The 42,920-nt window shown below is 49.0% G+C and carries 41 protein-coding genes and 1 tRNA gene; 26 read left to right on the forward strand and 16 right to left on the reverse strand.

The features are described 5' to 3' along the window. Nucleotides 1–455: 455 nt before the first annotated feature. The 5 genes from GX441_00360 (at nt 456) to GX441_00380 (ending at nt 3,965) form a co-directional block, all read left to right on the forward strand. Entirely contained in the window at nt 456–842 is a 387-nt protein-coding gene (locus GX441_00360) for a hypothetical protein (GenBank protein NLI97096.1), read from the forward strand. Further along, complete coding sequence (locus GX441_00365) at nt 842–1,315, forward strand: hypothetical protein (protein NLI97097.1); 474 nt, start codon at nt 842–844, stop codon at nt 1,313–1,315. Before GX441_00360 ends, GX441_00365 begins: the two co-directional genes overlap by 1 nt. Continuing rightward, nucleotides 1,312–1,809: a hypothetical protein gene (locus tag GX441_00370; protein NLI97098.1), complete on the forward strand. Its 498-nt coding sequence runs from the start codon at nt 1,312–1,314 to the stop codon at nt 1,807–1,809. Before GX441_00365 ends, GX441_00370 begins: the two co-directional genes overlap by 4 nt. Before the next feature lie 117 nt (nt 1,810–1,926). Beyond that, on the forward strand, nt 1,927–2,496 hold the full coding sequence (locus GX441_00375; GenBank protein ID NLI97099.1) for a LemA family protein: 570 nt from the start codon (nt 1,927–1,929) through the stop codon (nt 2,494–2,496). A 92-nt stretch (nt 2,497–2,588) separates the two neighbouring features. Continuing rightward, nucleotides 2,589–3,965 (forward strand): M48 family metalloprotease, encoded by a 1,377-nt coding sequence (locus GX441_00380; protein NLI97100.1) that lies wholly within the window; start codon nt 2,589–2,591, stop codon nt 3,963–3,965. Here GX441_00380 and GX441_00385 read toward each other — a convergent pair. From GX441_00385 to GX441_00400, 4 genes are all read right to left on the reverse strand, one after another. Continuing rightward, nucleotides 3,952–5,052: a restriction endonuclease, SacI family gene (locus tag GX441_00385; GenBank protein ID NLI97101.1), complete on the reverse strand. Its 1,101-nt coding sequence runs from the start codon at nt 5,050–5,052 to the stop codon at nt 3,952–3,954. The two genes, GX441_00380 and GX441_00385, sit on opposite strands and share 14 nt — an antisense overlap. After that, nucleotides 5,033–5,902 (reverse strand): DNA adenine methylase, encoded by an 870-nt coding sequence (locus tag GX441_00390; GenBank protein NLI97102.1) that lies wholly within the window; start codon nt 5,900–5,902, stop codon nt 5,033–5,035. Before GX441_00390 ends, GX441_00385 begins: the two co-directional genes overlap by 20 nt. A 143-nt stretch (nt 5,903–6,045) precedes the next feature. Next, nucleotides 6,046–6,813 carry a hypothetical protein gene (locus GX441_00395; protein NLI97103.1) on the reverse strand — a complete coding sequence of 256 codons (768 nt, stop codon included), beginning with the start codon at nt 6,811–6,813 and terminating at the stop codon, nt 6,046–6,048. A gap of 29 nt (nt 6,814–6,842) precedes the next feature. After that, nucleotides 6,843–8,183 carry a hypothetical protein gene (locus tag GX441_00400; GenBank protein ID NLI97104.1) on the reverse strand — a complete coding sequence of 447 codons (1,341 nt, stop codon included), beginning with the start codon at nt 8,181–8,183 and terminating at the stop codon, nt 6,843–6,845. Between the two features lie 159 nt (nt 8,184–8,342). Here GX441_00400 and GX441_00405 point away from each other — a divergent pair, with 159 nt between their 5' ends. Genes GX441_00405 through GX441_00425 form a run of 5 tightly spaced genes read left to right on the forward strand, consistent with a single transcriptional unit; the run spans nt 8,343 to nt 11,883 of the window. Then, a complete protein-coding gene (locus GX441_00405) occupies nt 8,343–9,506 on the forward strand; it encodes a methionine adenosyltransferase (protein NLI97105.1) in 1,164 nt (387 codons plus the stop codon). Nucleotides 9,507–9,529: 23 nt separating this feature from the next. Continuing rightward, the gene (locus GX441_00410; GenBank protein NLI97106.1) at nt 9,530–9,877 is read left to right on the forward strand and encodes a hypothetical protein; all 348 of its coding nucleotides are present in this window, start codon (nt 9,530–9,532) and stop codon (nt 9,875–9,877) included. Next, a complete protein-coding gene (locus GX441_00415) occupies nt 9,877–10,170 on the forward strand; it encodes a hypothetical protein (GenBank protein NLI97107.1) in 294 nt (97 codons plus the stop codon). Before GX441_00410 ends, GX441_00415 begins: the two co-directional genes overlap by 1 nt. 21 nt (nt 10,171–10,191) lie before the next feature. Next, nucleotides 10,192–11,448 carry an adenosylhomocysteinase gene (locus GX441_00420; GenBank protein ID NLI97108.1) on the forward strand — a complete coding sequence of 419 codons (1,257 nt, stop codon included), beginning with the start codon at nt 10,192–10,194 and terminating at the stop codon, nt 11,446–11,448. Between the two features lie 9 nt (nt 11,449–11,457). Beyond that, complete coding sequence (locus GX441_00425; protein NLI97109.1) at nt 11,458–11,883, forward strand: OsmC family protein; 426 nt, start codon at nt 11,458–11,460, stop codon at nt 11,881–11,883. A 59-nt stretch (nt 11,884–11,942) separates the two neighbouring features. Here the strand turns inward: GX441_00425 and GX441_00430 are convergent, their stop codons facing one another. After that, on the reverse strand, nt 11,943–12,599 hold the full coding sequence (locus GX441_00430; protein ID NLI97110.1) for a sugar transferase: 657 nt from the start codon (nt 12,597–12,599) through the stop codon (nt 11,943–11,945). Between the two features lie 145 nt (nt 12,600–12,744). Here GX441_00430 and GX441_00435 point away from each other — a divergent pair, with 145 nt between their 5' ends. Beyond that, nucleotides 12,745–13,905, forward strand: a complete 1,161-nt coding sequence (locus GX441_00435; GenBank protein ID NLI97111.1) for a glycosyltransferase — start codon at nt 12,745–12,747, stop codon at nt 13,903–13,905. Nucleotides 13,906–14,035: 130 nt separating this feature from the next. On the opposite strand, the gene GX441_00440 is transcribed toward GX441_00435, so the two are convergent. Both GX441_00440 and GX441_00445 read right to left on the reverse strand, forming a co-directional pair. Then, complete coding sequence (locus GX441_00440) at nt 14,036–15,250, reverse strand: glycosyltransferase family 4 protein (protein ID NLI97112.1); 1,215 nt, start codon at nt 15,248–15,250, stop codon at nt 14,036–14,038. 48 nt (nt 15,251–15,298) lie between these two features. Further along, nucleotides 15,299–16,057: a hypothetical protein gene (locus tag GX441_00445; protein NLI97113.1), complete on the reverse strand. Its 759-nt coding sequence runs from the start codon at nt 16,055–16,057 to the stop codon at nt 15,299–15,301. Nucleotides 16,058–16,438: 381 nt separating this feature from the next. Between GX441_00445 and GX441_00450 the strand changes: the two genes are divergently transcribed. The 7 genes from GX441_00450 to GX441_00480 all read left to right on the forward strand — a co-directional run bounded on the left by GX441_00450 (nt 16,439) and on the right by GX441_00480 (nt 28,667). Then, nucleotides 16,439–19,606, forward strand: coding sequence for a TonB-dependent receptor (locus GX441_00450; GenBank protein NLI97114.1), 3,168 nt, complete (start codon nt 16,439–16,441; stop codon nt 19,604–19,606). Nucleotides 19,607–19,623: 17 nt separating this feature from the next. After that, nucleotides 19,624–22,956 (forward strand): hypothetical protein, encoded by a 3,333-nt coding sequence (locus GX441_00455; protein NLI97115.1) that lies wholly within the window; start codon nt 19,624–19,626, stop codon nt 22,954–22,956. An 11-nt stretch (nt 22,957–22,967) separates the two neighbouring features. Beyond that, nucleotides 22,968–24,059, forward strand: coding sequence for a PorV/PorQ family protein (locus GX441_00460; protein ID NLI97116.1), 1,092 nt, complete (start codon nt 22,968–22,970; stop codon nt 24,057–24,059). A gap of 216 nt (nt 24,060–24,275) precedes the next feature. Next, entirely contained in the window at nt 24,276–25,571 is a 1,296-nt protein-coding gene (locus GX441_00465; protein NLI97117.1) for a TolC family protein, read from the forward strand. Further along, nucleotides 25,568–26,764, forward strand: a complete 1,197-nt coding sequence (locus tag GX441_00470; protein ID NLI97118.1) for an efflux RND transporter periplasmic adaptor subunit — start codon at nt 25,568–25,570, stop codon at nt 26,762–26,764. The genes GX441_00465 and GX441_00470 overlap by 4 nt, the downstream gene beginning before the upstream one ends. Then, nucleotides 26,680–27,420: an ABC transporter ATP-binding protein gene (locus GX441_00475; protein ID NLI97119.1), complete on the forward strand. Its 741-nt coding sequence runs from the start codon at nt 26,680–26,682 to the stop codon at nt 27,418–27,420. The genes GX441_00470 and GX441_00475 overlap by 85 nt, the downstream gene beginning before the upstream one ends. Beyond that, nucleotides 27,417–28,667: an FtsX-like permease family protein gene (locus tag GX441_00480; protein NLI97120.1), complete on the forward strand. Its 1,251-nt coding sequence runs from the start codon at nt 27,417–27,419 to the stop codon at nt 28,665–28,667. Before GX441_00475 ends, GX441_00480 begins: the two co-directional genes overlap by 4 nt. A gap of 123 nt (nt 28,668–28,790) precedes the next feature. Here the strand turns inward: GX441_00480 and GX441_00485 are convergent, their stop codons facing one another. Continuing rightward, the gene (locus GX441_00485; protein NLI97121.1) at nt 28,791–29,693 is read right to left on the reverse strand and encodes a hypothetical protein; all 903 of its coding nucleotides are present in this window, start codon (nt 29,691–29,693) and stop codon (nt 28,791–28,793) included. A 96-nt stretch (nt 29,694–29,789) separates the two neighbouring features. Between GX441_00485 and GX441_00490 the strand changes: the two genes are divergently transcribed. From GX441_00490 to GX441_00500, 3 genes are read left to right on the forward strand one after another with little or no spacing between them, the layout of a single operon-like run. After that, nucleotides 29,790–31,181 (forward strand): MBL fold metallo-hydrolase, encoded by a 1,392-nt coding sequence (locus GX441_00490; protein ID NLI97122.1) that lies wholly within the window; start codon nt 29,790–29,792, stop codon nt 31,179–31,181. After that, nucleotides 31,153–32,106: a site-specific tyrosine recombinase XerD gene (gene xerD / locus GX441_00495; protein NLI97123.1), complete on the forward strand. Its 954-nt coding sequence runs from the start codon at nt 31,153–31,155 to the stop codon at nt 32,104–32,106. Before GX441_00490 ends, xerD begins: the two co-directional genes overlap by 29 nt. 3 nt (nt 32,107–32,109) lie before the next feature. Then, nucleotides 32,110–32,487: a metallopeptidase family protein gene (locus GX441_00500; protein NLI97124.1), complete on the forward strand. Its 378-nt coding sequence runs from the start codon at nt 32,110–32,112 to the stop codon at nt 32,485–32,487. Nucleotides 32,488–32,601: 114 nt separating this feature from the next. Here GX441_00500 and GX441_00505 read toward each other — a convergent pair. From GX441_00505 to GX441_00520, 4 genes are all read right to left on the reverse strand, one after another. Continuing rightward, nucleotides 32,602–32,683: transfer RNA gene (locus GX441_00505), tRNA-Leu, on the reverse strand. Nucleotides 32,684–32,796: 113 nt separating this feature from the next. After that, nucleotides 32,797–33,009: a hypothetical protein gene (locus GX441_00510; GenBank protein NLI97125.1), complete on the reverse strand. Its 213-nt coding sequence runs from the start codon at nt 33,007–33,009 to the stop codon at nt 32,797–32,799. 23 nt (nt 33,010–33,032) lie between these two features. Continuing rightward, nucleotides 33,033–33,302 (reverse strand): hypothetical protein, encoded by a 270-nt coding sequence (locus GX441_00515; protein NLI97126.1) that lies wholly within the window; start codon nt 33,300–33,302, stop codon nt 33,033–33,035. 25 nt (nt 33,303–33,327) lie between these two features. Continuing rightward, the gene (locus GX441_00520; GenBank protein NLI97127.1) at nt 33,328–33,468 is read right to left on the reverse strand and encodes a hypothetical protein; all 141 of its coding nucleotides are present in this window, start codon (nt 33,466–33,468) and stop codon (nt 33,328–33,330) included. A gap of 45 nt (nt 33,469–33,513) precedes the next feature. Between GX441_00520 and GX441_00525 the strand changes: the two genes are divergently transcribed. After that, a complete protein-coding gene (locus GX441_00525) occupies nt 33,514–34,623 on the forward strand; it encodes a hypothetical protein (GenBank protein ID NLI97128.1) in 1,110 nt (369 codons plus the stop codon). Nucleotides 34,624–34,681: 58 nt separating this feature from the next. Here the strand turns inward: GX441_00525 and GX441_00530 are convergent, their stop codons facing one another. Continuing rightward, a complete protein-coding gene (locus GX441_00530) occupies nt 34,682–35,155 on the reverse strand; it encodes a hypothetical protein (protein ID NLI97129.1) in 474 nt (157 codons plus the stop codon). A 126-nt stretch (nt 35,156–35,281) separates the two neighbouring features. On the opposite strand from GX441_00530, the gene GX441_00535 reads away from it, so the two are divergent. Together GX441_00535 and GX441_00540 are read left to right on the forward strand one after the other, a co-directional pair. Continuing rightward, a complete protein-coding gene (locus GX441_00535) occupies nt 35,282–36,604 on the forward strand; it encodes an adenylate/guanylate cyclase domain-containing protein (protein NLI97130.1) in 1,323 nt (440 codons plus the stop codon). Further along, nucleotides 36,601–37,116 carry a hypothetical protein gene (locus GX441_00540; protein ID NLI97131.1) on the forward strand — a complete coding sequence of 172 codons (516 nt, stop codon included), beginning with the start codon at nt 36,601–36,603 and terminating at the stop codon, nt 37,114–37,116. Before GX441_00535 ends, GX441_00540 begins: the two co-directional genes overlap by 4 nt. Nucleotides 37,117–37,198: 82 nt before the next feature. On the opposite strand, the gene GX441_00545 is transcribed toward GX441_00540, so the two are convergent. Genes GX441_00545 through GX441_00555 form a run of 3 tightly spaced genes read right to left on the reverse strand, consistent with a single transcriptional unit; the run spans nt 37,199 to nt 40,531 of the window. Continuing rightward, a complete protein-coding gene (locus GX441_00545; protein ID NLI97132.1) occupies nt 37,199–38,245 on the reverse strand; it encodes a WD40 repeat domain-containing protein in 1,047 nt (348 codons plus the stop codon). 13 nt (nt 38,246–38,258) lie between these two features. After that, nucleotides 38,259–39,341 (reverse strand): YjgP/YjgQ family permease, encoded by a 1,083-nt coding sequence (locus tag GX441_00550; GenBank protein ID NLI97133.1) that lies wholly within the window; start codon nt 39,339–39,341, stop codon nt 38,259–38,261. Continuing rightward, entirely contained in the window at nt 39,338–40,531 is a 1,194-nt protein-coding gene (locus GX441_00555) for a YjgP/YjgQ family permease (GenBank protein NLI97134.1), read from the reverse strand. The genes GX441_00550 and GX441_00555 overlap by 4 nt, the downstream gene beginning before the upstream one ends. 122 nt (nt 40,532–40,653) lie before the next feature. Between GX441_00555 and wecB the strand changes: the two genes are divergently transcribed. Beyond that, nucleotides 40,654–41,739 (forward strand): UDP-N-acetylglucosamine 2-epimerase (non-hydrolyzing), encoded by a 1,086-nt coding sequence (gene wecB, locus GX441_00560; GenBank protein NLI97135.1) that lies wholly within the window; start codon nt 40,654–40,656, stop codon nt 41,737–41,739. Next, a partial coding sequence (locus GX441_00565) for an oligosaccharide flippase family protein (protein ID NLI97136.1) occupies nt 41,740–42,920 on the forward strand: 1,181 nt, incomplete at its 3' end.

A 42,920-nucleotide genomic window follows, 5' to 3' on the forward strand; every position in this document is an offset into this window, starting at 1 on the left:
CCGATCGAAGTCAGGTTTGACAATACGAAGTCCAGAATCATGGACAAAAGCTGGTCAAAAGATGGTCAAATAATGGTCAAAAGGTAGTCAAAAGCTGGTCAAAAATGAATCAAAATCGGGAGAAATAGGGGTTTTTGGGGTAAAAAGGGGAAAATTTGGGTGAGGGGGGTGATCGGATACCCACTCCCCAGGTGGGAGGGGTAAAGGGGGAGGGGGTCCCAAAGAAACCGCTTCGCGATTTCTTTGGGTTGCAATAGTTGACAAAAAGAACGAGGTCAGGTTTCTATGGTGCCCGGCAGAAGCAAGCTTATAATTGGTATTAGTCAGGGGAAGAGGTTTCTTACGGTTGACAAAAACTGTAATTTTTTGTAAACTCTTTACATGAGGGCAAGTTTGATGAACCTCTTTTTGACTTTTCACCCCTTGACATTGTTAACTTTTAGGTTAATATTCAGATGAGTGAAAATTCTTTGGAATATCTGGTTGCTTGCACAGGATGTGAATGCCAAATCTTATTCCTCACAGAAGCTAATGAATTCATGGCCGAAATAAAAAAAGACTATCCTAAGGACCACTTAGAACTAATGAAGATAATAAAGCATCTTTCAGAGTCAGGAAAGGTGATAAACCGAGAGAAGATGGAGCATATGGCTGGATTTAAAAATATTTGGGAAATGAAATCAAACAAAACAAGGCCATCGAGGTTGTATGGATTTACGGATAAAATGGGGGTTCATGTAATAACCCATGGGAGTGAAAGACGTGAAGGGCAAGCCAGACGAAATGCAGAATTTGCAAAAACACAGCGGTACAAGAATCGCTGGGAAAAGGAGCATTCATAATGAATAAGGGCGATCTTCAAGCGAAGTTAAACCAAGATTACGAGGAACTTATTAATAATGTTGAGTTCCATGTGGAGGGATTGAAGTTCGACTTTGCGGAAGAAGTTTCCAAATATCTTGGAAATGAAGAGGGGAAAGTAACACGAGCAGAACTTGCTCGTAGAATGGAAAGCACACCTGCGTGGATAACCAAAATGCTCCGTACCAATTGGAATATGACCATGGAAACCATGGCGAAAATAGCGTTCGCCTTAGGTATGAAGGTTGAAACAAAGTTAGTTCGGATTAATGATGTTTCTTCTCGATTAGTCTATCATGAAAAAGATAATTGGGCAAAAATCCCGGTGGAATCTTCGCATAAAAAACCTCCCGTTATACCCAGAGAGAAACCATTGGAAGCGATTTTCCAACCATTAGTTGGAGAAGTGGATTTCGAGAATATGCCCAACTATGAGGAAGCTTTAGTAGCATGAAGCGATCACCGTTACAAGTCGAAACTTACTTCCTGCACGAGCTTTCCTTTGAAGTTAGTGAAGAGTACGATGATAGAAAGCCCGTTAGTGATAACTCCACGAGTTTTCAATATTTTATGGATTTTGGGTGCCATGATGTCAAAAAACACAAGTGGTTTTGTGCTTTGGGTGTTCGGTTTAAACCTGAAGTGAATGATAATGCCCCCTATTCTTATAAAGTCGTCCTTATAGGTTATTTTAAGGTAGAGGGTAATATCCCAAGCAAGGAAGCTGAAGAAAAACTAGTTCACGCCAATGCGCCTGCCCTTCTATATACAGTAGCTCGTGAAATTCTTTCATCGGTTTCGGCCAGTGCACGCTGGGGTCGCATCATTTTGCCTACGGTTTATTTCCCTGCAGTAACCTCTGCGGAGCTGAATTCTCCAAAAAGCGAACGAACTACTTCCTCTTCCGCCAAGTCAAAATCTAAAGTTTTAAAGGCACAAAAGAGTTAGCATTATACAACCGCCGTTAGCCTCCTTGACCTTTTGAATATCCCCCTCCTTTGCGCTGTATCCTTGACAAAAGGTTAAACTAACCTATTATCTAATACTACAGTGTAAGGAGGAAAATTGGTAGCACTGATAATACTTGGAATAGTTATAGTAATCCTCGTGTTCGTTGTCATCGGCATTTACAACGGGCTGGTTGTAAAGCGCAACCGAACGCGCAACGCCTGGCATCAGATAGACGTACAGCTCAGACGCCGCTATGACCTTATCCCGAACCTCGTGGAGACGGTCAAAGGCTACGCCGCGCACGAGCGCCAGACGCTCGAGAACGTCATAGCCGCCCGAAACATGGGCGTGAACGCGAAGACGGTCGGTGAAGCCGCAAAGGCCAACAACATGATCTCGGACACCCTCAAGTCCTTGTTCGCGGTCGCCGAGGCGTACCCGAACCTCAAGGCCAACGAGAACTTCATGGCGCTTCAGGAAGAGCTGCGCACGACCGAGGAGAAGATAGCGTTCGCCCGGCAGTTCTACAACGACTCGGTCATGGACTACAACAACGCGCGCGAGAAGTTCCCGGGCAACATCTTTGCAGGCATGTTCGGCTTCCAGCCCTTCGAGTACTGGGAGATTCCGGAAGAAGAGAAGGCGGCGCGCGAACCCGTCAAGGTGAGTTTCACTCAGCAGTAGTCTGAAACACTAACCTTTTGACGTCGGTAAAGTGCTTGTCCTATCGCGGATGTTTGAAATCACGCCACCCGGCTTAAGCCAAGGAGGCTAGGATGGCCCGCAGCAGCCTCTATTCCCTGATCGCAGGAAACAAGTGGAAGACGTTCGGATTCGTCTTCCTCTTTTCCATAATCGTCATCCTCATCGGACTTGCTATAGGCTGGTGGTTCGAATGGGGCATAGGCGCCTGGGCTATTTTCGGAATCGCCCTTATCGGATACAACCTCATATTCTACTTCGCGTCCAAGAAGATAGCGCTTTTCGCAAACGGTGCCAGGCGGGCGGACCCGGAGCAGTACAAGAAGCTTTACAACGTCGTTGAGGAGATGTCCATTGCGTCCGGTCAGCCAATGCCCGAGGTCTACATCGTAGATGACCCCTCGCCCAACGCGTTCGCGACAGGCCGCAATCCGAAGAACGCGGCCGTAGCGGTCACTACCGGTCTCTACGAGATGCTCGACCGCGCCGAGCTTCAGGGCGTCATCGCGCACGAGATGAGCCACATAAAGAACTACGACATCCTTCTAATGACAGTGATAGCCATAATGGTCGGGTTCATCGTGCTTGCGCGCGACGTGTTCTGGCGCTGGGGTTTCGTGTTCGGCGGAAGGGGCCGGCGCTCGTCCGGCGGAAAGGGAGGAGGCTACGCAATGCTCATCCTCCTCGCGGTTGGAATCGTCCTCGCAATCGTCGCGCCGCTTCTGGTAGCCCTTATCCGTGCCGCCATATCCAGGCAGCGCGAATACCTTGCCGACGCATCAGGCGCCATGATGACGCGCAACCCCGAGGGGCTTGCAAGCGCACTCGAAAAGATAGGCGGCGTATACCAGAAGGTCCAGCGCTCGTCGAGCGCGACCGCGCACCTCTTCATCGCCTCGCCCGCGTGCAAGGACAGATTGAATCCCGCTAAGCCTCAACGCCAGATAAAAGCCGGCGCTTTCGATACCCACCCGCCCATCCCGCTGCGCGTCGAGCGTCTGCGCCAGCTTACACTCGACGGCGAGTACGCACAGCAGTTTGCATGGGCAGCAGCCCAGCCCCAAACGTCTGCTGCGCAGCCGTTTGGGGACTCCTCTCTTAACCTCAAAAACTCGCAGAGCGACTTTTCGGGGACCCCATCTTTGTCGTCAAGCGCCATTCAATCAACTGCTCCTGTCCCGGCCGCCCACCCGAGTCCAACCCCCTCCACCTCCGCCGGGATTTCTCCTTCAACTCCAGCCGAACCCGCTCAGCCACAATCCCCTAACCGCGGCTCTGAACCGCCGTCTGCGCCAGCATCCAACCAGCCGCCTACCGCTCCTTCACAAAACGAGCCGCCCTCGCCTCAACCCCAAACGAATACTTCGCATTCGTCCGCGGACCCCACTTCCTCGTCCTCCTCCTCCAAAAAAGAAGGCGACTGGCTGGACGACTATCTCAAGAAGACTTGAGCAACTCTGCCCAGTCGCGGCGATCTTTAATTGTTGAATGGGAATCTAGAACTTTTCCTACCTCCTCAAGGAATTCCCTCCGACCCTTTTCCCCGAAAAGAGTCAATAAAACCGGGGCAAATTCCGTTAAGCTGAAGATGTATATGTTTTGACCGCTTGCAAACTCCTTGTCGCGCAGGGATTCGATTTTTGAAATATCCTCACCTGCAATGCCCTTTTGAGCAATGAACAATAACTCCGAAACGCTATGAGACCGAACCTTGGGCATTTTTGCTTGTACCTGACTGATGGTCAATTGCTTATCCCGGACCTCGACCGCGAGAGCGATCTCGCCATTCTTGTCAAGACATTCGATATCCGCAACAAGACCGGAGCTTGCGTCTGAAGCGTTTATATTCAACCGTCGTACTTCAGCATAGAGACTGAAGAGCTTACCGGCAGTTCTTAAAAGAGCGGTCGTCAGGGACAGAACACGATCTCCGCCTGCTCCGTATCTAATGAAATTTTGGATTAAGTTATCAGCTTGAGCAAGACTTATTCGTTTGGGTACAGAATAGGTTACTTTGACCTGTGATAACCTCTGGTAAATTTCCGCAAGCACAGCCTGTAGCAATGCAAGAGTCAAAACCGGATCATTCTTGGATTCAACCTCTTGAAGTATAAAAGAAAGGTCATCCCATCCGGCCTTGTCTTTTTGTTGGTGGCGGTACTTGCTTGTTACTTCTGGTCTACGCAGAGGGTTATTAACATAAGGTTCTGGGGATCCACCCAAAACGCATTCGTTTGCCTGATCGAATGGAACAACTACATCGTGGCATACAGAGCGTGCGTCAAAGGCACCTTTACCTCCCCGGCTTGCTTGCAAGCATTTACTGTCGAGGGATGAATCGGCTAATTTGGCTAAAAGTTGAGTAGGAAGGACATAGCGGTAACTCTTGGTGTCACTGTTTATTGCCCTTTTCACTGCTTCCTTAATTTTTTCGGGAAGGGTTATCTTTAAATGTCCCTCTGCCTTAACTACATGGTTCCACTCTTTATCCAGTATGGAACGACATTTTTCTTCGAATTCACTTAGAGTCGGGTTCATAGTTTGTCCAGAGGGCTTCCTGTCGGGGTTTCTTTATGGAGTGGCACATTTTTTCCGGCGCATCCAAACGCCGCCACTCGACGTATAAATCATCCATAATCTCGCAGCGGTAGCCTGAGATGGCAACTTTTCCCTTGCACTTTTTGAGAACCTTCGCCAATGCAATATGGTCGGCGGTAGTCATCTCGAAACCATAGGCGTTAATATCGCCTCGGCTTTCGTGCGGATAAGGAGGGTCGCAGTAGAAAAGCGTATCTTTGCTATCGTAAAGCTGGATAACTTCTATCGCCGGTCGGTTTTCAATCTGTACTCTTAAAAGCCTTTCGGCAATATTCGGAAGGGCTTCAACGCTTCCAAGCCACCGTGAAACAACACCTGACATCCCGGCACGACTTGTATTCTTGCAGTTTGCCCACCTGCCTATAGAAGCCTTCTGTGCAAGACCGGTTCTTACTTGCCGCGCACGGACGAAGAAGCGTCTTGCTCTTTCGAGGTCAGATAAGCCCTCTCTGGATTCGGATATAGCAAGAGCAAACTCCTCTCTTGAGAATGGTGTAAGGCCTATGGCTTCAATAAGGACGTCTTTCTGGTTGCGAAGAACGCGGAAAAAATTGACTACTTCGCCATCTATGTCGTTATACGTTTCAACAGGGGATGGGGGGCGATTCAAGAGCACCGCCGCTGACCCGCCGAAAGGTTCGCAGTAGTGATGAACTTCCGGCAGGTGCGGGAGAAGCCAGTTAAGGTGGTTGAATTTACCGCCGTACCATCCGAACGCAATCATTTTTTTACCGTTGCGGCGAGTGGTTTGAGGTATAAGGATCCCTTTCGATATGGAAGTCTGACCCATCATCTAATAATAAGTGTTTACAATCTTAAGTCAAGCGTTTACCTGACCTCATCGCTTCCCAGGTGGCAGGGCAATTATCCCTGCGACTTAATCTTTTACTTTAAGGGACCAGACCTTTTCAGGGTTGATGAGTGGGAGGACGCCTACTCGCCCTTGCCGGGGTAGCGAATAGAGTCGGGATTAATAGGGTATCGCGACCAGTCGGGATGGGGTTCGTCCATCCACACCCAGTGAGCCTCGAGCCAGCGCCACCAGTCAGACGAGGGTCCCAAAAACTGGGGGCTGGTTCGGCATTTTGCCTTTATACGGTAGATAATGCCTTTGCGCTCGAAAAAGACTTCTGTCGCGTATTCCATCCACTGATTTGTTTCCTGGTATACGAGCATTGCGTACTGACAGAAGACCTTTGCAGGCAGTTCCCTGAAGGTCGCATCGAATGAAGTGTCCCACTGGGCTTCGCGAGAGAATCTGAACCACTCGCCTGCCGTATGCTGCACGGGTTTCCCAAGAGTATCCAGAGGAAGATGATACCAGAAGATGCTGATTGAACCATCGGGCATGAATTCGCCGGAAGGTACGTAATTAACCTCGTAGGTGATTTCGCCTCTCGTAGAATCTCCTGCAATATCGGATGGTACAATAAAGGTGGTGGCCTTGAAATAGTCGTGGATTTCCATGTCTACGGGGTGAAGAATACCCAGGGTATCTGAATCCCTAATCCAGAATGGGCGCGAGTGCATGAAGTCATAGTTTTCTTTGTCGCCGGGGCATGGGTCGAACTCCTCGTAGAGAAATGTGGGATAAAATCTGCATCCCTCGTGAAACCCCTTCGTTAAAGCCTTTTGCGGCGGTTTGCAGCTAGCGGCGAGTAAAAGCATGAACACAACAAAGTAACCGCATGTTTTCTTCATGCGTAATGATAGCAGAAACGTTCAGCTTGTCAAGTCGCTTTTGCCCATTTCTTATATAAATCGGGACAAAAAAACCTTATCGCTTCCCAGGTGGCAGGACCGCAGATGGCCTCGTGCTTTTCTTCCTTCATCTCAGCAAGGAGCGCTTTCTCTTTTTGCGCCCAGAGTTCGTCGTTCGTCCAGTCGTTCGGATTGGTTGTATAAAGTCTTCGGTAGTAATGCTTTGCATTGTCCTTATCATTCAGGTTTTTGATTGCATAGTCCTGAAAGTATCGCAGGAGACGGTGAACGGTGTCGTAGTCGAACACTCCCCACTGCGGTTCGGGTTCGGGACTTCCGCGCCATTCCCATAAAATACGCTGCATCTTCTCGACCCAGCCTGGCGTGTTGCGCCAGAGTGAGTGAACAACTTTTGTGTCGCGTGACGCAAAGTGAAGCTCGGGCGTTTCAAGCCTTGCCTCGCGCACTCTCGTCACCCTGCTGCGCTTGTATTTAATGTAGTCTACGCCCGGCCAGATGGTCACTGGAATCTCGGTTTTTGCCCCTGATGGTCCGCCGTGCATGTATGCCGTGAGCATGAAGAGCCTGTAGCGGTCGCAGGAACCTCCCTGGATGTTTATGCATCCTGTTGAGCCTCCGCCGACTATGGATGCGTTGCCCTTGTGGATGTTCGTGTATTTAAGGTTCTCCTTGACTTCGTTCTCATTGTATTCGCGCTGCGCTGCGGGCTTCCTCCATCCGTACGTTTGGTTTCCTTCTCTGGTTGTTGGCAGAAGAGCCGAGTATCTGGACGAGGTGCCGACATGTACGCCTCTCCTGTAGGCGTGCTGGCCGAAGCCAAGCTGAGCGGTGCCTTCCTTGTTATCGGAGTTCGAGCCGGGGTTGACGGTTGCAGGAAAGACGTGCACGTGGTCGCCGGGCGTAAGAAAGTGGTTCTCCCATTTTTTTAAAACATCATCCGTGACGCCAAGGTTGGGATCAGATGTAACCGGTTGAACGAGCGTGGGAACTAAAAGCCCAAGACGCTCTGCGCGGCTTTGCGATGCGTTGGCATCATATACGCTTACAGTATCTTGGGGTACTCTGTATCGCAGTATCACCGAGTCGTCGAACTGACCGAACCTGTTCTCAACGAGCTTTATTTCTGCGCCCGCGCCCGAAAGATAGGCTTCCTTGTCCGCAACTTTTACCCCTTGCAGCGCCAGGATGTTTATGAAGTAGTCGTCGGTCGGATGGTAGGCTCCAATATAATCCATGAAGCCGTCAAAATACTCCGCGGTTATTGTGGATTCGTAGCCGAACCACAAGCCGTATACTCCGGGATCGAGCTGATTGTCTCCCAGGATGTTTTTGTCATTGTTTTCTGCCATGCTGAGATTATCCGCAAAACCCTGACGCGAGCCATTGAAGACTGACTGATTAATTTTAACGGAATCCGGTTTGCACTACCCGTTGACTTGACATCCAAGGACGTTATACTCCACGAATATTTTTTATAAATGCCAATCCTCTTTGAAAGGAGGCAGTAATTGGAGAAGATACTCCTTACTTCTGAGTCGGTGACCGAAGGACATCCGGATAAGGTCTGCGATCAGATTTCCGACTCGGTGCTTGATGCGGTTCTTACAGAGGATATAAAGGGTCGTGTTGCGTGCGAGACTTTCATCACGGTAGGGCTGGTCATTGTCGGCGGAGAGATTACAACATCCTGCTACGTCGATTTGCAGCCAATGGTTCGCGACCTTCTTGCGGATATAGGCTACACTAATCACAAGTACGGCTTCGACAGCGCCACCTGCGCTATTCTCAACGCCATAGGCCGTCAGTCGCCCGATATCGCACAGGGCGTAGACGTTGGCGGCGCCGGCGACCAGGGCCTAATGATAGGCTACGCCTGCTCTGAGACCCCGGAACTTATGCCTCTTCCCATAATGCTTGCGCACAAGCTCACGCGCCGGCTTGCCGAGGTTCGCAAGCAGGGCATACTTGCATATCTCGGCCCTGACGGCAAGTCGCAGGTCACTGTGGAATACGTCTCGGGAAAGCCGAGCCGCATCGTGAACGTGGTACTGAGCTCCCAGCACACGGAGGAGATTCTCGATTCGTCCGGCCATCACATCACTCAGGAGGCGCGGCACGAGATCATAGAAAACGTCGCCAAGGTCGTCCTCCCTGTGGAGATGATAGACGAGAAGACCCGCTACTACGTGAATCCAACGGGCAAGTTCGTGATAGGCGGACCCCAGTCGGATACAGGCATGACAGGACGCAAGATAATAGTCGACACCTACGGCGGACTTGCCGCACACGGCGGCGGTGCGTTTTCGGGCAAAGACCCCACGAAGGTGGACCGCTCGGCCACATACTTCGCGCGCTACATCGCCAAGAACGTAGTCGGGGCAGGTCTTGCCGAGCGCATACAGGTAAACCTCGCGTACGTGATAGGCGAGCCCGATCCGGCGGCGGTATCAATCGAGACGCACGGCACAGCAAAGCTCGACGAAGCAAAGCTCCTTGAAGTTATCAAGGCCGAGTTCGACTTCCGTCCCCGCGCGATAATCGAGAGGCTTAATCTTCTCAGACCCATTTATCGAAAAACCGCCGCCTACGGACACTTCGGCCGTACCGAAGAAGAGTTCACCTGGGAGCGCCTTGACGCAGTCGACTCTCTCCGCAAGCGCGCCGGGGTCTGATAAAAGACTCAAAAGAAGGAATAATGGCTGCTAAAAAGGGAATAAAGGCTGAAAAGCCTGCGCTGACTCTTGATTTCGACAAGGAAGCGGCCGAAGACCTGGAATACATCGCAAGGCTTACTGGCCAGGATCCGGCTGATACCGTCAGCTTTGCTCTGGGTCTTTTAAAAAAAATCGCCGAGGAGAAACAAAGAGGACACAAAACCTATATTGAACTCGGCACAGGTCGAAGAGAAGAGATAATTTTAGAACTGCCTCAAATCCGTCAGGACTTGATGGACACTGTCAGGGATATCGCCGCCAAAACCGGACGATCTGAATCGGATATAATAAAAGAATTAGCCGAAAAATTGTCGAGAGGTGAGCGATAATGGCGGACGAAAACAAAGTAGAAGTAGGTAAAATCACCGGCAAAAGCGTTGTTCCTTCCACCAAACCTATCGAGGTAAAGCGCGAGAACACCGCCATGTGGCTATCCATTGCGACCGTGACGGTGTTCTGCCTCACTATCCTCGGTACGCTTGCCGCACTGCTCTGGGTTCATCCCTCAAGACTGCCGGGTCTTTTAGAATTCGTCAAGGTTCTTCTTCCCGCAGAGACCGCGCTTCTGGGAACCTGCTTCGGCTTCTACTTCTCTCAGTCGAGACTGAAGGGAAAAGATTGAAAAACAATTTAAAGGAGATTCATGCAATACGACGTTAAAGACTTAAAGCTTGCCGCTCAGGGCAAGCTCAAGATTGAATGGGCCGGACGATTCATGCCCGTGCTCAAACTCATACGCGAGCGCTTCGAGAAGGAAAAACCGCTCAAGGGCAAGCGGCTTGCCGCGTGCCTGCACGTAACCACCGAGACCGCCAACCTCATGCTCGTCCTTAAAGCGGGCGGCGCCCAGATACGCCTGTGCGCCTCAAATCCCCTCTCCACACAGGACGACACGGCGGCATCGCTCGTAAAAGACTACGGCATCGAGACCTTCGCCATCCGCGGGGTCAACAACAAGGACTACTACCGCCACATCAACGCCGCACTCGACATCAAGCCTCATCTGACCATGGACGACGGCGCCGACCTAGTCTCTACCCTTCACTCCAAGCGCAAGGAACTGCTCAAGAACATCATCGGCGGAACGGAGGAGACGACAACGGGCGTCATCCGTCTTCGCGCTATGGCAAAGGAAGGGGCGCTCCGCTATCCCATCATCGCCGTTAACGACTCGGAGACCAAGTACCTCTTCGATAACCGCTACGGCACGGGCCAGTCAACGCTCGACGGCATCATCCGCGCCACAAACTTCCTGATAGCGGGATCCACTGTCGTGGTCGCAGGCTACGGCTGGTGCGGAAAGGGCGTCGCCATGCGCGCCAAGGGGCTCGGCGCGAAGGTAATAGTCACCGAGGTCAACCCCGTGCGCGCGCTCGAGGCGGAGATGGACGGCTTCCAGGTGATGCCGATGGTCGAGGCCGCGCCTTCGGGCGACCTCTTCGTCACGCTCACGGGCGACATAGACGTAATCCACAAGGCCGTCTTCGCCAGGATGAAGGACGGCGCCATATTCGCAAACTCCGGCCACTTCGACGTCGAAATCAACAAGAAGGAGCTCGATGCGCTCACCGCCAAGAAGCGCGAGGTCAGGCGCGAGGTCGTCGAGCATACGCTCAAAAACGGACGCAAGGTCTACTTCCTTTCCGAGGGTCGGCTCATCAATCTCTCTGCCGCCGAAGGACATCCGGCGATGGTCATGGACATGAGCTTTGCCAACCAATCCTTGGGCTCCGAATACATACTCAAGAACGCTTCAAAGCTCGAACGCAAGGTCTACTGCATACCGTCAGAAATCGATCAGAAGATAGCATCCATCAAACTGCGCTCGATGGGCGTAAAGATGGACAAACTCACGCCAGCCCAGAAGCACTACCTTGCTTCCTGGCAGGAAGGAACCTGAGGTCACCTTATGTCCCCCGAACCCATTAAAGCGGTGGTTCAAAGAGTGACGGGCCTTACCCTGGCGGGTAAGGCTCGTACCGGTCACTGGACGATGATGGACACCTCCGTCGAAGTCGGAGGCAGCTCAGCGGCATCCACTCCCATGGAACTCGTACTCATGGCCCTGGGCGGGTGCACCGGGATGGACGTGCTCTCCATCCTCGCCAAGATGGGTCAGCCGGTTGAGGACTACCGCATCGAGCTCGAAGGCGAACGCTCCGAAGAACATCCCAAGGTCTACACCAAAATCCGCCTCACGCACGTCGTCAAGGGCAAGGTTGACCCCGAAAGACTCGCTCACGCTATAGAACTCTCGGAAACCAAGTACTGCTCTGTCTCGGGGATGCTGAAAAAATCCGTAAATATAGAAACCAATTATCGGGTAGAACCTTGATAGAAAACCCTCACTCAACTCTGCAAGATAATATAGGTTTGTTATGGTGAGATTCCCAGTCAGGTCTCGACCGGGTTTTGAGGTTTTTTGCCGTTCTTGTGGTTGTTATTGTTCCGCACCCTTTGGATCTCGGTGCGAAAGAGCGACAGGAAAGTTTTCCATAGAATCTTCATGTCCAGCCCCATCGACCGGTTTTGTATATATAGCATGTTGAGGCGGAACTTCTCTGGTATTATCTCATCGATGTACTGCTCGTCGAACTTGTGGGGGTCCATGTGAGACTCGATATCCACATAATGGATCTGGGCAGGTCCAGTAATCCCCGGCTTCACGGAAAGGATAACCCGCTGACCTGCGGTGTAGTGCGAGACGTACTGCGGGTCTTCCGGCCGCGGTCCGACAAGGCTCATGTTTCCGAGGAAAACGTTGATAAACTGGGGAAGCTCATCTATCTTCAGTCTTCTAAGTATCAATCCTGTCTTTGTGATTCGGGGGTCGTTGCGGTAGGTAAGCTTGGGCCCGCACTTATCCGCCCCATCTATCATCGTTCGGAACTTGAAAATCTTAAAGGGCCTGCCGTCCTTGCCAACCCTCACTCCTCGATAGAACACAGGTCCCCTGGAGTCCATTTTTATTGCGAGAGCGACGAACGGAGTAATAAGTGCTACGCCTATAAGCGCAAAAATCGAAAGGACAATATCCAATGTTCTCTTCATCGGATTCCTTTTCCAGCTCGGTGCTCCAAGATTACGAAAACCCTGAGTGGAGTCTCTTCCATGCACGAGATTATATCAAACTGTCAGGTTAAGTCAATCGGGCAGAAATTCTCATCTGAAATCACGAATTAAAGGGTTTCGAGTTATGATTTATTTGTCGATAATCTTTGGGGTTGCGGTTGTTTTGTTAACGTTTTCCTTTTTTGTATACCCGTTGTGTCTGGTTATAATAAGGGCGGTTTTCTTTAAGAAAAGAAAAGATTCGAAGTTCGACTCATTACCAAAGGTAATGTTCGTTTTTCCATGTTGCTGGGAAGGTCAGAGAATCAGAGCAAAAATAGAAAACACCCTTCTTCTTGATTACCCCAGAGATAAGATGGATGTAGTGGCTATCTCGGATGCCGCTTCACCAGAAACAATTTCCATCCTGGAAGAAGCAGAAAAAAAAGGAGGAATGAGGATAATCCGTAATTCAATTCGTTCTGGCAAAAGCGCAGCTCTGGCTAAAGCCTTAGATCAATGCGACGCTGAAGTATTCGTCGTTACGGATGCGGATGCGCTTTTGGAACCCTCGCATTTAAAAAAATTGGTTATGCCCTTTTCGGATTCACGTGTGGGAGCGGTTACAGGTACTATTCGTTACGAAAATGAAGCACAATCTGGTATAAGTAATAATGAAGGTTTGTATTGGAAGTTTGAGATGGTAACAAGAAAGGCAGAGAGTCTTATAGGTATGCTTACTGGAGTTGTAGGAGCCGTCTATGCCATAAGACCGGAACTTTTCAAAATAACAGATCCGAGGCTCGATGCTGATTTTCTGGCCCCCTTGCTGGCGTTGGAGAAGAAGAAAATTGTTTTATTTCTCGATCATATTGTCGCCAAGGATTACTCTCCATCGAGTTCGGAAGCTTTGTTTGCAAGGAGATTGCGAACAATCAGCCTCGGCCTTTTAAGTCTATTCAAAAATTCTAGATTCCTTAACCCTTTCCGGTTTCCGATGCTCTCCTGGGAGCTATGGAGCCACAAGATTCTTAGATGGCTTCTCCCGGTTTTTATGCTTCTGATTTTCGTAAGCAACGCTTTTATGATCAATATTTCGGTTTTTTGGTTTATTCTATTTTGTGTTCAGGTTTTATTCTATCTTATGGGTATTATTGGGTGCATTATTGCAAAATTTAACAAAAAAGCAGGAATTTTGAGTTCCATATGGTATTTCATTCTTTCTTCGTATGCATCTATGGTTGCTTTTGTCAATGTCTTTACCGGCCGGGATTTCTCTGTATGGGGTGATACGGCTAGACGATAGAGCCAAGAAGCATAATGATAATAATTAATCTACTTTGAAATGTCCTGCAGAAGTTTAATAACGACAGGTTGGATTTCGAAGAAGCACAAAGAAAAAGGGTTAAAATTCCGAAAAGGGTATGTTTCTGGGCTCATTGAGTTCTTGAAAGCTTAAGAAAAGGAAAGTATTTGACAATTAAATCCTTAACCACTTTCGCTTGATTTTCAAAAGTAAGTGAGGCAACTTTCTTTAAGCCACCTAGAGCCAATCTATATCTTAAATCAGGATTAATTATTGCCTTTCTGAGCATCTCGCGCAACTCTTCCTCATCTCCGGGCGAAGCTAGGAGACCGTTAAGACCATGCGACACACGGTAAGGTACGCCACCCAACTTTGTGGCTACTACTGGCAAACCAGATGCCCATGCCTCAAGAATAACTCTCGGGAAACCTTCTCCGTAAAAATCAGAGGGTTGAACAAAAATATCGCAACCACGGTAAAGCTTCTTTAGGGTTTCACTTGGCGGGACAAACCCGAGAACATTAACATTCTTTTCCATGTTCAATCGTTTCACTGTATGTTTAACTTCATCAAGTAAAGGTCCAGACCCAGCAATGAATAATTGAAGGTTCGGGAATTCGACTGTTAAATTCGTGAAAACCTTAAGGAGTAGATCGACACCTTTACCTTGAGCCAGTTGTCCTACAAAAAGTAACTTGCGGGCCAAACCATGAGTTTTCTTTGGCAATACCAGATCTTTCTGAGTGATTCGTATATCATCAAGTAGATGAGCTATGTGTAGAGATGATGTGAAAAGATTATGCAGTTCACATCCCGTAACAAAAACCAGCGAGCCTCGACTCATCCATCTTGTTGAAAAGTGAATCAACCATCCCATTAGTTTGGCTATTACGAGCTTGATACCGCCGAATTTTTCTCTTCTGGCTGTTTTAAGAATATTTCCAGGGATGTGCAATATTACCGGAATCTTCCTTCGTCTAGCAAAGTAATAGAAAAAAGGGGCAACAACTGATGGGGTACGAAGCCAAATCAGATCAGATGAATTGCTCAACTCCCTTGCGCACCGAAGTATCGTTTTTAAGTGCTTAGGGAGAGATAAGGCAGTACTAATAATACTTTCCCATCCAGGAAGAGGGAGGAGCCTGATACCAGAGTCTTCTATTATTATGGCACTTTTCTTAATTTCAGCTTCAGAACTATGTTTTACCGCAACGGAGAGTGTTATTGTTTTTGCTATATTCAGTTTTCGAATGAAATTAATGGAATCTGAGTTTGCCCAGGTTATCTTTTCATTTTTCTTATACAGATCATGCAGGTAAATGCCTAATCGTAAGGACTTACTCATAGTTGATGCAAATAAAGCAATGACAATATTCAGAATGACTAGTTGAGTCTACGGCTGCCATGTGTGTTCAATCTTCAAGGTCTCAGAGGGATATGAGAGTATTGAATCACGGAAAGCGTAGACCATATAGTAGCGTGTATCGCCGTCGCGGGCGCAAAGAAATCTGTAAAACGAGGAATCCAGCTTAACCGGGCGGACGCCTTTTGAGCCTTCAGGATCCCAGGCATGCTGCCCAACCCCGTCGATGTTTTCGTAGTATGTCGTAAATTCAAGACTTGACGGAGCATAGAGCAGATAGTAAAGCCCGTCGCACGAATCGGGAGAACTCCAGTAAAGGTCAACAGTATCCTCGACGAGTGGATGCTTGTAGTTCAGACTCTCCGGCGCAGGCGGTCTAGGGTCCGCAAGGCCTTCCTCTGGAGTCACAGTCATGGTATCCGAGAAGCCTTCCGCTTCGGGGTTGGTGAAAATGGCGAATACCGCATGAACGAAATAGCGATACGTCTTTCCGTTCTGGACTGAAGTATCCGTTAAAGCCCATCCTGCCCTTATGGGATTCAGTGGTCCGAGTTCGGCGACCTGCTCGAATTTCTTTCCTTCCTCCGAACGCATGAGTTTGAAATGCCCGAACATGCCCCCGTATTCCAAAAGCGTATTCTGGTTTATCCAGAATTGCACAGTGGCGCGGCTATCACCTGCGAACGCCTTGACCCACACAAAGGGTTCAATCTGATTGGGAGGGGGCGTACAGACCAGAAACGACAAAAGAATCGTCGTTGCTCCAAAAAGATTAACCGATTTTTTCATTATCGCAGGATACTCAATATTGCCCAAAGGTCAAGCAGGTAAGACCCTGAAAATCAAGGGATTATACCGAGGATTTTTTCTGAAATCTACCCTCTTGACAAGCGTTAAAACCGCTCTATACTAATACGAGAAAAGGTTGCATGCGCGAGTCGGATCGTCTTACCTCCCGCATGCATCTCTTAAAGAAATTCGGGCTTTCTAGGGTAGCCCGTACAAAAACGGCAGGTTTAAGATGTGTGCTAGAAAAAAAGTCAAAGCGTGTCCTGTACAAAAAAGTGCATTATCCTCTGCAATGGAGTGTAGTGTTCATACATCTTTTCCCGAATGTCAAATCAATAATAAAATAATAAACTCTCAGCCTAATAAGATAGGAGGTTGAGCATGAAAAACAATGTTAAAGGCGTTTGGCTCGTTCTGGCCATGCTTGCGATACCGTGTATGGTCTTTGCCGGCATCACGGGCAAGATTTCAGGACGAGTGACAGACGCGGATACACGTCAGCCGCTCCCCGGCGCTAACGTGATCGTCGTGGGAACGGACATGGGAACCGCCACTGGTACGGACGGTTCATACTCGCTCTCCAGCGTTCCTGTAGGAACCTACGATGTTGAGGTTTCCATGATGGGTTATCAGGCCAAGGTTATAAAAGGCGTCAGCGTATCTGCGGATAAGGTTACCTCGCTTAACGTGCAGATAAAAGAGGGCAGCGGCATCGTTATGGGTACTGTCGAAGTAACCGCTCAGAAGGATATCGTTTCGAAGGACCCTAACGTGGGAAAGATAACCAAGGGTTCCGAAATAGTCAGGAGTGCGGGCGTCTCCAACTACAACGATGTCGTGGCGCTTCAGGCGGGAGCCACTGAGACTTCCGGCAACTCGGGCGGTCTTCACGTGCAGGGCGGACGCGCTAACGAGCTCGTATACGTCGTGGACGGCATCAATGCAAACGACCCCGTAACAGGCCAGTCCGGAGTCTACATCGACAACACGGCCATTCAGGAGATGACCATCAACACCGGCAGCTTTAACGCCGAATACGGCGACGCAATGTCCGGAATCGTAAACATCGTCACCCGTGAAGGCTCGGAAAAGTTCAGGGCAGGCGTAGAGTATGAAACCGACGCCCACCTCAGGCTCAGCGATAATCCTGTACAATATCCGAACCCCGATATGTGGCACAACAAGGTATCGCTTTTCGTGAGCGGTCCCTTCTGGGGTCAAGGCACGAAGATTAGCGCCCCCTCCTTCTACATATCCGGTAACCTCCTCGAGGACGAGGACAGGCTGCCCGCTAACGACAATCACCGCAAGAACGGAACGCTCAAGCTGACCTGGAGACCGGTTTTCGGCGGTCCTAAATTCACGCTCTCAGGCAACTACTCAGATCAGTGGTACCATGCTTATCTTCACGATTTCTCGAAGGGAATCTGGCTTGACGAGTTCGGGCCAAGAGTAAAGGCCGATAACTACCAGTTGAACCTTAAGGTCAGCGGACCCTTGGGCAGGGATTCCGCGCAAAGTCTTACGTACACGGTCAATGTCGGAACGTTCAACACCCACCGCAGCGTGTCTTATATGGACGGCGCCCAGATCAATGATTACCGGATGATAGGCCGGCAGCTGATGCCCTGGGTCGGCTGGGCATACAATGAAACGTGGTGGGAGCCTAATCCTGAAGTTCCTGGCGATTCAATACTTCGCAGGCTCTACAACCCGGACTCAATGAATTTCTACATCCCTGATTCCATGCTTGCCTACGTGGACGGCTCCGATTCGGTATACGTGGACGTCAATGAACGCTACAGCAAGATAACGAAGGACCCCGATTCCGCGGTCTGGCTTTTCTACAACGAGTTCATAGTCAAAAACGGCTACTTCTACGAGGGAGACAACAACTTCAACTGGTTCAGCTGGGAAGAGCAGCTTGAGGCCTACAACGAGAGATGGTATTCCATAAACGAATGGCGGCCTACGGTAGACGCTAACGGCGACACAGTGGGTCTTCATTATCATATGTTCGATTTTGCGCGCTACCAGCATTACTACGAGCTGTATAGAGAATGGAAGCCCGATACGACGGTGCCCGGCTGGGAAGAAGTTGAGAACCCGTACGAGGACAGTCTGGAAACTTCGGGCAATATGTATGTAGTCCGCTACAACGACGACCCTGTGTTCCGTCGTTTCAATTATTACTTCAATCCCGTGTGGTCGGACCGCAATACAACGAAATACGTTGCGGATGCCTCAATAGACTGGTCCCCCAATAAGGAGCACTGGGCTAAATTCGGACTCATCGGCAATTACCACGTTCTGGATTATACAAGCATTCAGTTTATCAACGAAAATCCGTATACGGACATGTATCACAAGCAGCCGATAATCGCAGCCGCGTATGCGCAGGACAAGTTCCAGCTTGAAGACCTGCTCCTGAATTTCGGGCTCAGGTTCGACTACTTCGATCCCGCGTCGCAGTATTTTGTTAATCCCGAGTACGTCGATTCGGGAACGGCAGAAGCCAAGCCGAAGTTCCAGTTCAGCCCCAGGCTTTCAATATCCTTCTCGGTCTCAGATAAGTCGACAATGTATGCGTCCTACGGGCACTTCTTCCAGCCAATCGAGCTTCAGGAGCTTTACCAGAATCTAAATGGCGACCTCTCTTCGGGCGTACCCCTTCTCGGCAACCCCAACCTTCCTCCCTTAAAGACCGTCTTCTACCAGGCAGGCTATAATATCGCTTTGACGAGGTTCCTAGGTCTTGACCTGAAAGCCTACTACAAGGATCAGGAGAACCTTCTTGCGACCCGCAACGTAAATACGATTTACAAGGGCAAACTTGCCACCTACACCATCTATACCATAGAAGACTTTGCAAAGATTAAGGGATTCGACATAACCGTAAACGGCGGAGAAGGATTAATCTCCGGTTCCGTGACCTACTCCTACATGGACGCCAAGGGTACGGGCTCATCCGGACGCGAATTCTACTATCGCTACCGCGGCTCCGCGCTGCAGCAGCCGAAATCCGAATACCCCTTGGAGTTCGACATCACGCATTCAGTGAAGGCGAACGTCAACTTCTTCCTTCCCGACACCTTCGGCGTGAAGGTGTTGAGAAATACGAATCTCAATATACAGTTCAACTACGCTTCAGGACCTCCTTACTGGGCGTCCGATTCCCGCGGCAACCCGCTTCCTCTGGGCAGCAAGCGTCAGCCTGGGACTAAGACCGTCGATATGAAGCTTGAGAAATGGTTCCCTCTCGGCAAGAACCAGAACCTCAACCTCGGGTTTTATATTGACGTAAGCAACGTCTTCAACTGGGCTAACGCAAGCTCGGTTTACGGCGCTACGGGTCTGCCCGATGACCCGGGTACAAGACCCGTATACCAGCAGGCAAACTACAGCACTTACGCGCAATACGGCTTTGCCGACGAATACGAATACTGGCAGGCCGATGTGGCAGACTGGGAAAGATACTATGCACAGAATCCCGATATGTTCGGAGAACCGCGCCTAATAAACTTCGGGCTGCGCCTGAACTTCAACTAGGTCTAAGGAGGAATAACATGAAAACAAGACTGATAAAATTTGGTCTGGCGGCGCTTGCAGCGCTGGCCGTTCCTCTGCAGGCGGCGTGGAACAACTCGAACGTGCAGGCTTCCACGCAGCAGAACCGCAACCGTCTCTTGACGACCGTAACCGACAAGCCAGCCATCTTCTGGACCGTCTGGTGGGTCGACGGCGGCGAGATATCAGACTGGGCAATAAGCAACACCTGTCAAGGCGGAGTATGGTCAAGACATCCTGTAGATGAGCGTCCCTACGACTGGACAATCTATCCCTCTCAATCCATAGGAATGACCAGAGGAAGCTGCGGCGAATATCCCAAAGGCTCGGAACAGTTCTACAACTACGCCTGGGGCCTCTGGGTTGGAAGCAAGTACCCTACAGGCAAGGGCAAAAGCCCCAACGTCTCAAAGGGAGCTTATGCATGCGACATGGGCGCCATGGCTTGTTCTGAAATGTCTCAGGCCGGCGGCGCCGGCGACTTGAGCGGCGTTGGTCTTAACTTCAGCGACGGCGTAATACCCAAAGGCAGCAGCGCCGGAGTAGGCGCAAGGCTTTTTGCCGATCCAGGAACGACCCCTCTTTCTTATCAGATGCTCTGGCCGTTTGCGGATACGAGCGTAAACAAGAAGAGACGGGCAATCGGAATGCCCACGCTCGACCCCAAGAACGGAGACATAGTCTCCAATCAGGATACCTACGCATGCGCCGGCGACTGGATTCCGGTGGGCGACGCTGCATGCATATGGATTCTTCCCACAGGAGCATACGATGTCTGGGGTCAAGGTCTGCGCTGGGAGCAAAGAACCTACTGCTGGAACTACGACTACAACAACGCCATAATCTTCATCAACTACAAGATAAGAAACATGAACGACTTTCCTCTTGATTCGGTGTATTTCTCCTTTTTCATGGATAACGACATTGGTCGAGGGGGACTCGCTGCAGGCGACGACGGCTACTGGGACGATCTCATCGGTTTTGACGAAGGGCTTAACATGGGTTATACCTATGATGCCAATGGGTCGGAAGCCGGATGGGTAACCCCTGCCGGCTACATAGGCGCCATACTGCTTGAGACGCCAGGCAATAACGGCCTCACGGGGTTGGAGACGTGGCAGAACGCCGCTGACCAGCAGATAGACAATGACGGAACCGACAGCATAAAATACGTCTACATGACATCCAAGGATTTCGTCACGTGGGACAGCCCGACGGATGTCAGGATGCTTATGAATTCAGGTCCGTATTTGCAGTTGAAGCCTAATGAGGAAGTAAGCTTTACTGTTGCAGTGATAGTAGCCTACTCCCTTGATCAACTCAAGGCCAGGGCAAAGATAGCTCAGATCCAGTATGAGAACGGCTACTTCGGATACACGCCTCCGCCCAATCCGCAGCTGAATGTGATAGCCGGAGACAGCACTGTGTATCTCTCCTGGTCGGCGGAGCCGGAAAAGTTCGTTGACCCCATGAGCAAGCAGCAGACGTTTGAAGGCTACAGGGTATACAGAAGCCTTTCCGGACTTTCAGGTACATGGCAGCTTCTGGCCGACTACGACCTCATGGAGTCCAAGCTTGCCGATACTTGCGTAGCCACTCACAGCGTAGGACCCAGCAAAACGGAGATCAAGTACGAAGGGCTTCTTGCCGGCGCCGACCTGGAGAAGCTTGGCTACGGAAACAACACCTATACGATCACGTTCCAGCCGGATACATCTTACAAATACTACGTGGTTTACGACATAGCCGATCAGAAGGTGCTGAATTACAATCCGAACGCACTAACAGAAGGCGGTTTCTGCATCCTGACCGGCAAGAACGGCAGTCCGAAGCCTCTGCCTGCAGACACATTTTACTACCCCTATCATTCAGGCGATATCATCTTCATTGACGGAGCGCAGTTTTCCATAAGCGACGGAACATCCGGCGAGCCTGGCGCAATTCTTTCGCCTGTTCCTGGAGACCAGTATACAATTAAGACCTATGCATCCGAAAACATCGGCGGCCAGAACGGAATCAGGCACTACTACATAGACGAAGACGTGAAGAACGGGCAGATATATTACTACTCCGTTGCATCATACTCCAGACCGCAGCCTACCGAGAACGTCGGCTCTCTCGAGGGAGGCAAGTCCGGCCAGACATACTGGGCAGTACCCCGCTCTAATCCGATTGGATGGCAGAATGCCTGGGTATCCAACGTTCAAAGAGTAGGGGGCAACGGAAACGCCCTCGTAAAAGACAGTGTTGTATCGCCTGATAAGGTTACAGGCCACGAGTACGAAGTGGGATTCCGCGGCGTATACGATACAATAGTAAAGGACACAATCGTTACAGCGGCCTACTTTAAGGATGTGGATGAAGATTCGATTCTTTTAGATAACTTCAAGGTAAGATCCGGAGCGCTCAGCGGTCCGGTGATCGACGGAGTGCTTGTACAGGTTGCCGCCGTATCTATGGATACGCTTGACATGGAAACCCAGCTCGATACACTGAAGACAGGCTGGCTGGTCAAGACTTCCGGAACCAATTTGTCGTATTCCGTCGATTGGCCGGGTTCGCCTGGACCTATCAGCAAATCAAAGAGCATTGACGTTCTCGTCTCTGTCGTAGATGACGGAGCGGATGAATTCGGGAAATATTGTCGGGTAGCTGTCACACCCTACAATAACAGTGCGCCAGTTAAATTCGTTTATGGTCGCTCTAGCGAAGATACAACAGAGATATACGGCGGAGACAAAATTACTATCTACTCACCAAAGGTAACTGCAGCCGATCAGATATTTACTCTTAACTTTAGTGATTCGGTAACCAAGATAGTAATGATAGTCGACTCGATGGTTACTCCCTGGGATACGACCTATGATACGCTAAAGCTTGTAAAGCGGCCTCAGACCGGCGACCAGCTCCTGATAAAGACCCTGAAACCCACGTCAATCAAGGACAGATTCCGCTTCAACACATTCAAGGCCGAGATCTCCGATGCCAATTCAACACTGACTCTGGACGATATCAGGGTCGTTCCGAACCCCTATTATGTAAGGGCGCCCTGGGATAGAACCCAGTACGACAGGCATGTAGTATTCCAGTATCTGCCTTTGAAATGCACAATACGAATATTCAATACATCGGGCTTGCTTATCCGCACCATAGAACATGACGGTACAGGACCGGCAAGTTCCGGCAGCATTACCCTCAATGGCAAAGGAGGTTCCGAGGAGTGGAATCTTCTGACCAATGAAGGTCTTGATTGTACAAGCGGATTGTACATCTGGCAGGTTGAAACCGAGGATGGCGAACGTGCCTGGGGCAAGTTTGCCATCGTAAGGTAAAGGAGGAAACGATGAAGCTCTATAAGCGACTCCTCATCATATCCACCATTGGGCTAGCGGCTTTAATGACGCCAGTCTCTGCCCGGTTGGGAGGCGCGGGTTCGTCGGCCTCCTTCCTGACAATGGGCGGCGGAGCGCGTCCAATAGCAATGGGCTGCGCCTATACCGCTCTGGCTGACGGTCCGGACGCCCTTTTCTGGAATCCGGCAGGAATAGCCAATGTGACATCGCCTCAGGTGTCCTTCGGACAGGCAATCCTGTTCGCCGGAATGCTTGAAGAGAACCTCGCCGGCGCTTTCCCGCTTGACGCTTCAAGCACGCTTGGAATTCAGATTCTCGCGCATCTTTCAGGACCTATTGAAATCACGACTTATGACAAGCAGCAGGGAACCGGAAACTTCTATACGGCCAACAACTATGCAGTGGGAATTACATACTCCCGTCTGATGACCGAGAAATTCACCGCAGGCGTAACATTGAAGCTGATAGATCTAACTCTCCATGAAGTAGCGGCCGTCGGAATTGCATTTGACGCGGGCGCCATCTACAGGATAGCAGAATTCAAGAATCTCAGGCTCGGTTTCTGCGTTCAGCATTTCGGTCCTGATATGCGCTACAGCGGCAATCCCCTACTCTTCAACACGCATAAAGACACGCTCCAGACCAATGATATACCGTCCACCTTCCTCTCGGAACCATTCCGTCTTCCCTTCACGTTTGCAGGAGGAGCGGCCATAGACCTTGTCGAGCCTGATAGCATGGGCAGCGGTTCCCGTCTGACGCTTGATGCGGACTTCTTCCATCTCGGAGATCAGTCCGCAAAGGGGTCGCTGGGACTCGAATACGGCCTGAATGAGATGTTCTTTTTGAGGTTCGGGTTCGGCATTAACACGTCTCCCGATTTGGGAGATACAACCACAGCAGCTGCTGATGCAGGCACGATACTTCGTGAAGTGCTTTCAAACCGCAACGACCGCGGGCCTTCGGCGGGCCTTGGCGTTAAAATCCCAATTGGCGACTTTAATGTCTCGGTAGATTACAGCTTTGAGTGGCACTGGTACCTCTCTCCCGTGCACCGGGCCTCTCTGGGCGTAGGCTTCTGAACCCGTTCGTTGCAACGAAAATTTTACTGGGGGCCTTAAGGCCCCCAGTATCTTCATTGCAAAGCTAATTCCATTTCAAAAAGGTGTTATGAATCAAAGAAAACCTTACGTTGACATCTTTGTGGAAACTTTTTAGTGAATATTTGCGTCGAATAAACAGTACATGTTGTAAAATAGCAAATGGAAAACAAGGATTTAAACCTTCAGGTTTTAGCTGTGTCTAACGTATCAAAAGGAGTAGAAATCAGGATATTATCCAGAATCGGCTTAATTATATCCGTTATGCCCTTGGTTTTGACAGCCAGAAAAATATCCATCGAGGAAGCCGTCAATACGGCTTTAGAGGAGAGTATTACTGCAGATCAGGCTAGACTCCAAAAGATTCAGGGCGGAGAGGCCCTGGTTGAGGGGTTTGCCGGGTTTCTTCCTCGTGTATCCGCCTCAACCTCAAGCTCATCAACATCCCTGGACAGCCTTGGCTCGGGTTCATGGTCTTCCCAGGTCTCTTTGGCCCAGCCGGTCGTGGACGCCACAGCCATTATCGGCCTGGTTTCTGGATTTAACCAGAACGCAATGTACCGCAAGCAGTCTGTACAGACGCTTTCAAAGCTTATTGTTGAGGTTGAGAAGTCCTACTACAATCTGGCGAAGCGCGAATCGCTGATGAGGAGCGCCGAGAAGGCATATGAAAGGGCGCAGGAATCTGAAAAAGCCGTTAAGAAACGCTTTGAACTAGGCGACGCAAGCAAAGCGGATGCGCTATCGGCTGAAGCAGCAACCTTGTCAGCCCAGATGCAGCTTACCCTTGCAGAGGGCCAGCTCAAAGACGCAAGAACGCATCTTTCCGATCTCATGCTGGGCAGGTATGAAGAGAGTTCCCTTGAGACCGAGGAGCTTGCAGATCCCGAGATGCCGGATTCGCTTCCCTCCACCATAGTATCGGATGAGTTATTGAAAGACAATCCTGATCTGGCTGTTCTAAAACGTCAGACGCGGTCCTCCAACATCTCGGTTTGGCAAGCCTGGGCGGCTCTATTGCCTTCGCTCTCGATAACGGCCGGCAAGAATTTTACTCAGGAAGGGGCGATTCCTGTTTTTTCGACATGGGATGATATTCCAACAGGATACGGTATATCAATAAGCGTTCCCTTTATAGATATTCCTTCGCGAGCTATAGGGATAAGCCGCGCACATATCGCCCGCAGACAAGCGCACCTTGCGCAGTCTGCGCAAGAGCTTACGACAAAAGAGCTTCTCTCGACTCTTTTGTATACGCAGGACGTTGCATACAAAAGCTTTGAGTTTGCGAAAAAGAGTGAAGCTTTGGCAAGGGAAAAGTACAATTTGACCATAAGAAGTTATGAGTTAGAAGCTTCTTCAATTGTTGAACTTATGCAAGCCCAGGCGGATCTGGCAGATGCGGAGCGTGCTCTCGCGGAAGCCAAGGCGAATTACTGGTCTAGCCGTGCAGACTTGAACTACGTTCTGGGTCGCTCACTGGAGGCAAGATGAACAAAAAGAGACGCAGGCTGGGACTCTGGATAGGAATTTCGGCCGTGGTCGCAGTCGTCGCGCTTATAGTAATTCTCAACATCGTATCGAAAGGGAATAAGTCGCCTGAGGTCCAGACTCAAAAAGTTTCCTTCAGCCGTATTGTTTCCACAGTTTCGGCAACCGGCGAACTTAATGCTAAAAATCAGGTTGATATCTCAGCCGAGATTGTTGCACGAGTTCAGAAACTCTACGTAAAGGAGGGGGATGCAGTCAAGCGGGGTCAGCTTCTTTGCCAGCTCAACGACGCCAACGCAAGATCGAGTCTCGATTTGTCCGAAGCGCAATACAAAAAGGCTCTGTCGGAATTCGAGCGGGGCAGGAAGCTTTACGCGGACAGCCTTATATCAACCGCCCAGTTCGAAAATCTCAAGACCGCCTATAGCGTTGCCCTTGCCCAGGTCAACCAGAGTCGCGATTCATACTCTAAAACAAGAATATACGCGCCTATCTCCGGGATTGTAGTCAGATTGAACGTCAAGGAGGGGGAGGCTGTAATGATGGGGACCATGAACAACGCCGGCACTGTGATGATGACTATCGCGGACCTTTCGGCGATGCAGGCAACCGTTAATGTAGACGAATCAGACGTCGCGTCCATCAAGCTTGGTGATGATGCTTCAATAACCCTGGACGCCTTTCCTGATACGACTTTCAAAGCGAAGGTTTTTTCGATAGGCTACATGCCTACGGCGACCACGACCGTTACGACGACGACAGGCGTAACGGATTTCGAGACCGTGCTCGATATCCTGGACGTGGATCCCCTGCAGCGTCCGGGCATGTCCGTATCCGCCGATATAGTGGCGGCAGTTCGCGATTCGGCTCTCGTTTGCCCACTGCAGGCCATAGGCAGGCGCGACATAGAAGGACGCTCGGTGGAAACAGTCTTCATCGTTAAAAACGGAAAAGCGAAGCTTGTTGAGATTAAAACAGGCATATCGGACGGACGTTCGGCTGAGGTCCTGGATGGTCTGGAAGCGGGCCAGGCAGTGATAGTAGGGCCGTACAAGGTTCTTAGAACCCTGAATGACGGAGACGAGGTTAAAACAAAGAAAGAGGAACCGCAATGGCAGAAAGACCAAAGAGGACCGCGACCGCAGCAAGGGCAAGAGTCAGGGCAGCGAAGCGTCCGCATCCGGGTCGGTCGCTGATCCTCCTCGAAGATATCTCCAAGACCTATGACGGCGGTCATGTCGCCGTAAATGCACTTTCGGAGATAAATATCGATATCAATGAGGGTGAATACGTGGCGATAATGGGACCTTCGGGCTCCGGCAAGTCTACTCTTATGCATATCATAGGATGTCTTGACACTCCTTCTGCCGGGTTCTACTATCTCAAGGGGCAGGAGATATCAAAGTATAATAATGATCAGCTTGCACGCGTGCGCAACCGTGAAGTGGGATTCATCTTCCAGAGTTTCAATCTGCTTCCCCGCCTTAGTGCCTCTCAGAACGTTGAAATTCCCCTGCTTTATTCCTCCGTTCCTGTAGATGAAAGGGAAGAAAGGGTAGCCATGATGTTATCAAAAGTAGGGCTTGCCGACCGAGGGCACCACAGGCCGAATGAGCTTTCGGGCGGCGAATCGCAGAGGGTGGCAATAGCGAGGGCGCTGGCTAATAATCCTTCCATAATCCTCGCGGATGAGCCGACAGGGAATCTTGACTCAAAGACCGAGGAAGAAATCATGAAGCTTCTTGACGATTTTAACAAGCAAGGGGTGACGGTAATCGTCGTTACGCACGACGAAAGTGTAGCGTCTCATGCCAAAAGAACCATTCGTCTGCGCGACGGGAAGATAATATGAACTTCTTTTCCCAACTGAGAATGGCTGCTTTATCGCTGCGTTACAACAAGAGCCGTTCGTTTCTCACAACTCTCGGAATAATCATCGGAGTCATGACCGTCATCGCCATTCTTTCCCTGCTGCAGGCGCTTAACCGCAAGATTACGAGCGAGTTTTCCGCACTCGGGACCAACACAATCTACGTTCAAAAGATGGAATGGATGATGGGCGGGCCTGGAGGCAGACCCGACTTCGATGAGATTCGCAAGAGGCCGAATTTCACTATCGAGGATGCGGAAGCTCTTTCAGAGCTGCCGTCCGTGCAGGTAGCGGTGCCGGTAATATCAAGAAATGTAGGCACGCTAAAGCGGTTCGGGAAAGAGGCGGATAACTGCGAACTTGAGGGCACGACGGAGGGCGCTGATCTTACCGAGAATCTGGTAATTTCAGAGGGGCGTTTCATCAATCGCGACGACGCCGTTCACCGCAGAATGTTTTGCGTAATAGGCTCCTATATCGCAGACAATCTCTTCGGCACGGAGGATCCTGTAGGCAAGACGCTTGACGTTGATAATCACCGTTACCTGATAATAGGGGTTCTTGAGGCAAAGGGAGCGATGTTCGGCTCGAGCATGGACAACAGGGTTATAATTCCTATTACGACATACCTCAAATACAATCCACAGCCGCGCGGGTTTCAGGCGGTGTTCGGAGGCATATCTCTGGAAGTGCTTCCTAAAAAAGAAGTTTCCATGGAAAAAGCGTTGGAGGACGTTGAGTCGCAGATGAGGCTCATCAGGGGTCTTCACTACGACCAGGATAACGACTTCGGGCTCAATACCCAGCAGATGCTTCTCACGTCAATAAAAAGCATCACGAGCGTTGCATGGCTTGTAATGGTAGGCGTGGCGGCAATATCCCTTATAGTAGGCGGCATCGGAATAATGAACACAATGCTTGTCTCCGTCGCAGAGAGAACGAGGGAGATAGGAATCCGCAAATCAGTCGGCGCAAGAGACGTGGACATCCTGTGGCAGTTTTTGCTTGAGTCGGTTTTGCTTTCCATGATAGGCGGAGCTATTGGCATAGTGCTCGGCCTGGGAATCGCTCTTCTTGCTTCGGGGCTCTTCAAGCTCGAGGCTGCGGCGCCCTGGTGGACGATAGTGCTCGGATTCGGCTTTTCTGCTGCCGTAGGAATATTCTTTGGAATCTACCCGGCGCAGAAGGCTGCAAAGCTTAATCCGATTAACGCAATCAGATACGAATAGACAGTAACCAGTCGTAACGTTTCGGCCAAAACGGATCAGGTTAGCATCATATTATAAGATAATTCCGCTATACTATTCTCATCCGAGTAGTTTGAGGAATGGATTAAGGGATTAGTTAGATTATCAGAACGCGAGTTTGGATTTCTTCTTCTCCACCGGCTGCACTTGTTTCTTTTCTTCCTGCTTCGGCTGCTCCCTTGCTTGAGTCTGGGCAGGTTTCTCCTCAACCTTTGGCTGAGGTTTAATCTCCTCCGCTTTTCTTTCGACCCTGGGCGGCTCACGATGAGATACAGGCTGCGTTTTTTGCGAGTCCGCAGGGGTCTCTCCGGATCTCAGGCGCTCTTCATTAATCTCAAGAATCTGACCTTCAAGCTCGTGTATGCGGCGCTCAAGCGCAGAAATCTTGGCTCCGGTAGCAGGGGAACGCTTAAGTTCGTCCCAGGTTTTTTGTTCAAGCTGACCTTCCATAGACTTTAATTCGTCCAGTTTCAGTTTTATTCTGTCCCTGTCCTCGCGAAGTTCCGCTATTTCACGTTCAAGGTGCGTCTTTTCCTTTATAGCCATCTCCATTGCGGAATGTTCCCTGCGCAGGTATTCAAGCCTTTTATTTATATCCTGCTCCTCCCTTTCGAGAGTACGAAGCTTAGCCTCGGTCATAGAAAGCTCGCGGCGCCGCTTTTCAAGGGTTTCCTGTGAGATGTAGTCCGGGTGGTCCTTCGAGATCGAGCCTTCGGGAGGTTTAGTTCTTCTGATGACTTCCTGCTCAACCATATTCGCCTGAGGCTTCGCTTCATCTTTTGTTCCTCTGTCCATCTTTTCCCAAACGCTTGATGGTCCAGCGCCGGGTTTCTTATCCGCTTCCTTCCTCGGTTCGCCGGAACTCATTTTGCCGAACTTTTGTTCAAGCTCCTTGAGCTTTTCCAATTCCTCTGGCGAGGCTTGAGCGTCCTTCTTCTCCGCCTCGACTTGCTTCTCCGGTTTCTTCTCCGGTTGCTCCTTTTCGGATTTGGGTATAAATTTAGGCATACTAATAGAATAGCTAGAAAAAAGAGATAGTCAAGGGGCAATCTGCCAATCATAGAAAATTTGTTGCAAGAGAATGTGTTTTATGTAAACTACAATATGTCCATTGAATTAAAGTTTCTTGGAGGTGCAAGGACGGTCACGGGATCCAAATTCACGCTTAAAACAAAGAAGGCGTCTATTCTTACCGAATTCGGGTTGTTTCAAGGCCACCGCAGACAGGCCTTTGAATTGAATACCCTGCTTCCGGATGAAATACTGGAAACGGATTCGATGCTTCTTTCCCACGCGCACATAGACCACGCTGGAAACATACCCCGTCTGGTGGCGCACGGGTATGAAAATGACATTTACGCCACTTCCGCTACAATCGATTTAGCACGGATTATGCTTTTGGATTCGGCCGAGATACAGGTTCGCGATGCGGAATATGTCAACAAGAAGAATGCAAAAAAAGGCGAGCCACTCATAGAACCGCTTTACTCAATCGAGGAGGCCGAAGCCTCTATTAAGAACCTCAAACCGCTTGAATATCATTCTACACGTGAGGTTGCCGCAGGAATCAAAGCCACATTCTACGATGCAGGCCATATCCTTGGTTCTGCCCAGATACTGTATGAAATTGACGGCTTGAGGATACTCTTTACGGGCGATCTTGGCCAGCCCGATCTCCCGGTTGTTCGCAATCCGGAACGCGTTCCTTCGCCTGATATAATCGTGTGCGAGTCCACATACGGCGAAAGAAACCATCCGTCTCTCGATGAGGCGAAGCAAAGGCTTTCAGATATCCTTAAGAGCGCGTACGATAGAGGGGCAAAGATCCTCGTGCCTGCATTTGCGGTAGGCAGAACACAATCGCTTGTTCTCGTGATGCACCAGTTGATGGATGAAGGCCGGCTCCCTGCCATGCCCATATGGATTGATTCGCCTCTTTCCCTTGAGGCGACCGAGGTTTTCAAAAAGCATCCCGAATGTTACGACAGAGAGACGATGGAGTATCTTAAACGCGACGAAGACCCATTCGGTTTCTTCCGCTTGCGCTACGTACAGACCGTTGAGGAATCAAAATCCCTCAACGAAGTCTCGGGTCCTTGCATGATTATTGCATCATCAGGGATGTGCGAAGGTGGAAGGGTGGTTCATCATCTTAAGAACACTGTTGCCGATCCTAAAAACCTGGTCATTATTACAGGCTACCAAGCTGAAGGAACGCTCGGAAAGCGCATCGTAGATGGCGTTAAATCAGTTAAGCTCTATGGGGAAGAATACCCCTTGAACTGTGGCGTCGAAGTGCTTAACGAATATTCCGCTCATGCAGACCGCAATGACCTGATAGAGCTTTTTAAGGGATATGATTCAAAAAAAGTCAAGGAAGTGTTTCTTGTGCATGGAGACTATGATCAGAGCAGGGCTTTAGGCGAGGCGGTGAATGGGCTCGGCTACTCATCAATAACAATTCCCGATGTGGGACAAAGCTTTGAAATCGGGTAATCCCTTAAAGCATCCGTTAATCGACGAGTTTCTGACCTATCTTGTTGCTGAAAGGGGGCTGTCAGCCAACTCAGTAGACTCTTACTCTAGAGACCTTCTGCAGTTCGAGACTTATCTTTCGGCGCACGGAACGGAATACGTCAATCTGACTCCGGGAACGATAAGGGATTACCTCGGCAGGATGAGCGAAGCCGGGCTTCTTCCCCGTTCAATAGCGCGCAAGCTGTCGGCTATCAGGATGTTCTTAAGATACCTCAACGATACAGGCAGGGTTTCCCGAGACCCCGGTGAAAATGTTGCAGGGCCGAGACTTGGCAGAAAGCTTCCCGAGGTCCTCTCTGTAAAAGAAATCCAGGAAATTCTCTCCGCAGTTCAAAACACGCTGCGTTCAGCCCGGAGCGAGAAATCTGCAGCGCTTGCCTTGCGAGACAATGCAATGCTTGAGGTTCTTTACGGGGCAGGTCTCAGAATATCCGAGCTTATTTCTTTAAGGCTTGGAGACCTGTTTCTTGAGGAGGGATTCCTCCGAGTTACCGGCAAGGGAGACAAGGAAAGGATAGTTCCTCTTGGCGAACCCGCTATCCGTTCCTTAAGGCGCTACATAGACTCCGGAAGATCCTCATTATACTCATCAAAAGCCATCATCAGGGATATTGTTTTCCTGAACGCTCGTGGTACAGGATTATCACGTATGGGCGCGTGGAAGATAATTCGTTTCTTCATCCAGGCAGCCGGGATCAAGTCTCGCGTAACACCGCATACATTCCGGCATTCCTTTGCAACCCACCTTCTTGAAGGCGGAGCCGACCTCCGGGCCGTACAGGAGATGCTCGGGCACTCGAGTATCACTACTACTGAGATATACACTCACGTAGACCGCTCCTATCTGCGCGAGGTTTACAAAAGCTTCCATCCAAGGGCTTAATATATGACAAAGAGATATCTGACGGATGAGGAGTTTGACGATATCGTCTCGGAAGTTATAGCGCAGCTTCCTCAAGAGTTCAGGAGAGAACTGGATGAACGTAATGTCGTCATTTCCGTTAAGGATGCACCTGATGCATCCGATCCGCCCGATTTCGTGCGCGGCAGGGTTCTTGGATTCTATCACGGCGTTCCGTTAAGAAAACGAGGGGGTACAGGCCAGGCGATCTGGCCTGACAAGATTATAATATACAAATCGATAGTTGAACGTTACGTCTCATCCGCAGAGGAGGCAAAGGAGCTTCTAAAAAGAGTGGTTCTTCATGAGATAGGCCATTTTTTTGGACTTTCGGATGCCGAACTCCGGCGGCTCGGATACTGAGGATTTGGGTCGACCCGACCACAGAAAATAGAATTGAAATAGGCTCGGATTCGCTCAGACGGAATTCAAAAAGTATTCCCGCGAATCAACAAAGCCGATTCGCGGGAACTTTGATGCCGGGGGCGGGATTTGAACCCGCACGGAGTTACCCATACGCCCCTCAAACGTACGTGTCTGCCATTTTCACCACCCCGGCAAAGTGGGTAACTATAACCAATCGAATTAAAAAGTCAAGCCCGATGTCAGCGCATTAATCGCCTAAAGCGTGTCCATGGTCAATAGATTGTTAGCAGGTAAAGAGGGATTGAGTTAATCGAGAAGGATGACAGGGAAGAGGAGGAAGTTATCATCGAGGTGATTGCAGCCGAGGGATTGTAGTTTGGCAAGCGGCGAGAGTCCGCCCATGCCCTTACCGAAGTGCGGTCTTTTGAAGTTGCAGACATACTGCCATGCCTGGGCTGACTTGAGGAGTCGGTCTCTAACCCTTCTTTTGTCCGAAGGACAAAAGATAGGGGTCCCCATACGAGAAAGCTCGTATGGGGTAACTAGAACGGCTCCCCTACCTCCCACGCCCAGCGGGCAGGGTAGAACCTCGAACGAGGCCTGGCTTTCTTCTTCACACCCAACCTGCGTAGGATGTGCCTCACCGTGTCCTCCGACAGTCGGATGTTATAGTTCCTCCTCAGTATCCAGGCTAGTCGTCTGCGACCATATCCTGTTTCTCTGCGAAGCTTACGGACAAGTATTTCTACCCTGGAAGCCCTATTGCAGGAATCACTTATGGACTTGCGGAATCCCTTCAGCCCATGCGGCATCGAGCCGCTATGTCTCCTTTGGAGGCTACGCCTCGACCGCTTGCGAACCGTCGGATGGAAGATCCCAGCTTCCTTTAATATCCTCCTTCAAACCCTGGTAACTATCTCCTGGCGCACGAACTAAGCGCCCCTTGACAACCTTCTCAAGTGAAGTATGCTTTAGCATTAAGAATACAAATAAGGTTTAATCGAGCACGTTAGGAGGTGCACGATGAAAAAAGCCTTTGTGGCGATACTAGGAATCGCGGGGATTTTGACGATCGGTCTTCTGGCAGGTCTTTCATGTCAGAAGGAAGACGCAACTCCTCCGCAGATTACCAGGTTTGAAATAGCCGCAATCGACGGCAACGGGCCTTCCTATGTTTGGGCAGACAGCGTTAAAGGTTCCGTAGCCGTGATTGTGGAAGCTACCGATAATGTAGGCGTAGATAAGTGCGTATTCTACATCAACGATACCATAGTCGACATGCCTCTGGCCGTTCCCCAGGATACTACTTCAAGCGTCCGGACTTACATATGGGACACTAAACTCATGCAGGACAGCGTACGCTACACTATTAATCTTCGCGTTTATGACGCCGCTGGGAACGAAGCGACAGGCACGGCCAAGAGCTACATTGTCAGAGCTCCTAACACACCGCCGGATACCGCAAAGATTCTTTCGCCCAAGGATGGAGCGACGTTGCTTGCCTGTTATGCCACATTCCAGTGGCAGGGCAGCGATCCGGATACTCTACCTGCACAGACCGAAGATCTTGTTTACGATGTCTACTTCGGAAAAACCAGCAATCCCTCAAAAGTGACGGAACAACCGATATCTCACAGGGATACCGTAACATGGGGAACAGGACAGCTCAATGAAGGCAAGTACTACCTTGAACCAGAGACTGATTATTATTGGAAGGTCGTGACTATAGATAAGTACAAAAAACAGACGTCGACCAAGGTTTTAAAATTCAGCAGAGGTCAGAACCAGCTCCCCGGTTTTGGGACACCCTCCTCCCCCCCGGCCCCTGATTCAGTGAACTCTTATATTGAAAGACCTGCAGATAATAAAGTCCAGCTTAGATGGACTATCGGCGAACCCGATCAGGATCCTTTGACGTACGATTTATACTTTGGACCTCATCCGAGCCCCGACGATACGGGATTGGTTTATGTATCCGCCCTGCCAAAGATTGCATCCGCACTTGGAAACAACTCTTACACGGTTCAATTCTCAGCCGACACGCTTTATCTCTGGAGAGCGGTCGCCAAGGATATCTGGGGCGGAACACGGAGCCCGGATTCGCTCAAATGCTGGACTATTACCCTAAGATAGAATTGCTAAAAACGAAAAGAGCGGCTCTTTTGAGCCGCTCTTTTTTTACAATCACTCATTAAAAATAAAATCTGAAGCCTATGCCTCCACCGAAACCGAAGTCCGGTTGAGGATAGAGCAAGACAAGAGGTTCAACCTCTGCAAAAAAGCTTATAGGGTTGAAAATATACTCTAATCCAAGAGGAACTCTTGCCGCAAAGCTGACTCGGCTTTGAAGAGGGTCATTTGAAAAATCCGCAAAAAGAATACCTCCGGCTCCAATGTACGCAGCGAGTGAGCCTTTTGACACCCCGCGTATTTGAAAGTGATGAAGATACCCCAACTGAGCAACCATCCAGTTGTAAGTAAATTGCCAGCCCAGCAATGCGTCTATCGCCCCGGAGTTAGATATCCAGAATTTGCCTGAGATACCCGCAGGTTCGCCGAGCACGACTCCGATTCCGAATCTGCCGTGAGGGGCGTCATAAGCCTCGGTGGTTGATGCAAAAATAACCAGCGCTAACGTAAAAACCACAAAAAATTTGTGTGTCATCGAACCTCCAAAAAGATTTATTTAGAATAATCCAAGTTCTATGGTTGTCAATAGCAGCAAAAGTTCGTGTTCCTTGAATTAACTAGTCGAGCTTGACAAGCAATCAACGTCGAGTATGCTAAGGCTATGAGAAAGCAAGGTTTGGGACTTGCAGGCAAGCTCATAATAATCTTCAGTATTCTCTACGGAGTGCTTCTTGCGGGCGTCCTCGGAATATCAATACATTTTTTTGTCGTCGCAAAACAAAACGACGCCAGGTACAGAATAGTCGACGTAATAAACTCAATTCATCTTGCGCGAAAGCGTATGGGGGATGCGGAACTCAAGGACTACCTTACCGAGCTTTTCTCAACGCGATTCAGGGCAGAAGGATACGATCTTGATATTCTTGATATATCCATACATGAAGGCAACAAGGTTCTTCGCTCGAGAAGAGCGGACATTCAAGCGGACAAAACCCAGCGATTTCACACCGAGATACGCGATCCGGAATCGAAAAGAATAGTCTACACAATAGACTTATCATACTCTCTCCTGAATCTGGAAAAAGGCATTTGGAATCTTGTGTGGCAGGTTGCAGCGGTAGGCGCGGCCGCATTCATCGCTGGATTGGCGCTGATACTCTATTTCGCAAGAAGGAGCACGTCGCATCTTCGAACTCTCGCGGACGCCATGCAGCAGGCCGGCTCCGGAAACATGGGTGCAAGGGTTGAAATACAATCATCCGATGAGGTGGGTGTTCTTGGCGATACCTTCAACTGGATGATGAAGGGTCTTGAGGAGGGTGAGTTTGTGAAAAACATCTTCAAGAGATACGTCACGAGACAGGTAGCTGAGAAGATACTCGCCGAAAAGGATATGGTTCATCTTGCGGGAGACAGGCTTGAGGTGTCGATTCTCTTCGCGGACATTCGCGGATTCACGCGTCTTTCGCAGACGATGCCCCCCGAGGAGATAATAGGGCTTCTTAATCACTACTTTACGCCGATAATAGACGTGATTATAGAAAACGAGGGCGTTCTGGATAAATTCATAGGCGACGGGTTTCTTGCCTTCTGGAACGCTCCCTTGCCGCAGAAAGACCATGCTCTTAGAGCCTGCAAGGCAGCTATCGAGATACAGAATGTGATAACGAAATTGAATCTCGCACGGGAGAACCTTGGGAAAATAAGCATCAAAATGGGTATGGGGATTCATTCAGGCGCCGCCATAGCAGGCAGCATCGGCTCGGCGCGAAGGATGGAATACACAATCATAGGCGAGAGCGTTAACTTCGCTGAAAGGCTTGAGGAGGCTGCAGAACATGGAGAGGTTCTTGTCTCGAAAAGAGTCAAGGAGCTTATCGCGGAGAGGATGCCTTTGAAGGAAAGGCGCATTAAAATACAAGATTACGGAGAACAGGAGATAGAAGTGTTCGAACTGCTTATTCCGAAGGAGGCTTTGCAATGAGGAGGTTTTTTTTGGGGTTTGCAACAGTAGCATTGCCGTTCATAATCGCAAGCTGCGACGGAACGGGCCGGAAAGATGAAGCAATAGTCGTAATAATAGAAGACGCGACTATTACGGATTCAGGAAATACCGAACCGCGCGATACGTCGAGAAACATCCAAGACGACATAAAACCGGATACAACCTCGTCCAGACATCAGCCCGTGAAACGTGAGATGTCAATTTCAGGCGCGGTATCGCTTCTTAAGCTTGACTTAGATAGAAAAGATATTGCTCGTCTTACCCGTCATACCGAATCCCTGATTCAATCCGTCGATAAGCAGCTGGAGAAGCCGCTTTCGAGCGAGCTTAAACGTGCGCTCAATCTTTTTTCTTTGAAGCTGTCAAGCTTCAAGAGAGAAATCGCGTTTCTTAAGGACAAAGAAGATATCCCTTCAACAAAGATCGCCTTGCTTACTGAGAAACTCGAAGAACTCGAAGAAGTCGCAAAACGTGTAGAAAACAGAAAATGACAATCGCTTTTCAAGGATAGATTTATCCCTGTTTTTATTCCGCCCTATACTTCTTTTAGGTTAGTATAGTCAAATCCTGACGTTATTTCCCCTTTGGAGCCTGGGAAATAAGATTTTCGAGAATTGCTTTTACATCCCAGACTTTCAGAGTGCGGTCGTCGCCGCCCGTATATAGCTTCGAGCCGTCGTTCGAGACAGCGATGCTCCTCACTGCTCCATCGTGGGCCTTGAATCTTCCAAGCTCGGATAGACCTACGGTGAATATGCCCTTGGTTTCTACCGTATCGCTTGGGCTGGTGATCTTCAGAAATACCACTGTACCCGCCCGGTCTGAAGCAATCAAGGTGGCATTATCCGGCAGGAATGCGATTCCAAGCACGTCCATAAGATTACTCTGATACCAGCCAATGGATGTCAGAGGCTCCGTTTTCCAGAGTTTGACCAGGTCATTGGTTCCTCCAGCTGCGAATAGGGTGCCGTCTTTAGAAAAAGCAAGAGCGTTGATATAACCCGAAGACTCTTTTGTCTTAAATGAAACGGTATCATCCACGTCGGCGATAAAAAGAAGGCTGTCGCGGCCGGCGGTATACAGAATGTGACTCAAGGGTCTGAACTTAAGCGCTGTAACAACGCCTTCATGACCTTTGAACTCGCCCGATTGTTCCCTTTTCTGGACGTCCCATATCTCTACGAACTTGTCGGCGAAACCTACGGCCAAAAGGGTTCCATCTGAAGAATAATCTACGCTCGTTACGGGTCCTTCAAACATCACTACAGAATCAATAAGCTGTCCTGTTTTGGCGTTAGTTATCGTGAAAACCTCATCGCCGCTCGCAGCCGCAAGAAGGCTTCCATCAGGCGAAAAGGCTACGCTGTTGATTATATGGCGGTGTTTTTGTATCTTTCTAACGGGCTTATGCTCGATGGGATACCACAGCATCACCAGGCTATCCGAAAAACCAAGAGCGAGTGTCGTATTATCCGGACTAACGGCAATTGCCGTGACGCGTCCGCTGAAAGTGTCGACTGAAACTGGCGCTCCATTGTAGATTACGTGTGTGGGATTGCTGCCGCAACCCGCCACTGAAAGGACGCTCGCGATTACCGCGAAAAACATAATCTTTTTCATAATATGCCTCCGGCTAACGTTTAATCTTAGTTAATAATACTAATGAAACTCCCAAAAACAAGATGTTGGGCAGCCATGCAGCCAGCCAACCGGGGATATCGGAGTTGTACCCGAATGCTCTGAACGCCTGTATTGAACCCCAGTAGATAAAACTCAGAAGAAGTCCGAGTCCGATGCCCAGCGTGATGTTGCTTTTTCGCAGAAGACTCGCCGCAGAGATGGAAATAAGCGTCACTATTAATATTATTAAAGGTCCGGAGAAACGGAAATGGAATTCTGTAATCTCCTCGGATGCATCGATTCCGGCGTTTGTTCTGCGTTTTATGTATTGAGCGAGTTCTATAAAGGTCATCTCGTCAACCTGCTTTATTCTCCCTCCGATCTCACCCGGGGTTTCCTTTATTTCCGGAACTATTCCATTATTGATTTTCTCAAATCCTACTTCATCCCCATCGAATGATGTTATTTCAATATTATCGCCTCGCCAGCCTTCCTTTTGCGAGTAGTTGGCGTGTTCTATCCTCAAAGTCCGCTTGATGGAACGTTTTGGCCCGAATTCCCATATCATCCAGCCCGATGCCGTACTGTCTCTAATATTCAGTTGATGTATGGAGTATAGCCTCCCGGTCTCGGAAAGATAAGTAGTTTCGTATATTACAATAGTTCTGTTTGATGAACGTTTTTCTATGTTTGCCTCCTTGTATTCGATGAAACGGGTTTTGGATTTGGTTGCAACCAGCTCGTTGAAAGAAAAAGCCGCCAACGTAATAACGGAAGCCGTTACCAGAAAAGTAGCAAATATTCTTAAAATATCCACCCCTGAGGCAAGAAGCGGAACGAGCTCGTTGGAGCGTATGAGTCTGCCGAAGGTCAGGAAGATGCCCATAGCGCAGCCGACGGGAAGGAGAAGTCCTGTTGCGGCAGGAAGTTCGTAAAAGTAATATGCAAGAATCTGAAGGAGTGTAGCTTTGTATCGCAGAAAATAGTTCATGAGGTCTATAAGCCGAATCAAGTCGTATATGATAACGATTGTTATAAGCCCAAGAAGTGAAAAAAGCAGGAATTCGGAAACCAGGAATCTGTCAAAGCGTTTCACAGTCTGAGCTTCTTCAAGATAAGGGAGTTTTCAAAGAAAACCTCGCTGAATATCTCTACAGTAAACGGAATCATAATCAGATTAGGAAGCCACATTGCGAGCCATGCGGACATCTTTCCGGTTTTGGCGAATTTTTCTCCGCCTATGACTAAGATGTAATAAAAAGCAAAGAAGATAAGACTCAAAACAATTGCAAGTCCTATGCCGCCCTTCCTCAATTTCCCTCCCAGGGCAGCGCCAAAAAACAAAAAAAGCACCGCGGCTACAGAAAAAGCGATGGATTTGTGAATCTCAACGTTAAGAACATTGATTCTGCTTTCCAGACTCTTTATTCTCCTTTCGAGTTCCTGCTTTCTAAGCTGATTCGTAGTTTTCGCCAGGTCGCTTCTGCTGGATACTATCTGTTTCTTGTTCGAATCTATCTCCTTTAAGAGTAATGGAAGGGTCATTTCCTTTTCCGACCGGTAGGTTCGTTCGCGTCTTATCAGCTCGGTGTTAAGCTCAAGATTGATTATCTGCGTATCCGAGCGGATTCTGCGGTAGCTTGTTCCCACAAGTTCGTGCGTTTCAGCGCCATAAAGAGTCATGACTATGTATCTCTCGTCGGGTGTCACGACAAGCGAACCTTCAGGGGCTGTAATCAATGCGCTATTTCTTACGGAAACCATGACATCATAGATTTTGGAGTTGCGTTCGTCCTTGGAGCCTATGAAAATCGTGTATCCTGGGAATCCCTCATTGAAAAGTCCTTCATCAAGTCTTACCGAAGGCTTTTTGCTTGAAACGTCTGCAAGCATGTTGCGTTCTCTGTGGTTCGATTCGGGGAGAACGTAGAGGTTAAAAAACACCATCAATATAGAGAGGATAACGGTGAATACGAAAACAGGAACAAATGTATCAACCAATCGGACACCAGCTGAACGGAGTGCGACGATTTCATTATCTTGCGCAAGTCTTCCAAAGGTCATCATGGAACCTGACATGGTTGCGAGGGGGACTGACATAGCCATTACAAAGGGGATTGCGTATAGCAGTATCTCTAGAACGTACCTTACCTCAATACCTTTTGTAATAACCAGATTGAATAAAAGGAACAACTGGTCCATAAGGAATATACCGGTTAAAACGGCCCAGGAAAGCGCAAGGGGAACGGCAAACTGGCTCAGAATGTAGCGCGAAAATATACGCATGAATAATGATAACGAGGCAATGCAATATGTCAATGAGATCCGTTGACATAATGATACAGGTCTATAAAATCAAATATGTTTTTCTTCAAAGGGAAATGAACTTGACGGATTGTTCTTGAAAAATGAGAAAAAAGATACTATCGATTGTCGGAGCAAGACCTCAATTTATTAAGGCGGCCATGCTCTCAAGGTCGCTGAACAAAGAAAAGGGTATCCAGCATATCCAGCTTCATACAGGCCAGCATTACAGCTCAGAAATGGCTGAAGTTTTTTTTAAGGAACTTAATTACCGTCCAGACTACGATTTAGGAATCGGATCAGGAAGTCACGCGGTTCAAACCGGCAAGTCGATGATAGGTATTGAAGAAGTTCTTATTGAAGAAAACCCTGATTTAGTGATAGTATATGGAGATACGAATGCGACCCTTGCGGGCTCTCTGGCAGCTGCAAAGCTCCATATCTCCATAGCTCATGTCGAAGCGGGACTACGGAGTTTCAACCGGAGGATGCCGGAGGAGATAAATCGTCTTGTTGCGGATACCCTCTCGGAAATCCTTTTGTGTCCGACATCGACCGCGGTCATGAATCTTGCAAGTGAAGGTCGGACAAAAGGAGTAATAAATACCGGCGATATCCTTCTTGATACCTTGAATCTTTTCCTTCCTGCGGCCAGGAAATCTTCATCTATACTCCAGCAACTATCCATAAATGGCGGATCGTACTGGCTTCTGACAATGCACAGACCGTCAAATGTGGATGATGAAGAAATATTGAGAGGCGTCATTTCCGCCTTAGCTTCTATTGATCACCCGCAAATCATCTTTCCGTGTCATCCGAGAACGGCACAGACACTTGAACGAATGACCAGTCAGGAAAAAGATCATATTCGAATCATCAAGCCTGTTTCATATCTGGATATGCTGATTCTTGAGGAGAATGCCGAACTAATACTCACAGACTCAGGAGGCGTTCAAAGAGAAGCGTACTTTCTTGCCTGTCCGTGCATCACTCTCCGCGATGAAACTGAGTGGCCTGAAACCCTCGAAGGCGGATGGAATCGTTTGACAGGCTCGGATCCGGTGCAAATTTCAGAATCAATACTAAAAGCTCAACAACCAGCTTCACCCCCAAATCTTAGCGCTTTCGGGTTCGGAAAGGCTACTCAAAATATCTCTGATGCTATCCTTGATAATACATTTCGAAAGTAATTGATGGCCCTGAAGGATTTCAAAGTTCTTTCTAAAGACACACTTATATACGGTATAGGAAATGCGGCCGACAGAATGATACAGATAGTTCTTCTTCCTTTATTTGCCGCTTATCTTTCGATTGACAAATACGGAATTCGCAGTCTTACAATACCTGCTTACGAATTCCTCAAAATAATAATCCTCTTGTGTATTGATCAAGCAGTAATTGCCGATTACTTTAAGGTTAAGACTGAAGCGGAACAAAGAAATGTTATTTCAACAGGATTCACATTTAGTGTCGTCACTTCTATAGCAGTAGGAGTATTAGGATACTTTTTTGCAGGTCCTTTCGTTAAAGCTATCAAATTTGTCGCACCTGAGTCAGTATTGATCCTCAAATTTTTTTCTATTTTTACTGCGTTTAGTTGTCCAAGTTTTGTATTTCTTTCTTTCTTGAGATGTGAAAGAAAACCATGGGCTTATATGTTTTTTACCATAATAAAGGCAATAGTGAAGGTAGGACTGATTGTATTCTTCCTTGCTTTTTTAAAGAAGGATCTTTTAGGAATTTACGTAGTGGATGCAATCTTGGCGGTGTTGACATTCTTTCCAGTAAGTGTTTGGATATATGTCTACTCTAAAGGGATTAAGTTTTCGTTTCGAAGTCTTAAAAGTATGTTTTTATATTCTCTTCCACTTGTACCTAACATGGCTTTTTACTGGATGCGAACTATGCTTGACAGGTGGATAATTTTGCCTATGTTAGGAAAAGGAGCAGTTGGAGTATTTGGATTTGCGATTACAATATCAAGTGTGGTATCATTCCTGCTTTTGGCGACAGTTAATCTTGCGTGGACACCTTATGCTTTTTCGATTAAGGATAAGCCCGATCTTCACAGAATTACCTCAAGGTTGCTGACCTATGTGCTTTTTCTTGTGGGCTGGGCGCTTATTGTGCTTGGCGGAGGGGCAAATGAGTTGCTTCACGTGATAACAAAAAAACCTGAATATTGGAGCGCAGCGCCCTTGGTTCCGATTCTTCTTGTTGCAATGGGGTTTATGGGTGTTTTCAATATAGTAGGTACTCCATGCCAGATTGCGAGGAAAACGATATATTTCACTATTACATCAATTGTTGGAGCTATTATAGTTGTTGCGATGAATATTTTTCTGATCCCCTTGATGGGGCTTTATGCTTC

The sequence above is a fragment of the bacterium genome (assembly GCA_012517375.1).
Classification (GTDB): domain Bacteria; phylum Hydrothermota; class Tepidihabitantia; order B3-TA06; family B3-TA06; genus JAAYVC01.

Excerpts from the sequence above, each read along its gene's own strand:
- GX441_00360 (NLI97096.1), top strand. The coding sequence starts at position 456 with ATGAGTGAAAATTCTTTGGAATATCTGGTTGCTTGCACAGGATGTGAA.
- GX441_00365 (NLI97097.1), top strand. The coding sequence starts at position 842 with ATGAATAAGGGCGATCTTCAAGCGAAGTTAAACCAAGATTACGAGGAA.
- GX441_00370 (NLI97098.1), top strand. The coding sequence starts at position 1,312 with ATGAAGCGATCACCGTTACAAGTCGAAACTTACTTCCTGCACGAGCTT.
- GX441_00380 (NLI97100.1), top strand. The coding sequence starts at position 2,589 with ATGGCCCGCAGCAGCCTCTATTCCCTGATCGCAGGAAACAAGTGGAAG.
- GX441_00385 (NLI97101.1), bottom strand. The coding sequence starts at position 5,052 with ATGAACCCGACTCTAAGTGAATTCGAAGAAAAATGTCGTTCCATACTG.
- GX441_00390 (NLI97102.1), bottom strand. The coding sequence starts at position 5,902 with ATGGGTCAGACTTCCATATCGAAAGGGATCCTTATACCTCAAACCACT.
- GX441_00395 (NLI97103.1), bottom strand. The coding sequence starts at position 6,813 with ATGAAGAAAACATGCGGTTACTTTGTTGTGTTCATGCTTTTACTCGCC.
- GX441_00400 (NLI97104.1), bottom strand. The coding sequence starts at position 8,183 with ATGGCAGAAAACAATGACAAAAACATCCTGGGAGACAATCAGCTCGAT.
- GX441_00410 (NLI97106.1), top strand. The coding sequence starts at position 9,530 with ATGGCTGCTAAAAAGGGAATAAAGGCTGAAAAGCCTGCGCTGACTCTT.
- GX441_00415 (NLI97107.1), top strand. The coding sequence starts at position 9,877 with ATGGCGGACGAAAACAAAGTAGAAGTAGGTAAAATCACCGGCAAAAGC.
- GX441_00420 (NLI97108.1), top strand. The coding sequence starts at position 10,192 with ATGCAATACGACGTTAAAGACTTAAAGCTTGCCGCTCAGGGCAAGCTC.
- GX441_00425 (NLI97109.1), top strand. The coding sequence starts at position 11,458 with ATGTCCCCCGAACCCATTAAAGCGGTGGTTCAAAGAGTGACGGGCCTT.
- GX441_00430 (NLI97110.1), bottom strand. The coding sequence starts at position 12,599 with ATGAAGAGAACATTGGATATTGTCCTTTCGATTTTTGCGCTTATAGGC.
- GX441_00435 (NLI97111.1), top strand. The coding sequence starts at position 12,745 with ATGATTTATTTGTCGATAATCTTTGGGGTTGCGGTTGTTTTGTTAACG.
- GX441_00440 (NLI97112.1), bottom strand. The coding sequence starts at position 15,250 with ATGAGTAAGTCCTTACGATTAGGCATTTACCTGCATGATCTGTATAAG.
- GX441_00445 (NLI97113.1), bottom strand. The coding sequence starts at position 16,057 with ATGAAAAAATCGGTTAATCTTTTTGGAGCAACGACGATTCTTTTGTCG.
- GX441_00450 (NLI97114.1), top strand. The coding sequence starts at position 16,439 with ATGAAAAACAATGTTAAAGGCGTTTGGCTCGTTCTGGCCATGCTTGCG.
- GX441_00455 (NLI97115.1), top strand. The coding sequence starts at position 19,624 with ATGAAAACAAGACTGATAAAATTTGGTCTGGCGGCGCTTGCAGCGCTG.
- GX441_00460 (NLI97116.1), top strand. The coding sequence starts at position 22,968 with ATGAAGCTCTATAAGCGACTCCTCATCATATCCACCATTGGGCTAGCG.
- GX441_00470 (NLI97118.1), top strand. The coding sequence starts at position 25,568 with ATGAACAAAAAGAGACGCAGGCTGGGACTCTGGATAGGAATTTCGGCC.
- GX441_00475 (NLI97119.1), top strand. The coding sequence starts at position 26,680 with ATGGCAGAAAGACCAAAGAGGACCGCGACCGCAGCAAGGGCAAGAGTC.
- GX441_00480 (NLI97120.1), top strand. The coding sequence starts at position 27,417 with ATGAACTTCTTTTCCCAACTGAGAATGGCTGCTTTATCGCTGCGTTAC.
- GX441_00485 (NLI97121.1), bottom strand. The coding sequence starts at position 29,693 with ATGCCTAAATTTATACCCAAATCCGAAAAGGAGCAACCGGAGAAGAAA.
- GX441_00490 (NLI97122.1), top strand. The coding sequence starts at position 29,790 with ATGTCCATTGAATTAAAGTTTCTTGGAGGTGCAAGGACGGTCACGGGA.
- xerD (NLI97123.1), top strand. The coding sequence starts at position 31,153 with ATGTGGGACAAAGCTTTGAAATCGGGTAATCCCTTAAAGCATCCGTTA.
- GX441_00500 (NLI97124.1), top strand. The coding sequence starts at position 32,110 with ATGACAAAGAGATATCTGACGGATGAGGAGTTTGACGATATCGTCTCG.
- GX441_00510 (NLI97125.1), bottom strand. The coding sequence starts at position 33,009 with ATGGGGACCCCTATCTTTTGTCCTTCGGACAAAAGAAGGGTTAGAGAC.
- GX441_00515 (NLI97126.1), bottom strand. The coding sequence starts at position 33,302 with ATGCCGCATGGGCTGAAGGGATTCCGCAAGTCCATAAGTGATTCCTGC.
- GX441_00520 (NLI97127.1), bottom strand. The coding sequence starts at position 33,468 with ATGCTAAAGCATACTTCACTTGAGAAGGTTGTCAAGGGGCGCTTAGTT.
- GX441_00525 (NLI97128.1), top strand. The coding sequence starts at position 33,514 with ATGAAAAAAGCCTTTGTGGCGATACTAGGAATCGCGGGGATTTTGACG.
- GX441_00530 (NLI97129.1), bottom strand. The coding sequence starts at position 35,155 with ATGACACACAAATTTTTTGTGGTTTTTACGTTAGCGCTGGTTATTTTT.
- GX441_00535 (NLI97130.1), top strand. The coding sequence starts at position 35,282 with ATGAGAAAGCAAGGTTTGGGACTTGCAGGCAAGCTCATAATAATCTTC.
- GX441_00540 (NLI97131.1), top strand. The coding sequence starts at position 36,601 with ATGAGGAGGTTTTTTTTGGGGTTTGCAACAGTAGCATTGCCGTTCATA.
- GX441_00545 (NLI97132.1), bottom strand. The coding sequence starts at position 38,245 with ATGAAAAAGATTATGTTTTTCGCGGTAATCGCGAGCGTCCTTTCAGTG.
- GX441_00555 (NLI97134.1), bottom strand. The coding sequence starts at position 40,531 with ATGCGTATATTTTCGCGCTACATTCTGAGCCAGTTTGCCGTTCCCCTT.
- wecB (NLI97135.1), top strand. The coding sequence starts at position 40,654 with ATGAGAAAAAAGATACTATCGATTGTCGGAGCAAGACCTCAATTTATT.